Source organism: Oceanicoccus sp. (assembly GCF_029238675.1).
Taxonomy (GTDB): domain Bacteria; phylum Pseudomonadota; class Gammaproteobacteria; order Pseudomonadales; family Dasaniaceae; genus Oceanicoccus.
This window is the reverse complement of the sequence record NZ_JAQWFR010000025.1, coordinates 1-57,671: the sequence shown is the minus strand read 5'-3', so window position 1 is coordinate 57,671 and position 57,671 is coordinate 1. Positions and strand designations below refer to the sequence as shown.

The following is a 57,671-nucleotide window of genomic DNA, read 5'->3' as shown; positions in this document are numbered from 1 at the left end:
ATGGTTTATGTCTGCAGATATCTCACCACTAGCATTACGCCAACGCATTCGCAGTGGCGCACACACCGCCAATACCTCCGGTTGTGCCGCAGGTTTTGTGCAATGTAATCTGGTGATTCTGCCAAAAGATTGGGCCAATGAGTTTTTGCAGTTTTGTCAGCTTAATCCAAAGCCCTGTCCTTTAGTGGGTATGGCTTCACAGCCGGGGCAGTATATGCTGCCTGACTTGGGTGAAGACCTTGATGTTCGCTCTGATATTTCCGGCTACCGTATTTTTGAAAACGGCGAGTTAAAAGAGTCTGTTACCGATATTAAAGACTACTGGCGTGATGATCTGGTGAGCTTTTTATTGGGTTGTTCATTTTCTTTTGAAGAGCCTCTTATCGCTGACGGTCTGGATGTGCGTAATGTTAGCCAGAATCTCAATGTGCCTATGTATCGTACCAATATTGATTGCCGCCCAGCGGGCCGCTTTAGTGGTAAAACGGTGGTGAGCATGCGGCCATTTTTGGCGGCTGACGCCATTCGTGCGGTGCAGATTTGTAGCCGTTTCCCCTCCGTTCACGGTGCTCCTATTCATTTAGGTGACCCTTCGCTGATTGGTATCAATGATATTAACCAGCCAGACTTTGGTGATGCGGTAACCATTAACCCCAATGAACTCCCTGTTTTTTGGGCCTGTGGCGTTACACCGCAGGCGGTATTGGAAGAGGCTAAACCACCATTTTGTATTACCCATGAGCCGGGCTGTATGTTGGTTACGGATATCCCCAATAGTAAATTATCCATTTTGTAGCGTTTTAGGTGTTGTTTTGGTCTTTGTGGCTAAAACCAGCGCTATTACTATATTTTGTTTCTCTTTTTTAGGGAGATATCCTGTTTTGTTTTCTAAAATAGGATAAAAGGCTTCTCTATTTTCCTAAAATAGTCGTTAATCTTGTCGTACCGCAGTACCATTCGTTATCGACCTTGGATAAGACCCTTCGGGAATCAATATTATGGCATTACAGTTAAATTGTGACTTGGGCGAAAGCTTTGGCAGTTGGACCATGGGTATGGATGCGGCGGTGATGCCGTATATTGATCAAGCCAATATTGCCTGTGGCTTTCATGCCGGCGACCCGGTGGTTATGCGTAACACCTTGGCACTGGCAAAGAAAAATGATGTCAGCATTGGTGCCCACCCGGCTTATCAAGACCTTGTTGGTTTTGGTCGTCGTTCAATGAATTGCAGTACTGAAGAAATTATCGCACTAATGCATTATCAGGTTGCTGCAATGGATGGCATGGCCGCGACTGCAGGCTTGAAGCTTGAATATGTAAAACCTCATGGTGCACTTTATAACGATATGATGGCAAAGCCAGATGTGCGCAACGCCATTATGGTTGCAATGTCCGACTATCAGCGCCCATTAACGTTAATGTTACAAGCTACCCCACAATACGCTGAGCACAAAGCTGAAGCCGACCGTCTGGGTCTTAACCTTTCTTTTGAGGCCTTTGCTGATCGTTGTTATGACGATGATGGAAAATTATTAGCCCGTTCCAAAGCCGGCGCTGTTCACAGCAAAGAAAAAATGCTGGCTCAAGTTCAGCAGCTTTGTACAGATGGCACTGTGACTACTGTCAGTGGCAATACTCTCCCATTGCAGGCTGATACTTTATGTGTACACGGTGATAACGAAGCTGGCGTGCAAGCCATACAAGAAATTCGCGAGTTAATTGGCGGATGAGAATAGCGGTAGCGGGTGAAAATGCGCTGATTATTTATTTTGATGATGCCGGCTTTTCTGCTCAGGCATCACCAGCAGTGGCCGCTCGTGTGCAAGCCGCTAAAGTGGCTATTGCTACATCGCTAGACTCAGTACTGATTGATTTAATTCCTTCCTATGCTTCACTCACCTTGATTTATGATGCGTTAAAAACTGATCACTTTTTTATTAGCCAAACCTTAAATGCACTGTTAAACGATCTGGATAATGCCGAATCAGGGCAGGGGAGTTTGGTGACTTTACCTGTCTATTACAGCGTTGAATCAGGGCCAGAGTTGGAGCTAATTGCGGCTAATGCGGATTTATCCATTGAGCAGGTTATCGATTTGCACCAGCAGCAAGAGTATCGCGTTTATGCCATTGGTTTTGCGCCGGGCTTTGCTTATCTGGGTGAAGTGAATGAAAAAATTGCGGCTTCGCGCCTTTCAACGCCGCGGCAAAAAGTGCCCAGAGGGGCAGTGGGAATAGCAGACCGACAAACGGCTGTTTATCCTGCACAATCACCGGGTGGTTGGAATTTGATTGGTCTATGTCCCCAGCGTATGTTCGACCCAGCGGTAGAACCGAGTATGCCAGTTGCTGTTGGTGATCGCGTTCAGTTTGAGACTATTTCCCGCAACCGGTTTTTAGAACTGGGAGGGGAATTACCATGAGTGGGTTCAAGGTTATTAATCCTGGCATGTTAACGCTAATTCAGGATACGGGTCGGTTTGGTTTTCATGGTATTGGTTTAACCAACGGGGGTCCCCTGGACCCTTTGGCATTTCGCTGGGCTAACAGGCTGTGTGAAACTGCAGTTGACGGTTCGGTTGCTAATAATACAGCTCTGGAAATTAGCATTGGCGGATTGTTGCTAGAGGCTCAGGTAGATACTGTTATTGCTATAACCGGTGCTGATATGGCTTTAACGATTAATGGCGTAGCTTACGAGTTATGGCAAAGTCATAGTATAAAAGCGGGGGATCAAATCGAACTAGGCTATGCACAGCAGGGCTGTCGCAGTTATTTGGCGGTGGCTGGTGGCTTTGATATTCCCCATAGTTTTGGCAGTGCGGCCACGGTGGCCAGAGAGACGATTGGCGGAATTACAGGTGATCGCTTGCAGCAGGGGGACTTCTTACCCTGCGCCAGTTTTAATGCGCAACAACATTGCAGTGTTGATAGTAATGATCGTCCACACTATGGCGATGCGTTTACCGCAAGAGTGATTCTTGGTTATCAACAAGAAACCTTTAATGATGTACAGCAACAGCTCTTTTTTAGCAGCGAGTATACAGTCTCTGACCGCTGCGACCGTATGGGTTATCGCCTGACGGGCCAAAAAATCCAGTCATCTATTGATGGTATTTTGTCAGAAGGTATATGTCATGGGGCTATCCAGATTCCTGCGGATGGTCAGCCTATTGTATTGATTAATGACCGCCAAACCATTGGTGGCTACCCCAAGATCGGTTCAATGATATCTATTGATACAGCCAAATTGTCGCAATTGATGTCCGGTGCTCAAGTTTCATTTGAAGCGGTGTCTATGGAGCAGGCGCATAATTTATTACATTTTGCTGAGGCCCGTTTTCAGCAAGCTCAATTGCAGCGGTGCTAAGTTTAATGAATGCTACTAACCCGGAAGATGATCTTGCGCTGAGCCGGTCAATAGAAGATTTGTTGGTTTCACGTAATTTACGCGGGATGCGGGATGTGCAGTCGGCATTAACGCCTGGCTATTATATGCGGGCAGCAAAATTGCTTTTAGCCTGCAAAGGTACGGTGTTGATTGGTACAGGCTTTCCTGTACTGAATAGTTTTGAAACCGATGGGCCTATAGGTGCTATAGCGTTATATAAAACGCTGGAATACCTTGGTGCCAAGCCGATTATTGTTTGTTGTGCCCCGATGTCTACAGCCATTGCCGCAGATTTTCGTGTGCATGAGATTGCGGTTGGGGAGTTGGCTAACGCTGAGGCGGAGGCACAATTGGCTTTAGATCAGTTGCAACCTGAGTTGGTGTTATCCATTGAACGCGCAGGCCTTTCAGAGCAGGGCATTTATTGTAATATGCGTGGTGAAGATATCAGCGACCGCTGTGCCAGTTTTGATTATTTCCTTAAGCTTGCCAGTTATCCAACCATTGCCATTGGTGATGGCGGCAATGAAGTAGGGATGGGTAATATCTATGAGGCGATTAAAACGCTGGATATTACCCCCTCGGTTACTACCTGTGATGAGTTGGTGATAGCTGATGTATCTAATTGGGCTGCCCATGGTTTGATTGCCATGCTTTCATATTGGCAGCAAGAGGATTTATTGGCGCGGATAAATCCGCAGAAATTTCTAGAGTATATCGCCGAGCGCGGTAGTCTCGATGGCGTTACCCGTGAGCCAACATTAACGGAGGATAGTCTGCCGTTGTCTGAGGGGCAAAAGCTGATTACACAATTGCGCCAGTTAGTGGGTTTTAGTGATTAAAATTTTAGTTGATCAATATAGGTCGTAGTTATGAGTATTGTATATTTAAACGGTGAATATCTTCCGATGGAAGAGGCGAAAATTTCGCCTATGGACCGTGGTTTTTTATTTGGTGACGGCATTTATGAAGTTGTCCCTTCCTATAATGGCAAGCTGGTTGGCTTTGGTCCGCATATTGATCGAATGGATAATGGTTTGGCTGCGATTGATATCCAGCTTGATTATAGTCACGACCAGTGGCGCGAGATTGCTACTTCCTTAAGTGAAAAAAACGGTGCCGGTAATTTAGGTATTTACTTCCATGTTAGCCGGGGGGCGGATAGCAAACGCAGCCATGCTTATCCCGAAGGTGTTAGTGCAACCGTATTTGCTTTTGCCTTTGAAATTCCTCCTGAGCCTGTGGCAGACCGCAACGTAGTGAAGCCCTATAAAGTGTCTACTACCCAGGACCTGCGCTGGAAACGATGTAATATTAAATCTACCGCCTTACTAGGCAATGTGATGCACTACCAGCATGGCCATAGTGAAGGCAGTGGTGAAACAATTCTATTTAATGAGCGTGGTGAAATGACCGAGGGTAGTGCGGTTAATGCCTATATTATTAAAGACGGTAAAGTGATCACCTCGCCATTGGATGAGCAAATCCTGCCTGGCATTACACGTCTTATTTTATTGGATGTTTTGCGTAAGGATGGCTCGATTCCTGTTGAAGAGCGTGTTGTAACTATGCAAGAGTTGCGCAATGCCGATGAGGTTTGGATCACTAGCTCCAGTAAAGAGGTGGCCCCGGTTATAGAGGTGGACGGCAAAGCCGTCGGCGATGGCAAAGTAGGGGGTATATGGGAAAAAGCGCAGGCGCTATTTTCCGCCCATAAATACAACTATTAACAGTTTTAAGGGTTTATCGGTTATGTCCAGACCTACAAAAGCGCTTATAGACATACAGGCGCTACAGCATAATTTTCAGTTGGCACAGAGTTTGGTGCCCGATGATCAGTGTCTCGCTATCGTTAAAGCCAACGCTTATGGGCACGGTGCTGTCGCGGTGGCCAAAGCCCTGGAGCCGATGGCTCCTGCGTTTGGCGTAGCCTGCATTGAAGAGGCTGATGAACTGCGTGAGGCTGGTATTAGCAAACCTGTACTGTTACTGGAAGGTAGCTTTAGCCAGCAGGATATTGTTAGGGCGGCTGGGCAAAACTATTGGTTGATGTTAACTAATCAGCAGCAACTGGATAGCCTGCTCACTGCGAGTTTACCCAAGCCAGTGACAGTATGGTTAAAAGTCGATAGTGGTATGCATCGCCTGGGCATTCGCCCTGAAACTGTCGGAGCTTTTTATCAGCAGCTTAAAGCCTGTAACCATGTATGCGATGAAATTGTTGTGGCAACACATTTGGCTTGTGCTGATGAGCTGAGCAGCTCTTTTACCGATGCACAAGTGAAAACATTTAAGGACTGTGTTGCGGGGCTAAACGCCCCCCTGAGTATTAGTAATTCGTCAGGTTTGCTGGCCTGGCCTGAAACACGACAGCAATGGAATCGGCCAGGTTATATGCTTTATGGCAATGCTCCATTCCCTGAAGCTCATCAGCATGGGGATAAACTACGCCATGTTATGACCCTGACCTCCGCGGTTATCGCAGTGCGAGATGTCGCGGTAGGTGAGTCGGTGGGTTATGCCGCCAGTTGGACCGCTACGCGACCGTCAACTATTGCCACTATTGCCGTGGGTTATGGTGACGGTTATCCACGACAGGCACCCAGTGGAACGCCGGTTATTATTAATGGCCAGCGTGTGCCGCTGGTAGGGCGGGTATCAATGGATATGATCACCGTTGATGTGACTGACCAGGACAGTGTCGCAGTGGGCGATGACGTAGTACTTTGGGGGCAGGAGCTCACCGCTAATGAAGTGGCGGAATGGGCTGGGACTATTGGCTATGAAATTTTAACCCGAATGCCTTTGCGTGTGCCTCGCGTTTGTACTTAGATAAATTGCCGGGCTGGCCTTGTTTGTTAGCTTTGTTAGTTCTGTGAGTCCAGCCCCATTTTTTCTCCGCGACTACTCAAGCTGATATTCCCGTTGTTACCATTGCGATCATTGATTTGTTTACCCTGGGCCTGGGCTGTTAACGTAACACATTCACTAATCCCGCTGCCGCAGGCTACAGCATTAAAGGTGTAGTTGCCTTGCGGTGTTGTTGGTTCGGCATCGTAGCCCAGCAGTGTTAAATCCTCGGTATAGCTGCCATGTTCTGCGGCATATCGTTCCTGCGCCTGCATAAGGTTATTAAGGTAGGGCAGGGCTTCCCCTGTTCGGTTACCCCTTAATAGATAGGACTGGTAGCTGGGCAGCGCTACTGAGGCGAGTATGCCGATAATCGCTAATACCACTAACGCTTCTACTAAGGTAAAGCCATTATCTGTTTTTATTCTGCTTATAGTCATAGCTCTCTCCAGTAGGTTTTATGCAAGGAGAGGTCAATGGTTTGGCTTGAGCACTCAGTACCGATACAGACCAGCACGTTATTTTCCTGGTCAGCTGTAGAATGTTGGACATTACAATTTGAGCTGCAAGAACTGTTGCTGGTGAAAATAATAGTGGGTTCCGGGGGAATACCCTGGCGTTGCAGTTCACCATAAGGCTTGCTTGAGTCCGAAACTGTTAGCACGGAGTTACCCTTAAACAGGTCTAACAAATAATATTTCCCTGTGCCAATATCGATCTCCTGTTTGCTGCAAACTGTGGTTTTTTTCCCCGGTGTATAAGAGGTTAATAAAAGTTGGTGATTAAATGTAATGGATGAAGACAGAATTTTTTCACCCTTGCCATTATCCATATTGAGATACCAGCCGTACTTATATTTCTCTTCACTGTCATTGAGTCTCTGGGTTTGTGTGACCGGGGACATATCTGAGGTCGTAATCACAGCATTATCTGCATAACGGTAATTAGGGGGTGCCGTTAATGGGTAATAATCAAAAACAACAAAGAAACGATCATTGATGGATGTATTTTCGGGTTGGGCGCGATAGCCACTACCCACAGCAATACTCAGCAACGGTGGTTGCCCGCGGCGGGCGATATAGGCTACGTCCGGCGCGTTATAAAAGCGTCGGCCGGCGCCGCTTAAGTCGGCAATCATTCCCCCGGAGCTGGTTTTTGCAAAATCACTTTGACTGCGAGCCTTATGGTTAAAATCAAAGCGCCAAAGTTGCCCGATAATATCGATGGCAAATAGCGCATCAATATAGCCGTCACCATCAATGTCTACGGGGGTGACATTAGCCGGAATACTGTAGTTCATATTGCTTAGGTTAAGGTCATGGCTGCGCCTACCAGCACTCCACAGTAACTCGCCGCTAACAGCATCAACCATATAGATAGCATTACCATGGCCACTTTTTCTGTGGCTGGCGTTGTCGTGCTGATTATCATAACCACCGGCAAAGAAAATCACTTTTTTATTCTGGCAGCCAGAGGTGTCGCCACGGGTGCAATTCCATTGGATGGTAGCTAGTTGTGGGCGCGACCATGTTTCTCCCAGCTGGCTAAATCCCGGAGTAGCATCACTGCTGCCGTCACCATCAAGGTCTTTATCACCGTTAATTTGCCACATCAATTTGGGATTGTTACGGACACTGACATCGAAGGCGAACAGGCTGTTACCACCCCGTCGCATAGCTTGATAAATATAAACATGGTCACCGGTTTCCGGCTTGTCAGTGTGGCCATAGCTTGTTACGACGCTGCCATTGCCGTTACTGTCCTGGCGCCATACTGTCATCGGTGCATCAAAACCATAGGGTTTATCGGCAAGGGGTGGCTTGTTTTGATAATAGCTGGTTAAGTTGGTGAGCAACTGCCTGGGTATAAAGCTAAAAATTGGATCGCCGGTATTGGCATCAATAGCATGGAGAAATCCCCTGTTAGACCCTGCAAAGAGCGTATCGTCAAAGTCTTCAGTAGCGGGGTTTATTGTGCGGTAGGTAACCACCGCTGGCTGGTTGTGAATAACGTCGGCAACAAAATAATTCGGCGAGTGCTCTCCGAGTTCAATCTCATAACCCTCAACCTCATAACCCTCAATCTCATAACCATGTGTCCACTTGAGTAGAGCTTTGCGTTTATCATCTTCGGAGGGTTTAAGCCCAAGCAGGCTTGCAGTGATATTGGCGTTTTCCACGATTAAGGGCTCTGCGGCCAATAGCTCATTGTTGGGCGTAAAATCATCGAGGTAGGTATATAGCTTGCGCGTAGCGGGAGAGTTAAGCCGGTAGGCATAGCCGCCATAGGGTATAACACTGCCATCAACGGTGGCTGTATTATTATCGTCGCTGGGATTCCAGTCCGTTAATTCGGTCCAGAAACTTAAGGCGGTCTGTTTAAAATAGCCTGCGTTATGTTTGTCTTGTTGAATGGCATCTTCGCCATTGGCGTCAATAATTTTGTTATCGAAAAGTCGGTATTTTTTAATATTGCCAGCCCAGCGTGCGGATAAGCTCGGCTTAAATAAGGCAAAATACATATCATTGCGATGCTGCAAACTATTATAGGCATTAACGGCAATGGCAGGGGCTGTAAAGTTTCCCTTGGCCTCAATGGTATGATTAATACTGCCGTTGAGTATGCGAGTGACAGTCTGTTTATCATTGGTTTGGTTAGCTTCTATTCTATGGACCTGTATATCATCCGGTAACTTTTCACTGGCCTTAGTCGCTTGCCCGGTAAACAACAGGATATGTTTTTCTGCGCATGCTGTTTTCTTGTCGGGGAAAAGCCCGGCGGCCTGGCGCAACAGTTTGTCTACAGGTGGTTTGGTTTGAGTGGCGGTGATTTGATTGATGGCCCTGGTTAAGCTTTCAAGATTATTGTCTTTGCTAATATCAATAAATGGATGGGCCAGGCTATTTTCACTGGCTTGTATTAGTCCAATCAGCGCAGGTCTTCGACTTTGATAAAAGCTATCGACAATGCGCTTTATGGTTTCCTGATCGGTTTGATGGACGGCCAGTAGTATATGCAGTGTTGTTTGTTTATGGGTATCAGGGAGATAAATATCAATATCATCTGCCGTTGATAAACTGCCGTTGATTATCGGTAGGGTGATAAGCAGTAGCTTTAAAAAATATTTCATAACACACTCCTTGTGTTGGTTTGACTAGTCTAATGAGATGATGGGGCGATGCGATTTAAACCCTGTGTTTGTTTTGAGCCTGATTGCTTGCTGTCTGACTGCTTGTTGCTGTATTGGGCGACAGTGTAGATTTCATAGCTTTTCCCGACATATAAAGCCAGGCTATAACCTGAAGGCGGTGCGGTGTTACCCGTAAATACAACCGCGCCAGACAGGGTATAAGCATCATCGGCATTATGGGTTAAGGTCTGGGTGTCTGTTAGTGTTACTCCTACGCCATCTTTGGATAGTCCCTCGTAGTTCAGCACTGTAATATTCCGGGTTGCTGTGGTTATTTTCTCGAGGTAATCCGAGTTCTCCAGAGCTTTGGCCTGGGCCTGGATTTCACTAAAGGCAATCTGGTGCAGATGTTGGGATAGCAGGCTGTTATGGGCCATTTGCGATTGTAGTTGCGATGTATCCATCGCTACGATGGCTAATAACGTCATCACCAGTAACAGAATCAGGCTGACAATCAGTACAGCACCTTGTTGAAATTGATTATGCATATTTAGTTCTCCTAATCATGGCTGTTTCTCAATTGCACGGTCGTGCTATAGATTCTTCGACTTTGTCGGTCGGTGTCCGGGGTTGTGAGTCGTTTGCTATCCAGTAATTGGTATTGGCGTTTTTGTGCATGGGCAAAGCCTTGCTGCAAACCGTTGCTAACCAGCAGGGCAATAGTGACGGTTTTAATGTTCGGCCAGTCCTGCGGTGTTAATGCGCTTTGGGGCAGATAGCGGCTAACACTATTGTTGCTGCTGCTGGCTACGCCATAGAGCACCTGCATATTATCGATGCCATCAATCAGGGGTTGGGCTCCTTTTTCAAGCCATTCAGCTTTGCTTTTGTTATAGCCCCTGCAATAGAGGCTATTAATACCGTTAACAGTTTGGATGGTGTAACTGTTAATAATAATGCTGTGACGCTCTGTGGCATCCAGCTTTGTACCCAGGCAGTCCCGGGCTACACCACCCTGGTCATCCGAGGGAGGGTCATACTGTATTGTTAGCCGGTCGCTGCCATGGGTAATACTGGCAGGGTTGTTAATATGGCTATCAAGCGTGCAGCTGCTATGGGAGTCGGTGCAGTTTTTTTCAAAATTAAAGTAATGAGGTGGTTTGCCGTCACCGTTAAGTGGATGTCGATAGCCCGCCATCCGTAACTCCCTGACCAGTATATCCATCGCGATACGGCCGTTTTCCTGGATGCGGGAAATATCACCATTTAGCTCAAAGGTCTGTCGACTGCTAGCCATAAACTGCATGGCTCCTGCCATTAATATCAGTGAGAGGGTAATGGCAATCATTAATTCAATCAGGCTAAATCCATGTTGCCCTGGCGTATTCATTAAGGCCTCACCTTCATGGTAATTTGTTGTGTGTTGGGATCGCTGGTGTTGCCCGTAGCGCGAGTTTGCCAGGATATACTCACGTTATAGTTAGCCGGTGATGTCGAACAGTTCTGGTCGCAGGAGATTGACAGGGTGGAGAGCTTTAGTGATTCGACAGAGTCGGCTAATACTCCTTCGGAGGATTCGCCGCAAAAAACATCCCAGATATCAAACCTGGCCAGCTCGGAAGGTGTGCATTCTGTCAGGGTAGCGGAGCAATATCTGGCGGGTTTTGAGCAGTTTTCCCTGGAGAGTTCTACCCTGTAACTGTTGGCCTTGTCCGCGGGGTTGGCTCTTATGCGTTCAACCATCTCGCTCACCAGCCATGCAGTTTGTGAGCGTTGTGCGGTTTCCAGGCTGTCTTTAATGGCGGTTGATTGCAGCCTGGCTAAACCCAGTAATCCCACACTCATAATAAACAGTGTGATAACCACTTCCAGCAGGGTTGCGCCCGTGTTTTTTAATTGATCGCTCATTTGAACTTGCTCCAACTTGATTATTTAAAAACGTCTTAAAGAGGTTCGGCCACTTAGGCCTATCACAAGTTTTTTGCTGTTGCTGTTGTGAATGGCATCGCAAAGCCTGAAGTGCCCCGCTGTGCCATTGCTGGCCCCTGAGGGTTTAAATTGTAAGTAGTGCCGACCAAGGCTGGCTTGCCAGAGCAGGCAGGGTGTTGTCTCCGGTAGTGATAGCACCCGATAGAGCACATCTCCGTTATCGACTCTTTCGTTAGTATTGCTATCGTTAAAAACAATAATGGTTTTATTCCATGGCCCGTTGCAGCTGGTTTTATCAGCACTGGGGCAAAGGGTGAGGTATTGATTATCTTTAATTGCCCGGGTCCGGGCGAAGGTCGCCAAGTGGGTGAGGGATCTGAACAGGCTACTTTCAGTTTGGTATTGCAGCCATTGCGATAGCCCGGATACGCCAATGGCCAGGGTGAGCATGATTACGCTGAGAGTGGCAAGCAGTTCTATTAGGCTAAAGCCATTTGTTTTAGGGCGAGGTTGGGGTTGAGGGCAAGGTTGAGGGCAGGGTTGAGGGCAAGGTTGAGGGCAAGGTTGAGGGCAAGGTGATGGTGCGAGAGTTAATGTGTTTAAATTTTGATTAATCTTCATGATGCAGTTCCTTCCGCAAAGTTTGGTATGTCATAATCCGTTGACAGAGAAAATTTAGCACAGAACAATAACGGCAAACAACACCCTTGTAAGGATTATTTATTTTCCATGACAGATTTTTCTTTCTACTGGCACGATTATGAAACATTCGGTACCGACCCTGCCCGTGACCGCCCGTCGCAGTTTGCGGGTATTCGCACCGATGCAGATTTTAATATTATCGGTGAGCCTTTAGTCATTTTTTGTAAGCCGGCTGATGATATGTTGCCGCACCCGGAGGCTTGCCTGGTAACAGGTATTACGCCACAGCAGGCACTTGAACAAGGGCTTCCTGAAGCGGAATTTATTCGCCAGATTCATGCAGAGTTTGCCCAGCCCGGCACCTGTGCGGTGGGTTACAACAGCATCCGGTTTGACGATGAGGTGAGTCGATATACTTTGTATCGTAATTTTTATGACGCCTACGCTCGGGAGTGGCAAAACGGTAATTCCCGCTGGGATATTATCGATATGGTCAGGCTCTGTTGTGCCCTGCGCCCGGAGGGTATTATTTGGCCCACCCATGAAGACGGCTCAACCAGCTTTAAACTGGAGCAGATAACTAAGGCTAATGGGATTAGTCATGAGGCCGCCCATGATGCGTTGTCGGATGTGCATGCCACCATTGCTGTGGCTAAATTAATCAAACAGAAACAACCCAGGCTATTTGACTATCTGTTTAAGCTTCGCAACAAACGCGAAGTAGCTAGCTTGTTAAATGTTGCCGAGAAAAAGCCGGTCATCCATACCTCGGCTATGATCCCCGCCAGTCGTTTTTGTACCAGCCTGGTAATGCCCCTGGCTATGCACCCGACCAATAAAAATGGTGTTATTTGTTATGACCTGGCTGTCGACCCTTCGCCCTTGATTGAATTGAGTGCTGAGAAAATTAGCGAACGTTTATATACCCCCGCCGCAGAGTTACCGGAGGGGATGGAAAGAATTCCGCTGAAAACTATTCATACCAATCGCTGTCCTGCAGTGGCTACTACGGCTTTGATGGATGATGCGGTGGCGGCGCGTATACAGTTGGATTTACCTAAAGCCCGGCAGCATTATCAACAGATTATGAAGGCGGGACCCTTGGCAGAAAAACTGGCTGAAGTATTTTCATCACGATCATTCCCGGAGCAAAAGGATCCCGATGTTATGCTCTATGGCGGTGATTTTTTTGGCCAAAATGATAAAAGTGTTATGGCGCAAGTGCGGTCCAGTACGCCTGCAGAGTTACGAGATAATACTTTCTATTTTGAAGATACACGTTTGGCAGAAATGCTGTTTCGCTACCGTGCGCGCAATTACCCCGAATCGCTAACCGAGGATGAGCAGCAGCAGTGGCAAGAGTACCGCTACCAGCGTTTAACAGAAGCTGATGGCGGTGGCAGTATTATCCTTGAGAACTATTTGGTAAAGGTTCAAACCCTATTAGATAGCGAGGATGTTAGCGAGCGCGATCAGCAAATATTGGAACGGCTATTGGATTACAGTGATCAACTTCTGGCTTAAAACAACTAACCAAGTGATTGCCTGATGCCTGCCACAAAAAAATCAACAAAAGCATCAACGTGGTGGGTTTATATGGTAGAGACGCAAAGTGGAAAACTCTACACGGGGATTACCACCGATGTTGACCGGCGCTTTGCCGAGCACAGCGGCGCAGCCGGAAATAAGGGGGCAAAGTTTTTCCGTTCTGATAAGCCTAAAAAGATGGTTTTCCAGGAGGCCAGCCAAAATCGTAGTACCGCGAGTAAGCGCGAAGCTGAGATTAAACAATTATCCCGCAGGGAAAAATGTTTATTAGCTGGCGTGGACTATAAGCCGATTAAGCGAAAGCAATAATGCTCAGCATGTTTTATGTATTATTCAATCACTTAGCGCAGAAACCAGTGAATATGGCGATAATAGGTAAAAAAACATGCAGATATGGCTAAAAATAGCTCTGTCAGCCTCCGGCAGCCCTTTTACCCAGCACCTATAGCAGTGATAATAGCTTCACGCTTAATCAGGCGGTTAGTCATCAACGGTCATAAGGGTTTTCAGTGCACGGCGATACATCAGAACAGCGCGAGAGCAGTAGCGATATCAAGGTCTTATCCGAGATGTTGGGCTTTTTAAAGCCCTACCGGTGGTATGTATTGGCTGCATTATTCTCCTTGACCTTCACCGCTGGCGTTACTCTGTCAATGGGGCAGGGCTTGCGTATGATGATTGACCAGGGCTTTGGCGAAGGTGCCGGGGCCGGTTTAGACCAGACCATTGTCATCTTTATGTTTATGGTGTTGTTGTTATCTATCGGCACCTTTGCGCGCTTTTACCTGGTGTCATGGATTGGTGAGCGGGTCAGTGCGGATTTACGCCGTGCGGTGTATAGCAAAGTGATTGAACTGCACCCCAGCTTTTTTGAGACCAATCTTAGCGGTGAAATCCAGTCGCGTATCACCACCGATACCACCTTATTGCAAACCGTTATCGGCTCTTCTGTCTCTATGGCGTTGCGCAACGTCTTGCTGTTTATTGGCGGTATCATCTTACTGCTCTTTACCAACCCTAAATTAACCGTCATTGTGTTAATCAGCGTGCCGTTAGTGATTATGCCGATTATTATTTTTGGCCGTCATGTGAGAAACCTTTCCCGCAGCAGTCAGGATAAAGTGGCAGTTTTTGGTGGCTTTGTTGGCGAGTCACTTAAAAATATTAAAATTGTGCAGGCCTTTAACCACCAGCAGCGCGACAGTGATACTTTTTCCCGGCAGGTTGAAGCGGCCTTTGATGTGGCCCTGCTGCGTATCAAACATCGCGCCTGGTTAACGTCTATTGTTATTGCCATGGTCTTTGGTGCAATTGCCTATATGCTGTGGGTAGGTGGTCACGATGTAATCGCTGGCAGAATTACCGCCGGTGAACTGGCTGCGTTTATTTTCTATGCGCTTATGGTTGCGATGTCAGTGGGTGTTATCAGTGAAGTCTATAGCGACTTACAGCGAGCAGCGGGCGCCACAGAGCGACTGTTAGAGCTGATGCATGCAGATAATTTGATTCAGGCACCGGAGCAATCGCAGCCGCTGCCTGAGAATGTACAGGGTGAAATACACTTTGATAATGTCAGCTTTTACTATCCATCAAGGCCAGAAACCCCAGCGGTGGATAAATTAACACTTAATTTGGTAGCCGGTAGCAGCATGGCATTGGTCGGTACCTCCGGTGCGGGTAAGTCGACACTGGTTGATTTAATTTTGCGTTTTTACGATGTCACTGAAGGCAAAATTCTATTTGACGGTATCGATATCTGCCAGTTGGATCCTAAGGAACTGCGTGAACATATTGCCATCGTGCCGCAGCAGCCGGTGCTGTTTAGTAATTCGGTATTAGAGAATATTCGCTACGGCCGTCCCGATGCGACTGATGAGCAGGTGCGTGCAGCGGCAGAAGCAGCCTATGCCGATGAGTTTATCCAGAAACTGCCCAACGGCTATGACAGTTTTGTGGGTGAGTCCGGTGTCAGGTTATCCGGTGGCCAGCGCCAGCGTATTGCCATTGCCAGGGCAGTATTAAAAGATCCCAAACTACTATTGTTAGATGAAGCGACCAGTGCACTGGACGCGGAAAGTGAGTACAAAGTTCAGCAAGCGCTTGAGCACTTGATGCAAGACAGAACCAGTATTGTTATTGCACATCGCTTAGCGACAGTGGTTAATGTTGATACTATAGCGGTATTGGACCATGGACGACTGGTTGATACGGGTAATCACCAGCAGTTATTGGCCAGTTCAAGCTTGTATGCCCGCTGGGCAAGTTTGCAATTTGGGGATTCGGCCAGTGACTCGGTCACCATTGAGCAGGCTGGTTAGTTGCCAGCACTATAAAATAAATAACAGAACGGAGAAGCAGGATTGAAATTCACCGGCAGCCATATTCTTTCCATTGGTCAGTTTGAGCGTATTGATATCGATAGTATTTTTGATGTCGCTGACCGAATGAAACCCTATGCCCAGCGCAAGCGCATTACTAAAGTGTTAGATGGTGCGATTTTAGGCAGCATGTTTTTTGAACCCAGTACCCGTACCCGTGTAAGTTTTGGCAGTGCCTTTAATTTACTGGGTGGTGAGGTGCGCGAAACTATCGGATTTGAATCTTCGGCTATTGCCAAGGGTGAGTCGCTTTATGATACTGCCAGGGTGCTAAGCGGTTACAGCGATGCGATTGCAATGCGCCACCCACAGGAAGGTTCGGTCGCTGAATTTGCTGCCGCTAGCCGAGTCCCGGTGATCAATGGTGGTGATGGAGCTAATGAGCACCCCAGCCAGGCCCTGTTAGATTTGTATACTATTAAAAAAGAGCTGCAAGACCACGGTCGCGATTTGGATGGCCTGCGTATCGCTCTGATTGGCGATCTAAAATTTGGCCGTACTGTCCACTCCCTCTGTAAATTATTAACCCTCTATAAAAACGTTAGCGTGACATTAATTTCCCCGGAAGAATTAAAAATGCCCGGTGAAATTGTTGAGAAAATGCGTAGTGCTGGCCTTGCAGTGACCGAGTCTGATGCGATGGAAGAGAGTATTGCCCATGTCGATATTGCCTATTCAACCCGTATCCAGGAAGAGCGTTTTTCCAGTCAGGAAGAGGCTAATTTATACCGTGGCCGCTACCGCTTAAATCAGGCAATCTATACGCGCTTTTGTGAGCCTAATACGGTGATTATGCACCCATTGCCTCGCGATTCCCGCGAAGGGGCTAATGAGTTAGATAACGACCTGAACGATAACCCCAACCTGGCTATCTTCCGTCAGGCGGATAATGGTGTGGTGGTTAGAATGGCCTTGTTTGCCTTGATACTGGATGTAGAAGATCAGGTTGAGAAAAATTCCCGTGATGTTAATTGGTATACGGGTAGTCGCTTTTAATGTCGACATCAACATCTGATCAACCGCAACAAAAAACAGGCTTATTAAAGTCCAGTTTAGTTGTGGGTATGATGACGATGTTATCCCGCGTATTAGGTTTATTACGCGATGTGGTGATTGCTCATTTTGTGGGTGCTACCGCAGCGGCAGATGCCTTTTTTGTCGCCTTTAAAATCCCTAACTTTATGCGCAGGCTGTTTGCCGAAGGTGCCTTTTCGCAGGCTTTTGTGCCTGTTTTATCGGAATACCGTGAGCAACGTGACTTTAATGCCATTCAGTTATTGGTCAATAAAGTAGCGGGGGCCTTGGGGGGTAGTTTGCTGATAGTGACCGGCCTTGCAGTAGTCGGCGCACCCGTGATTGCGGCAATTTTTGCCCCAGGTTTTTTCCTGTCAGAAGACCCGCTTCGCTACCAGCTTACTAGCGAAATGATCCGTATTACCTTTCCCTATTTATTTTTAATCTCACTAACAGGCTTTTGTGGTGCGGTATTAAATAGCTATGGCCGTTTTGCAGTACCAGCTTTTACGCCAGTGTTATTAAATATCTCATTGATTACAGCGGCGATAGTGATTGCCCCTTATTTTGATGAGCCAGCCTTTGCCTTAGCCTGGGGGGTTATGGCCGCTGGTATTTTACAGCTCACTTTCCAGTTGCCCTTTATGCATGGTTTGCGGCTAACACCAAAGCCCGCTTGGGATTGGCAGGATGAAGGGGTAAGAAGAATCCTTGCTTTGATGGGCCCGGCAATTTTCGGTGTATCAGTCAGTCAAATTAACCTGTTGCTGGATACTGTGTTGGCGTCCTTTTTACCCGCTGGCAGTGTGTCATGGCTGTACTATTCTGATCGTTTGGTCGAGCTACCCCTGGGTGTCTTTGCCATTGCTATCAGCACCGTAATTTTACCGAGCCTATCACGCCAGCAATCCAGTCGTTCGCCTGAAGCTTTTAAGGCGACACTCGACTGGGCGATTCGCATAGTGTTATTGATTGCCATTCCAGCCGCTGTAGCACTAATGATATTGGCAGAACCCATTCTGATGACCTTGTTCCAATACGGAAAACTAACGGTCAGGGATGTCACCATGGCCTCCTATAGCTTGCAGGCCTATTCATTAGGTTTAATGGCCTTTATGTTAATCAAGGTATTGGCACCGGGTTATTTCTCCCGCCAGGATACCAAAACCCCGGTTAAAATCGGCATTATCGCCATGGCGGCCAATATGGTAATGAATGTCGCCTTTGTTGTTCCGCTGCATTATTACTGGCAACTGGGGCATATTGGTTTGGCGTTGGCTACCTCCTTATCCGCCTTCCTTAATGCGGGCTTGTTATACCGTGGTCTGCATCAACAGCAGGTCTATTCACCCATGGCCGGTATGGTTGCGGCGATACTGCGTCTAAGTGCGGCGGCGGTGGTGATGGCCGTGCTATTGTGGCAGCTAACGCCTGAGTCATCCCAGTGGGTTGATTGGCTTTGGTGGCAGCGAGTCTTGAATATTTTCTACCTCTGTGGGGTTGGGGCGGCCAGCTATTTTGTAGCCCTTGGGCTTTTTGGCGCAAGACCCCGTCATTTCCGTGCCGATGCAAGCACAATTGCCTAATCTTCCCCCTGTCTTGGCTGGTGGCAAGCAGCTGCCTAAGTTATAATCACGCGCTATTTTATGGGCTGTAAGGCCCTCCCTTTAGCATTGTTGATAGATATTACTCCATGGAGCTTATTCGCGGCCTGCATAATATGCGCCCCAGACATCGAGGCTGTATCACCACTATTGGTGCCTTTGATGGTGTTCATCATGGACATCAAGCGATATTGCAGCAACTGATTGATAAGGGCAAAGAGCTGAATTTGCCGACCACGGTGGTGGTGTTTGAGCCCTTGCCCAGAGAGTATTTTGCTCCCTTGCAGGCGCCGGCCCGGTTGATGAGCTTCAGTGAGAAATTCCAGGCCCTTAAAGCGCTGGGTATTGACCGGGTATTACGCATTCGCTTTACACCAGACTTGAAGGATATGGGAGCTAAAGAATTTATCCAGCAGGTGTTCGTTAAGGGCTTGGGTGCGCGTTATATTATCGCCGGTGATGATTTACGCTTCGGTCGTAATCGCGGTGGTGATTTTGATTTACTGAAATCAGAAGGGCTGATCCACGGTTTTGATGTGGTGGCGACGTCAACCTTAAAAATTCGCGATGACCGAGTGAGTAGTACTCGTATTCGCAAGGCGTTGGAAGACAGCGATTTTGAATTAGCTGAACTGTTATTAGGAAAACCTTATAGCATTGCCGGAAGGGTGATTGTTGGACAGCAGTTGGGGCGTCAGCTGGGTGCACCTACGGCGAATATCGCGCTGCGAAGATTGCGTGCCCCTATGTCTGGTGTCTATGCCGTTGAAGTTGAAATAGGGCAGCGTAGTTTAAAGGGCGTTGCCAATGTCGGCTCAAGGCCCACGGTTGATAATAGTTTAAAAGCAATTTTAGAAGTTCATATATTGAATTTTAATGAAGATATTTACGGAAAAAAAATTAAAGTCATCTTCCGTAAAAAAATCAGGGACGAACAGAAGTTTGACTCCATTGATCAGCTAAAAGAACAGATTTATAGAGATATACAAACCGGTCGCCAGTACTTGTCCCAGCACATATCGGCGTCGGCTAAACCATAAAAATTTACGTTGTTAGGTAGATAAAACCTGTATGAGTGATTACAAAAGCACCTTAAACCTTCCCAAAACGGCTTTCCCGATGAAGGCTAACCTGGCCCAGCGTGAGCCACAAACCTTAAAGCGTTGGCAGGAAGAAGGTTTATACGAAAAAATTCGCGAGGCCAGCAAAGGTCGTCCGCAATTTATTCTTCACGATGGCCCTCCTTACGCCAATGGTGATATTCATATCGGTCATGCGGTTAATAAAATTATTAAAGATATGATTGTGAAATCAAAAACCATGAATGGTTTTGATGCGCCTTATGTTCCGGGTTGGGATTGCCATGGTCTGCCTATTGAACTGAACGTTGAAAAGAAAGTGGGTAAGGCGGGCGTTAAAGTTGAGCCTTCTATTTTTAGAAAAAAGTGCCGCGAATATGCACAAAAGCAGGTTAACGGCCAGAAGAAAGACTTTATCCGTTTAGGTGTGCTGGGTGATTGGGAAAATCCATACCTCACCATGAACTTCCAAAATGAAGCCGACATTATCCGTACGCTTGGAAAAATTGCTGACAATGGTCATTTGCAAAAAGGCTTTAAGCCGGTGCATTGGTGTATGGATTGTGGTTCTGCTTTGGCGGAAGCGGAAGTTGAGTACAAAGATAAAGTGTCGCCAGCCATTGATGTGGCATTTGAAGTGGTTGATCGCGGTGAAGTGTTAGCAGCCTGTGGAACCAATGACGATATCGAGGGTAGCGTTGCCCTGGCTATCTGGACCACAACACCATGGACATTGCCTGCAAACCTGGCGGTTAGTCTTCACCCTGATTTTGACTATGTGTTGGTGGCGTTTAATCAAAACGGCCAGCAGAAAAACATCTTATTGGCTGAAGATCTGCACGAGAGTGTAATGGCACGTTACGGTGTTGAATCCTTTTCTGTGGTTGGTCGTTGTAAGGGCGCGGCTTTAGAAAAACAACAGCTCCAGCATCCTTTTTACGATCGCCATTCGCTGGTTATCCTGGGTGACCATGTCACCACTGAAGCGGGTACCGGTGCGGTGCATACGGCCCCCGGTCACGGTGTAGACGATTTTAATGTCGGCCAAAAATACGGTTTGGATGTTTATAACCCGGTCGGTTCCAACGGTGTTTATCTACCGGAAACTGAGCTTTTTGCTGGCCAGCATGTGCTAAAAGCGAATAGCGCCATTGTTGAAACCCTTAAAGAGCAGGGTGCCTTGCTGCATCATGAAGAGTTTGAGCACAGTTACCCCCATTGCTGGCGCCATAAAACCCCTATTATTTTCCGGGCGACACCGCAGTGGTTTATCTCCATGCATCAAAATGGTTTGCTGACCAAAGCCCTGGCAGAAGTTGAAACCACTGAGTGGATGCCTTCATGGGGTAAGGCCCGTATTGATTCAATGATTAATGACCGCCCCGACTGGTGTGTGTCCAGGCAGCGTACCTGGGGTGTGCCAATTACTTTATTTATCCATAAAGAAACCGCCGAGTTGCACCCGGATAGCCAGCGGCTGGTTGAAGCAGTGGCCCTTAAGGTTGAGGAAAAAGGTATTGATGCCTGGTTTGAAATGGATGCCGCAGAGTTGTTGGGTGATGATGCCAATAACTATGAAAAAGTCACTGACACTTTAGATGTGTGGTTTGACTCCGGCGTTACCCATGCCTCGGTATTAGACCGTCGTGAAGAGTTACATTCCCCCGCTGATTTATATATGGAAGGATCTGACCAGCATCGCGGCTGGTTCCAGTCATCGTTGTTAACTTCAGTAGCCGTCAATGGCCGTGCGCCTTATAAACAGGTATTAACCCACGGTTTTACCATTGATGCCGATGGCCGCAAGATGTCCAAGTCGATTGGTAATACCATTGCGCCGCAAACCGTGATGAACACCATGGGCGCTGATATTTTGCGTTTATGGGTTGCCGCTACAGACTACCGCAATGAAATGACGGTGAGTGATGAAAACTTTAAGCGCACTGCTGATTCTTACCGACGTATTCGTAACACGGCGCGTTTCTTATTATCGAATATGAGTGGTTTTGAGCCTGCCGAGCATTTAGTGGCCAACGAAGATATGCTGGCGTTGGATCGCTGGGCGGTAGATGCTGCTGCACGTTTACAACAAGATATTATTGAAGCTTACGAGTCTTATCAGTTCCATGTGATCTACCAAAAGCTTCACAACTTCTGTGTGCTGGAGTTGGGTGGCTTTTACCTGGACATCATTAAAGATCGTCAATACACCACCAAAGAAGATAGCTTGCCCCGTCGCTCTGCCCAGACGGCGCTGTACCATATCATCAGAGCGATGGTACGTTGGATTGCCCCAATCACTAGCTTTACCGCCGATGAATTATGGCAGCATATCCCCGGTGAAAAAGAAGAGTCTATTTTCCTTGCCCAGTGGTATGACGGCTTAACTACGTTGAGTGATGATAACGAATTCGGTGAAGCTTACTGGAAGAATGTGATGGCAGTTAAGACCGCCGTTAACAAAGAACTGGAAACGAAGCGAGGCGAGGGTGTTATCGGCGGCAGTCTTGAAGCTGAAGTGACACTTTATTGCAGTAGCGAGCTGGCTGCCCAGTTAGCAAAACTGGATACTGAGCTTCGCTTTGCCTTGATTACTTCAACTGCAACCATTAAGCCTTTGTCAGAGTCAGCCTCCGCTGCGGAGACAGAAGTAGAAGGTTTGGAAATTGCCGTAGCTCAAAGTGCCCATGCCAAGTGTGCTCGCTGCTGGCATCACCGTGAAGATGTGGGTGCTAATGCCGAACATAAAGAACTGTGTGGTCGTTGTATTGATAATGTTGAAGGTACTGGCGAACAACGCCAGTTTGCTTAAGACGCTATGAACCTGACTCGAGCTAACAGTATTGGTTTAATCGTTGCGGTTATTATCGTCGCACTTGACCAGTGGACCAAACACCTGGCCAGTACCGAACTAAGCTATGGCCTGCCAGTTGAAATACTGCCGGTGTTTAATTTGACCTTGCAACACAACACGGGTGCAGCCTTTAGTTTTTTGGCAGATGCCGGTGGTTGGCAGCGTTGGTTTTTTACCATTGTGTCGGCGGTGGTTAGTATCGTTTTAGTTGTTTGGATAAGCCGTTTACGGTCTGAACAGTTATTAATGATCGCCAGTTTATCTTGTATTTTGGGTGGTGCTATGGGTAATTTATGGGATCGTGTGGTGCTGGGTTATGTTGTAGATTTTATTTCAGTGCATTACGAATCCTCTTATTTTCCTGCCTTTAATATTGCAGATGCGGCCATTACTATCGGTGCAGCTTTAATGATTTTAGATATGATTCTTAATCCCGAGCAGCATAAATCGGCCTGATTTTTTACAGTCACTATTTGGAGCAGTACAGAACTTATGAAAGATATTTTAATCGGCCCTGATGCAACAGTGACCTTACATTTCTCCCTGAAATTTGACGATGGGTCTGTGATTGACTCTACCTTTGATCGAGAGCCTGCCACCTTTGTTATGGGTGATGGTAGTCTGTTGGATGGTTTTGAGAAAAAAATTGCAGGAATGAAAAAAGGTGATCAGGGGAGTTATACGGTATTACCTGAAGAAGGTTTTGGTCAGCCGAACCCTAACAATGTACAGCAATTTTCTCGCAATGACTTTTCTGCCGATTTGGAATTGGCCGAAGGTTTGGTGATCTCCTTTGCCGATGCCAGCCAATCTGAGCTGCCCGGTGTGGTAAGTGCTATTGATGGCGATAACGTTACAGTAGACTTTAACCACCCGTTGGCCGGTAGGAATATCCAGTTTGATGTTGATATTATTGATGTGCAGGTTAACACAGAGAGCTAGGTAAGATTCCATGAGTGCTATTCAAATTAAACTAGCCAACCCCAGGGGGTTTTGCGCCGGCGTCGACCGGGCGATTGAAATTGTTAATCGTGCCCTGGAAGTGTTCGGCTCCCCCATCTATGTTCGTCATGAAGTGGTACACAATAAGTTTGTGGTAGAAGATTTACGTTCCCGTGGTGCTGTTTTCGTTGATGAGTTAGATGAAGTGCCCGACGATACTATAGTTATCTTTAGTGCCCATGGCGTGTCTCTGGCGGTGCAAGATGAGGCTAAAAGGCGCGGCTTAAAGGTTTTTGATGCCACCTGCCCGCTGGTAACAAAAGTTCATATGGAAGTGGCAAAGTATTCTCAAGAGGGGCAGGAGTGTGTGTTAATTGGACATAAAGGCCACCCAGAGGTTGAGGGCACAATGGGGCAGTATGATCACTCTCAAGGGGGTGAGATTTATTTGGTTGAAGATGTCGAGCAAGTTAATACCCTGGTTGTTGGCAATCCTGAAGCCTTGGCATATGTAACGCAAACCACTCTATCGGTAGATGATACTGCACAGGTCATTGATGCTTTACGACAGCAGTATCCCTCGATTAAAGGGCCACGCAAAGATGATATTTGCTACGCCACTCAAAACCGGCAAGATGCCGTCAAACAGTTAGCGTCAGAGTGCGATTTGATGCTAGTGGTTGGTTCACCCAATAGCTCTAACTCCAATCGTTTAAGTGAGCTGGCTGGGCGGATGGGAACCGAATCTTATTTAGTCGATACCGCTGAAGATATCGACCCTGTATGGTTAAAGGGAAAAACCACCATAGGCATTACCGCCGGTGCCTCAGCGCCTGAAGTATTGGTTAAACAGGTTATTGATGGTCTTTGTGAATTGGGTGCGCAACCGCCTGAAGAAATGCAGGGCAGGGAAGAAAATATCACCTTCTCTTTGCCTAAAGAATTGCGAAGCTAATCACACTTGGTTGACATGGCAGTCCCACTGTAACCGTTTGAAGCTTTAATCAGACCGTTTATCCGGTCACCCTGAATCCCCCTAATATCCTCTGCTAGGCTATGCTCCAGGCTCGATCGATTAAGTTTGGCGTTCCCTGTGGTGCAACATTGCTCACAGGTTACTCATAGCCAAAATAGCCAAACTAATACCAGCAGGGGATATTAAGAGTGAATTGTACCAACCGTCATCAGCACCAGGGTTTTACCTTGCCAGAGCTACTGATAGTTATTGCTATTTCGGCGATTCTACTTGGCGTCGCTGTTCCTGCCCTGGATTCCATACTAACCAATAATCGAATCCAGTCACAATTAAGCACCTTTGCTAATCACCTGAAATTGGCGCGGTCAGTTGCGATTACTCGACAAACTGAAGTTACCGTATGCAGCATGGATGTATCAGCAATAACCACTGGCAGTACTTGTAACGGTAGCATGAGTAATGGTTGGGTAGCCTTTGTTGATGATAACAATGACGGCACCGTTGACAGTATTGACAATGTACTCAAGGTGCATAAAAGCATTTCACCCAATGTACTAACCGTGACAACCGCCGGCGGTACTGTGCAGCAGTTTATTCGTTTTGATACTCGTGGCCAGATTAGTGATCAATTGACGGTTAAATTATGCGACGAAGATACCACTGTTGATGAGTTAGGTAGAGCTATCCTAATGCATCGCACAGGTATGGCAGAGTATTCTCGGGTTAAATCAGGGACTAGCATTCATAAAGATGTTAAAGGTAATGTCATTGACTGTGGAGCCTAGCGATTATTATGCAAGATAAAATAAAACAGGTTTTAGTCGGCCAGAGCATAGCCCGACAACATGAAGGTTCAAGCCTTATTGAGTTGCTGGTTGCTTTAGTTATCCTGGCGATTGGCTTACTGGGTTATATCGGCCTGATTACTTCCGGCCTGACGATTAACCAAAGAGCGTATACCCTGTCGCAGGCATCATTCTTGGCAGAAGACCTTGTGGATAGGGCGCGGGCCAACCGCGATGCCATTTCTAGTTACAAAGTTTTCGCGGGCCAGCCACCGACTTCATCAACAGATTGTAGCACTGCTAATTGTACCGAAGCACAAATGGCAGACTGGGATAAAGCTGAGTGGTGGATAGTAGTCAATGACACCTTGGCCAATGCCGATGCCCAGGTTGATATTGATACCGGTTCTAATAAAACTAAAGTTACCATCATCATTTCATATAGCTTGGCCCTGGGCAAAGAGGGAACTGGCGATAATGCCTCCCTGGTTGAACTTGAACAATACACATTGATCACTGAAATATAGCTACTGAAATACAGCTACTGAAACCTGGAACCTAAATAGATTTACAAAAGATGCCGCCGGAGAAAGTAATGGGATATGGTTTTATAAAACAATATGGTTTTGCCAAGCAGCAGGGTCTTACCCTTATTGAATTGCTGGTCTCCATGTTCATCACCTCGATTATTTTTGCCGGTGTTATTAATACCTTCTTAACTACCAAACAGTCTTATTTATTTGATGCAGAAGTTTCCTATATGCAAGAGAATGCCCGCTTTGCGGTTGATACGATTGCAAGGGATTTAAGGCAGGCTGGATATAGTGGCGGCTGCAATATGAACGGTGCGGATGTAGCAAACGCTGTTGATATTAGTACGAGTCAGGCGGACTTTTTAAAAACGACGGCGGTGGAAGGTTTTCAACTTGCCGACCATCCGGATGAATATAAAGATGATGTTTGGGCTATGGTCAGTTCGCCGGACTCTATGATTATTCGTTATTCTTCTGATGTTAATAATATAACGGTTACTAGCCATAATGCTGCATCGGCAGAAATTGATGTGACATCAACAGGTGATCTGGAAGCGGGGTCAATTTTCATGTTGGCACATATCAATTGTTCTCAGATTGGTATTGCTGCGGCATACGAAATATCTACTGGGAAGGTAGATCATAGCAAAGGGTCTGGAGTTGATAGTTCAAGTACTAATTGTTCCAAACACATGGGCGGACATTTCAATTGTAGTGTGGCGTGTGACTCTGACGGTAATTGCCCAGGAGCCCCCAACTCCTCTGCATACACGTACCCCCCCGGCTCAGGTGTTTATGAGTTTGTATCCAAAGCCTATTATATTGGCACTTCCAGCGCGGACGATGCAGTACCGGCTTTGTTTGTTAAAAAGTTAGATAGTGATGGTGATGTCTCAATAGCCGAAGAGTTGGTCTCAGGCGTTGAAGATTTTCAAATCCTCTACGGTGTAGATACCCAAGCCCTTAGTGCTGATGGTAAGGTCAATCGGTATTTGACGTCGGCCAATATTACACAGGATGTAGCAGACGCTGGTAGTGGCTGGATTGGCTGGGACCGGGTGTTGAGTGTTCGTCTTCAATTAGTCGCACGTTCCAGAGATCCTGTATTGCAGCAAACCACCTCGCAAACACCGATTGCAGGAGGTGTTACTTATAATGATAAATATATGCGGCAGCTGATTACCACCACCGTGCAATTACGTAATGCAGCTTTAGCGGCCAATATCTGAGTATGGGTATGAGTATGAATAGCGTTCTGGTAAAAAAACAAAAAGGTGCTGTATTGGTGCTTTGTTTGATTATTTTATTAGTAATAACTTTGCTGGGAGCAACTGCTATGCAGGGCTCTGGGCTTGAACTAAAAATGATAAAAGGCTTTAGTGATCGACAGCAAGTTTTTCAAGCGACAGAAACTGCCCTGCGCGTCGCTGAGAACAGGTTGATGACTACGCCTTTTACTAGTAGTGACTTGAGTAGTGCTACCTGTGCTTCTGGCTCAGCCAGCTGTTTTGAAGATACTTGTACTGGTGGGCTTTGCTTTTTGGGTGACAATACTAGCACGACTGCTAACTGTGTAATTTATACTGGCACACCACCTGCGATGCCCATTTGGCATGATGGTGGTGGCTTTGCCGTATGGGATAATGCGTCTTTCCACTTAGAACAGAACCCCACTGACTCCAGCGGTATAACCGTTAAGTATATTATTGAATTTCAGTGCTTTGTTGATGCTGGCAGCGACACTGTTATCAGCGGTGGTGGCCATGCTTTTTATAGAATCACCGCCTTGGGTGCTAATGCTTCAGGCCTTACTGAAGTGATGTTACAAAGCACACTATCTACACCGGCGCTATAGAATGAAAATGAAAATTCGGATTTTGTTGCAGTTGATTGACAGTCGAGGTGTTTTTAGATGACTACTAAAATTATGCAAACCAAGCTAGTGGATAGCAGGCCAGTCTATAAGGGCGTGCAAAAACTTTGGAAGCTTACGTTTTTATCCATGCTTTCTACCGCAGCCATTGCCGCGACGGCACCGGATGGTAGCACTGCTACTGCATCGGATTACAAAGCCATACCTCCATTAGTAGTCGACAACGCAGCCCCTCTTGTTATGTTGGTTATGTCTAATGACCATGAGCTTTATAAAAAGGCCTATACCGATTATACGGATTTGAATAACGATGGTAGTTTAGATAGAACTTACAATAACGCCTTTGACTACTATGGTTATTTTAATAGCGATAAATGCTATAGCTATGTAACCGGTTCCGGATATTTTACCCCTGGCGGTGATGTTGATACAGCGGGAGTCGATAGAAAATGTACTGGCGCCAATGCCAATAAGTGGAGCGGTAATTTTCTCAATTGGGCCGCAATGACTCGCATGGATGTAGTGCGCAAAGTACTTTATGGTGGTAAGCGCTCTACTGATTCCAGCTCCAATACCATTCTTGAGCGGGTGTTAATCCCATCGGATATTCACGCCTTTGTAAAAGTGGCAACTGATGCGACGATTGATGGCAGTGTTAGTGACTATACGCCATTTAGTAATAGTGAGATTAGCCTGTGTAATGTTACCGATTACGTCAGTGGCAGCTCTGACCAGTCCAGAAATTTGGATACCAGTAATAACCCACCGTTAATAAAAGTAGTGGCAGGCGCCTTTCCCCAGTGGAGTTCTTCTGAGGTTGTTCAGTGCCAATTTGATGAAGAGGCGGGTTCTGCTGATACCCGGCCTTCAACCGCAGATGCCCTGACCAGCGGTGGTGACTCCTCCGTTACTGATGGTGAATACACCGTTCGTGTGCAAGTGTGTGTTGATGGACAGGACCAGAATGCCAGTTATTGTCGGCAATATAACACTGGCGGTTCTGCATCCCATAAACCCTCTGGCCTATTACAGAAATACGGTGAAGATGGCAGTATCAAATTTGGTTTAATGACCGGTAGTTACCAGCAAAATGCTGAAGGTGGGGTGTTACGCAAAAACATCACCGAATTTTCAGGGCCCGATGCAGTTACCGCTGATAATGAAATTAATCTTAATGATGGTACGTTCAATACCATTACCAATGGCATTGTTAGTACCTTGGATGCCATGCGTATTGCTGGTTGGGATTACGGAAGTAGAAAATATACGGACTGTGATAGCCACAGTATCCCTATTAGCACATTTAAAAATACCGCTAGTGGATCTAATCGTCAGTGTCGCGATTGGGGTAACCCCTTAGGTGAAATCTATATGGAAGCGCTGCGCTATTTTGCGGGGGCTGGTTCAGCGACGCCCGCTTTCAATACGTTGGCAGATTCTTCCTGGATTTCAGGTATGAACACCGCACCCTGGTCCGCCGCTGGTGTATTAACTGCGGATAATAACTGCGCCAGCTGTTCGATTATTGTGTTATCGACGGGTCTAAACTCTTTCGATAGCGATAACCTGGCTACCGCCTCCGACCTTCCCGGTTTATCCGGTAGTAGTGCTGTCAGTGCGAAGACCGACGAAGTGGGTACCGAGGAAGGTATTGGTGGTACTTATATTGTTGGTAATAGCGATGATCTTACTAACAGCAATGAATGTACGGGTAAAACGGTATCTGGCCTGTCAGGTGTTAAAGGCCTCTGTCCTGAAATCCCCCAGTTGGAAGGTACCTATGAAGTTGCGGGCTTAGCGTATTATGCCAGGACGACTGATCTACGTGCACTGGATGAAGACCAGACAGTGACTACTTATACGGTGGCTTTAGCTGAGTCTTTGCCCAGCTTTGAGATAGCGGCCACTCCGGTAGGTGTTGCGGCGGCCAATACAGTTAGCTTTGTGCCTTCATGTCAGGCAAATACAAATGGTGGTGCATCTTTAGGAGCTACAGGTTGGAACGATTGTAGTCTGTCAGATGTGACTGTTGTGAGCCAGACAAGTACCTACGGTCATATTCTCTTTGCCTGGGAGGACTCTCACTGGGGTAATGACTATGATATGGATGGTATTTCCAGTATCGAGTATTGCACAGCAAGGGGCACAGCAGCTGAGGTTCGAGCGGTCTGTCCCAAATATTCAACTAATGGCAGTGATCCTGATTGGGGGGACGCAGCTGCCGGTCAAATACAGTTTCGCGTGTCAGTACCTCAGGCTAACGCCGGTAACGCCCTGAGTTTTGGTTTTATTATGAACGGTACCGACGTTGCTGATGGTGCTTATATCAATTTATTGCGTCCGGGGGGGCAAACCATTTCGCGATTGAATGGTAATACAGGCGGTACCATTCTTTGGGGTAGTGTTCGACGCTTTAATGCCGATACATCCACCGGTGATTTACTTGAAAACCCACTATGGTATGCCGCCAAGTATGGTGGTTTTGATGATATTGATAAAGATAAGACGCCGGATAACTCTGATGGCGGTGATATTGAATGGGATGCGAAAGATACCTCAGGCAATTTTACGCCCGATGGCGCGCCCGATGCATTTTTCCCCGTGAGTAACCCTGCTAATCTTGTTACCTCTTTAGCCGAGGTATTGGATAATATTGCCGATGGCGCTAGTAGTTCATCGGCAGCGGCAGTGGTAGGTAACAGCGCCGATGGTACTGGGGCCATTTATCAAGCTGTCTATGAAGCTACTGCGGAGGATGAAAATAATGAGACCGTTAATTGGACGGGTTCTATCTTATCCTTCTTTATCGATTCAGAGAGCCGCTTGCGTGAAGATGCTTGTGTAGGCAGTGGTAGCCCATGTAATAACAATCACACACTAGATGACGCTGACCCTGAAATCAGGTTTCGGTTTGATAATGTCTTATCGGAGGTGGTGATTGATCGCTACGATCTTTCCGGTGCAATTATTGAAACAGGTAAACCCATCAGTGATATCAAATTACTATGGGATGTCAATGAAGTGTTATCGAACATAAAAGATGTTACCACTCAACGTAATTACACATCGCCCGTCAGTGATACTGTTGGTGGTGGCCGTTATATTTTTACCTGGATAGATGAAAATGAAGACGGTGATGTTGCTGACAGTGAAATAATTGACTTTGACACTACTAGTTTTAGCTCGGTAGTGGATGGTGATGATGCAACACGGGATCTACGTCGTTATCTGGGATTTGAGCAAGGGACTGATACCGATGGGATTAACGATTTATCTGATGCTTTGGTGAACTTTATTCGCGGAGAGGATCAGAATATTAATGGCTGGCGCTCCAGACAGTTTACTAAAGATGGCTCTACGGTCACTAAGCGTCTGGGCGATATTGTCAACTCGGCTCCGGTGAATGTGGGTCGTCCCGATGCGGATTACAGCTCCCGCTATAACGATGCTCAATACCGCGCCTTTGCCAGTCGTTATGCCAATCGACGCCAGATGATTTATGTTGGCGCCAATGATGGCATGCTGCATGCTTTTAATGGCGGTTTTTATGATGCTGCTACTCTGTCATTTAATACACAATCAGAGGGTGGTAGTGAAACTGCGCATCCCCTGGGGGCCGAACTTTGGGCTTATGTGCCACAAAATTTGCTACCGCATTTACAGTGGTTAAAAGAAGCTGATTACCCTCATGTTTATTATGTAGATGGTGATACCCAAAAGTTTGATGTCAATATCTTTAACGATTGTCCAAACTCAGATAGTTGTGCCCACCCCTATGGCTGGGGCACTATTTTAGTCGTCACTATGCGTTTAGGGGGTGCTGATATCACCTTCGATCCAGACAGTGATACGGATGGTGATAGCAGTGACGATATTACGATGAGATCGGCAATAATGATATTTGACGTCACTGACCCTGAAGTGCCCCCGGTATTGTTGGCAGAATTAACCCATCCGCAATTGGGTTTTACCACCAGCAAACCGGCACTCTATAAAAGTCGATCAAAAGATGTTAACGGCAATATTGACGCCGCTAATGATGAGTGGTTTTTAGTTGTTGGTTCCGGGCCGGCGGGTACTGATGCCTCGAGTAAAGAGGCCGCGTTAGGCAGTGCAGTGAGCAGCCAAACAGCGCAGATATTCCGTATTAATTTGGATACCAAGGCGTGGGAAGGGCCTTTTTCAACGGGGCAAAGCGCCAGTTTTACCGGTGATATATCCACAATGGATTGGGATAATGACTATACAGATGATGCTGTTTATTTTGGCACAGTGGGTGGTACTCCTTCCAGCCCGACCGGCCAGTTAATGCGATTCAGGCCAGGTTCTAATACTATGGATGTTATGCTGTCCGGTAGCAATCAACCTTACACCACAGCCCCGTTGCCTTTATTGGACAGGGATAATCGCCGCTGGGTTTATGCGGGTACGGGGCGCTTTTTTGTTACTGATGACATTAATAGCAACAGGCAGCAAAGTTTTCATGGGGTTATCGAGGCTAATGATTTATCGGGATCTGTCTCTACCGTTCCCAAGAATACCTTGATAGATACCACCAATGTTCAGGTGTTTGAAGGGGGGCAGGCAGCCTTAGCTACCTCAGGGGTTTCAGGTGTAGGTACAACGCCTTTCGATCTAACTTTTACAGGTGGCATCATTGAAGATATCAGTACCTTTGAAGGGTTAAGGATTGCTTTGCCCGCCAGCGCTGCTAATGGCTGGTATATTGATTTTCCTACCACAAGTGATCGTAACTTGTTGCAGCCCGTTCTTATCAGGGACGTTTTGGTATTTGATGAGTACCGGGCCAGTGGCCAGCAGTGTTCGCCAGTCGGTTCCAGTCGTTTGCGGGCACTGGATATGATAACGGGCACTGCATCGCCCTTTGTTGTTTTCGACCTGCATGACTCTAATAAAATGGGTGATGATGATTTTCAGGTGTTGAGTGGCGTTGATATGGGCGAAGGTATGATTATTGGTTTATCTAAACATAATGATGCTGTAGTGGTGAGTAAGGGTGGGGATGGTATTGAGATTTCAACCGAAAAGCCCACCATTTCAGGCATAGCCTCGGGTCGTCGTTCATGGCGTGAAATCCCTCTAAATAGGTAATCGGATTAAATGATGAGGTGAACAACAATGAGTAAGAAAACGGCACAAGGTTTTACTTTAATTGAGGTAATGATAGTACTCGTTATTGTTAGCATACTGGCATCTATTGCATTACCTTCCTATCAGGATTCGATTAGGAAGGCACGCCGCTCTGATGCCACTATAGCCCTGGAAAAAGCAGCGGCAATACAGGAGCAGCACTTTTTTACCAAAAGTACCTATTCGAGTGATATTGACGATATTGGCGGCAGCGGTGGCACACTGTCATCGCCGGAAGGTTTTTATCTGATAACCACCAGTGTTGCTGCGGCAGCAACCGGTTGCTCGACGGATGGTGTGTGCTACCTATTAACGGCCACGGCGACGGGTGTACAAGCCGATGATAGTGAGTGTGCAACCTTCACCCTGACCAATACTGGTGCCAGAGCTTCTACAAGTCGTACCGACTGTTGGTGATTGAGTTTATTCGATATTATTTTTCTTGAGTTTGTAACGCAATTGCCTGAATGAAATACCCAGTAATTCAGCGGCAGTGGTTTTATTCCAGCGGGTTTTTTCCAGCGCTGCCTTAATGGCTCTGGTTTCAATAGCTTCCAGATAGCCTTCCAGATCTCCGAAAGCATCCTGAGGGTTGTCAGGGGGCCCTGCTAATGGATCTACTGCCGATGTATTACTGCTCTCAAATAACTGAAGATCATCTTTTTGAATAGTATTGTCTTCACACAGTGTATAAGCCCGCTCCAGGGTGTTTTCCAATTCGCGGACATTACCAGGAAATGAGTATTGGTCTAGCATCTTTATCGCCTGCTCAGTCAGCGATGGTTTTTCTAATTGCCATTCTTTGGCCAATTGGCTTAAAGCAAAGTCAGCTAAAAGCGGAATATCTTCTTTGCGCTCTCGCAACGGTGGCACTTTTAATTCAATGACATTGATGCGATAAAATAAATCGTTGCGAAATCTCTCCGCCTCTACTTCGACAGATAAATCTTTATGGGTGGCGCTGAGGATACGGACATTAATCGGTTGCTCTTCATTAGAGCCCACTTTGCGAATCGATTTTTCCTGAATGGCCCGTAGTAGTTTAACCTGCATCGGCAATGGCAAATCAGCCACTTCATCTAAAAATAACGTGCCGCCTTGGGCTGCTTCAAATAGGCCCTGCTTATTTTCCAATGCGCCGGTAAAACTGCCTTTTACATGTCCAAAAAATTCACTCTCCATTAACTCCGAAGGAATTGCGCCACAGTTCACAGCTACAAAGTTTTTGCTAGCTCTTGGGCCGTTACTGTGAATAAGCCGTGCAACCACTTCTTTGCCGCTACCAGATTCACCACTGATATAGACTGGGGCCTGGCTGCGAGAAAGTTTAGTAATCTGTTTGCGCAATGCACTAATAGTTGGTGCATTGCCTAATAATTGAACCTGGTCGCTATATTCAATGTGCTCAGTAGTGTCGGTTAATTTTAATGCGGTATCAATTAACTCACGGAGCCGATCAAGGTCGATAGGTTTGCTGATAAAGTCATAAGCCCCTGCTTTGAGTGCAGAGATAGCGGTTTCAACACTGCCAAAAGCTGTGATCATGGCGACGGGGGTTGCGGGGTAGTGTTGCTGAATATGTTCAATAATCTCCAGACCTTGACCATCGGGCAGTTTCATATCCGTCAGGCATAAATCGTAGGAGCGTTTTTTGAGCTTACTAATTGCTCCAGCTACGCTTTCCGCGCAGTCAGTCTCTAGCCCCATACGAGCAAGGGTGAGCTCTAATAGTTCGCGAATGTCGGGTTCGTCATCAATAATTAAAACGCTATTTTTAGTCATAAAGAAACTATTTATCCCTGTTATTTATCCCTACTATTTATTTCTGCTATTTATATTTTACTAAATATCTCCACTAAAGTTACTCTTGCGAAAGTCGCCTGTCGGGGTGTGGGAAGCTAATTCGAAAACAACTTTTACCAGCCTCAGTACGAATATAGTCTAATCGAGCTTCATTGGCCTCACAGAGTTCTCTGGATATATATAACCCTAAGCCACTGCCTTTGGCTTCGGTAGTAAAAAAGGGCTCAAATAAATTGTCTCTGGCATCATCGTTAACTCCGGGGCCGTCGTCAATGATATCTAATACTGGCAGTTGGGTAAGCGGATTAATATGCACATACAATTCTAAAGTGGCTTTGCCTGTTTGTTGAAGACTATAGCGCAGACCATTTTGTGCAAGGTTGGTAATAACCTGACTGAGTTGGCTACAATCTATATCGACCATGCAGCTTTGCACAGACGTTAGTGTGATATAAGGCGTAGCTTCGCCTGTATTTTCAAACTCGTCAATAAATTGCTGCAGCCACAGCTCTAATATAATGTGTTCCGGTTTTGGGGCAGAGCGGCTAGAGAGCTGTAAGGTATTCTCAATCACGTTATTCATTCGCTTGGAGTGGCGCTGAATAATTCCACTAAGACGTTGATCAGTAGGGTTGAGTTCTGAAGACTCTTCCAGCAGCTGCGCTGCATGGCTAATGGCCCCTAAAGGATTGCGGATCTCATGGGCAATACTGGCGGTTAGTCGGCCTAACGAAGCCAGCTTCATTTGCTGTGCCCGTTGCGCCATGCGTCGATTATTTTCCAGAAACACCAGGGTGTTACTACTGTCATCCTGGGTCAATGCCGAGAAACTTAGTTGTAGTTCCGGGCCTGTTTCTTCGATACTAAAAACGGGGCATTGATGTTGGGGGTTAGCTTGCCAAAGTTTAAATTGCTCCATCACTTGAGGGGGAAGGTTGTAGTAGGTTCCGGGTGATGCTGCCAGTTTTTCGATGTCTGAGTTGCTTAATAATTCTCCCGCTGCTGCATTGGCAAGCTCAATTTGTCCGGCAGGCGTAGCCACTAAAATACCGGTACGCATACGTTGTACAATATTCTGGTTGAGTAGCTGTAATTTATTAACATCAGCGGTTTTCTGCTCTGCAATCATCTGGGCGCCGCGAATTCTGGTGGCCAGATTTCGAATCAGATATGACGTAATAAAAAATGTCATGCCTAAAATACCAGCGGGCAAGAAGCTGGATATATTCAGGTAATTTTCATTAATCAGTCGGGCGGTATCGGCAATTATGGCGATACTGGCAATGGCCGCACAAAGGATAGCTAGCTGCCCCGGTAGCATCATACTGCTGGCGGCTATGACGACCACTAACAAGATACCTAAGCCACTAGTGACACCCGCACTGGCATCAGCAATGGCAATAATAAAACCTATATCGACAATGAAGTTGGCGAATAGCTGTTGTTGGTTAAAGGGATTTTTTTTCGGTAGAACGATGGTTAAACCAATCAGGTTTAACAATAAGTAGACTAAGGTGGTATAGAAAAACTGGTCGGGTTTTATAGTGCCTACTAAGGGGCTTGTAGAGGCCAGCAGAAAAGCCCCCAATAACGCCATACACAGCAAGGCACGATAAACGGTATAAACCTTAAGTAGTGCCAGATTTTGCTGCTGGTTAAGTTGACTTTCCTGTATTGCTGAACTCATACTTTGCCGTTGCTGTTTATCAACCCTGACGTTTTAAAGTATAAGTGTAGGCCTTCATGAATAGTGTCGCAAAGCCAGTTTCTAAACCTATTGGGATAAATATCTTTTGGGCGTAGTGCTGGTGGTTTTTATCGTTAGGGCCGCAAGACCATTTCGCAACCCTACCCCCGACTCCTCAGCGGGGACGATGACATGCAGTGAAATCTAGTCGTAAACAGTAGGAATAGGTAAACGCTTATGCTGGGTTTTGGCATAAATAGCTTCGATGTGAGCGGCAATCTCATCACTTACCGGTTTGCCTTCGAGATAATCATCCAGTTGATCATAAGTGACGCCCAGAACCTGCTCGTCAGCTTTTTGCGGTGATAATGACTCCAGGTCCGCTGTCGGCGTTTTCTCCACTAGTAACTGTGGTGCACCCAGGTGTTTGGCAAGTTGCCTGACCTGACGTTTACTGAGACCAAATAGCGGTGCAAGGTCACAGGCCCCGTCGCCCCATTTGGTGAAGAAGCCGGTAATATTTTCAGCGGAATGATCCGTGCCTAATACCAGGCCACCCAACAGGCCAGCAATGTCGTATTGCAGAACCATCCGCGTTCTGGCTTTGACATTGCCTTTGGAAAAATCACTGGCAGCGTTAGAAGGATTAATATCCTGAGCAGCAAGGGCACTAAGCACTTCGCTGTGAATAGCATCCGCGCCGGGTTTTACATTGACTGTAATATGGCGTGAAGGTTGAATAAATTCAATGGCCAATTGCGCGTCGTCCTCGTCCTGCTGAATATCATAGGGCAGTCTTACAGCGTTAAATTGATAGTTATTTTCACCGCTCTGCTGGTTAAGCTGGTCTACGGCTATTTGCGCTAAACGGCCAGTTGTAGAGGAATCAATACCACCACTAATACCCAATACCAGGTTTTTGGCACCACTGTTGACCAGCGTTTTTTTAATAAAATCTACTCGACGACTAATTTCAAACTCGACATCTATCTCAGGTAAAACCTGCATTTCCTGGAGTATGGTAGTTTTTTCCATAGCTTAACGTCTCGGTGCAATATAATAGTGTTAGCGGATCAGGTATTCAGCCCGGTTATCAAATTTAGGTGGGGCGCTTTGGTCAAATAAGCCAAAGCTGACTTTATTGACTAACGAGCGCTCATTGGCGGCAACCGTAAACTTATCGACAAACTGCCCGTTCTCATCGATTGATGGATGGTCGGGGAAGTTTTTATCCAGCACGGCGAGTGAATCATTGGCCAGGTCATTCAGCCCCAATAGCTGGTAAGCCTGAACCATAACCGCTAAGGCGTCCGCGGTAGCGGGTGTCTGGGGAAAGTTCTCAACCACATAACGGCCACGGTTAGCGGCGGCCAGATAAGCGCCGCGCTTAAAGTAATAGTTGGCCACATTGATTTCATAGCGAGCCAGGCGAGCGCGTAAATACACCATGCGTGCTTTGGCATCGGAGGCATAGCTGCTATCCGGATAGCGGTAGAGCAGCTGGCGGAAGTCTTCAAAAGACTGCAGTGCGGCACCAGGGTCACGCATGGTCATATCAGTCGGTAAAAAACGATCCAGAAAGCCTTCGCCCTCAACATAGTTAGCCAAGCCTTTTATATAGTAAGCATAATCCACATTGTTATGCTGGGGGTGTAAGCGAATAAAACGGTCGGCGGCGGCAATGGCAGCTTCTGGCTCAAAATTGCGATAGTGAGCGTAGATAATTTCCAGTTGCGCCTGTTCGGCGTAGGGGCCAAAGGGATAGCGTGCTTCTAACAGTTGAAGATTTTTAACCGCCAGCTGAAAGCTTTCGTCTTTGAGGTTTTCCTGAGCTTGCTTATAAAGCTCCTTTTCGGTCAGGCTTTGTGGGACTTCATCGTCAGTGGAGCAAGCTGCAAGGCCTACAATAAGGCTAATGAGCAGTACTTTGAAAAGAAAATATGGTTTATTCATTCAACGGTTTCCGAGCATTCATATACAATAGGGCAAAATTAGACCGTGCTATGGGCAAAAAGTGTCCATTACCGCCAGCTATTTAACCACAGCCGCCGGTAGGCATAAAGACATCCTGACGGGAATTTCAATGGCAGAGACAATAGAACTAACTTCTGAAGTACCAGAAGAGCTTAGCGGCAGTCGCTTTGACCAAATTGCCGCCCGGCTTTTCCCGGATTATTCCCGCGCCCGGCTGCAACTCTGGATTAAAAGCGGTGAGCTTACGGTTAATGGTGAAGCCAAAAAAACACGTGAGAAACTCCTCTCAGGAGATGCCTTGCAGCTAAGGGCAGAAGTGGAAGATGAGGACCGCTGGGAAGCCGAGGATATTGCCCTGGATATCGTCTATGAAGATGACGCTTTACTGGTGATTAATAAGCCGGCAGGTTTAGTGGTTCATCCGGGGTCGGGTAATGCCAGCGGTACCCTGCTTAATGCTTTATTGGCCCACAACCCCGATATGGCCAGTGTGCCAAGGGCCGGTATTGTTCATAGACTGGATAAAGACACCAGTGGCTTGATGGTGGTGGCAAAAACACTGGCGGCACAAAACCATTTGGTCAATCAATTGCAGGAGCGCACCGTAAGCCGTGAATATGAGGCAGTGGTCTTTGGCAGTATGACCGGCGGTGGCAAGGTAGAAGCTGATATCGGTCGCCACTCCAAACAGCGGGTAAAAATGGCCGTTGTTAACCTTGGGGGCAAAGAGGCGATAACCCATTATCGTTTAATCAAACGCTTTGCCAACCACTGCTATATACGCTGCATGTTAGAAACAGGGCGTACCCACCAAATCCGTGTGCATATGGCACATATCAAACATCCACTGGTAGGCGACCCTCTTTATGCCGGCCGCCCTCGCTTGCCCAAGGGGGCCAGTGAAGAACTAATTAATGGCCTGCGTAACTTTAGTCGACAAGCGTTACATGCTCGCCGCCTGTCTTTAATCCACCCCTCCACGGAGGAAGAAATCAGCTGGGAAGTGCCACTGGTTGAGGATATGGTCGAACTGTTAGCCCTGTTGAAACGGGAAGACCTGTAGTGTCACGATGGATAGTGCCCGATTGGCCCGCACCGGATAATATTGCCGCACTTACCACAACACGTATCGGTGGTGTTAGCTCTGCACCTTTTAACAGCTTTAATGTGGCCGCTCATGTAGACGATGACTTGCAGACGGTTGAGACTAACCGGCAATGGTTGCTCGATCATTGTGAAGGGCTGGAGCAGATTCAATGGTTAAACCAAATTCATAGCAACAGGGTCGCTAACGCCGGGCAAGAATGTTGCCCGGATGCGGATGCCTGTTTTACTGCCCAGCCCGCCATTGCCTGCGCCGTTATGACCGCCGATTGCCTGCCGCTGATTATTTGCGATAAGCAAGGCGAGGAAATAGCCGCTGCCCACGCCGGTTGGCGAGGTTTAGCGGGTGGAGTGATTGATAATACCGTTGCTCAATTTACCGCGGAAAAAAGTGACTTACTGGTTTGGCTGGGGCCGGCTATTAGCCAGGTTAATTTCGAAGTGGGGGCAGAAGTCAGGCAACAGTTTCTGGAGGCCTTTGGGGTGCAAGCGCAACAAGCCTTTAAAGCTAATAGATACCGCGATGGCCATTATTTCGCTGATTTATATCAACTGGCCCGCATACGTTTAAAGGCATTAGGTATTAGCCATATCTACGGCGGTGATTTTTGTAGCTATGATGATAGTGAACAGTTTTATTCTTATCGACGAGACGGGCAAACAGGCCGGATGGTTACGTTGATTTATAAAACAGCGGAATAACAATGCGATATGGGAATGACAGCGCCCTTGATTTATAGAAAAACGGCCTTATTAAATCAGTATTGAGAACATAACCTGAAACAATAAAGGTAACTAGCAATGCGTATGGATCGTCTCACCAATCAATTGCAGCTGGCGCTATCTGATGCCCAGTCATTGGCCTTGGGTAAAGATCACAATGCCATTGACCCACTGCACCTGTTATCCGCCTTGCTGGAACAAAAAAATGGCTCCGTCAGGCCGTTGCTTGCACAGGCCGGTGCCAATATTCCCGGGTTGCGCGAAGCGATTAATCAAGATTTAAAAAACCTGCCCACCGTTACCAGTAGTGCTGGTGATATCCATATGTCTAATGATTTAGGCCGCGTGCTTAACTTGGCAGACAAACTCTCGCAACAAAACCATGATGCCTACGTTTCTTCCGAAGTGGTTGTGCAGGCTATGTTGGATGCTAATACGTCGGTCAGCCAGTTAATGATTGATGCTGGAGTCAACAAACAATCCTTAATGAATGCGATTGAAAGCGTGCGCGGGGGTGAGGCTATTAATGACCCTTCCGCTGAGGAAAATCGTCAGGCACTCGATAAGTACACTATTGATTTAACCGCGCGGGCAGAAGAGGGCAAGCTGGACCCGGTTATTGGTCGCGATGATGAAATTCGTCGTACGGTACAGGTTTTACAACGTCGCACTAAAAATAACCCGGTATTAATTGGCGAGCCAGGTGTGGGTAAAACAGCGATAGTTGAAGGTCTTGCCCAGCGAATTATCAATGGCGAGGTGCCGGAAGGTTTAAAAGATAAACGTTTATTGTCTTTGGATTTAGGTTCGCTATTAGCTGGCGCTAAATTTCGCGGAGAATTTGAAGAGCGATTAAAGGCTGTGCTTAACGAATTATCCAAACAAGAAGGCCGAATTATTTTATTTATTGATGAGCTGCACACCATGGTGGGTGCCGGTAAATCAGATGGCGCGCTCGATGCCGGGAATATGCTAAAACCTGCCTTGGCTCGTGGTGAATTACATTGTGTTGGTGCTACCACGCTGGATGAATACCGCCAGTACCTTGAAAAAGATGCTGCCCTGGAACGCCGCTTTCAGAAAGTGTTGGTTGATGAGCCCAGCGAAGAAGACACTATCGCTATCTTACGTGGCCTGAAAGAGCGTTATGAAGTTCACCATGGTGTTGATATTACTGACTCTGCGATTATTGCGGCGGCCAAATTATCACAACGCTATATTACTGATCGCCAGCTTCCCGATAAAGCCATCGACTTGATTGATGAGGCGGGTAGTCGTATTCGTATGGAAATAGATTCCAAGCCGGAAGATATGGACCGTCTTGAGCGCCGCTTGATTCAGTTAAAAATACAGCGCGAAGCCGTAAAAAAAGATACCGATAGTGCAGCCAAAAAGCAGTTAGATATTTTGGATAACGATATCGAAAAAGCGGAGCGTGAATTTGCTGACCTGGAAGAAATCTGGATAGCAGAAAAGGCGGCTCTGCACGGTTCGCAAAAAATCAAAAGCGATTTGGAGCAAGCGCGCCTGGATTTAGAGTCGGCTCGTCGTTCCGGTGATTTAACCCGCATGTCAGAATTACAATATGGTGTGATTCCAGAGCTGGAAAAAACACTGGATATGGCCGGCCAGGCTGAAATGATGGAAATGACTTTATTGCGTAATAAAGTCACCGATGAAGAAGTGGCGGAAGTGGTTTCCCGCTGGACCGGCATCCCTGTAGCTAAAATGTTAGAGGGCGAACGGGATAAACTGCTGCAAATGGAAGCGTCTCTGCAAGAGAAGGTTATCGGTCAAGATGAAGCGGTCACCGCCGTTTCCAATGCGGTAAGGCGCTCCCGGGCGGGTTTGTCTGACCCTAATCGACCCAATGGTTCCTTTTTATTCTTAGGCCCAACCGGTGTTGGTAAAACCGAGCTTTGTAAATCATTGGCTACCTTCTTGTTTGATAGCCAGGATGCCATGGTTCGCATCGACATGTCCGAGTTTATGGAAAAGCATTCCGTAGCCCGCTTAATCGGTGCGCCTCCGGGTTATGTCGGTTATGAAGAGGGGGGGTATTTAACAGAGGCGGTACGCCGTCGCCCTTATTCTTTATTGTTGCTGGATGAGGTAGAAAAAGCCCATCCCGATGTCTTCAATATATTGCTGCAAGTATTAGAGGATGGCCGTTTAACCGACGGTCAGGGTCGGACTGTTGATTTTCGTAATACGGTGATCGTTATGACCTCTAATCTGGGGTCTGATTTGATCCAGCAGCTAGCCAAAGAAAATAATTACGAAGCCATGAAGCAGTCTGTGATGGACGTTGTCGGTGGCCACTTCCGCCCAGAGTTTATTAACCGTATTGATGAAACGGTGGTCTTTCACCCGCTGGCGAAAGAACAAATACGTGGCATCGCCAATATCCAGATTGACCTGTTACGGGAGCGCCTATTGGAGCGTGAACTTCATATTGAATTGAGTAATGACGTTATGGAGAAATTGGCCAATATAGGCTTTGACCCGGTCTATGGTGCCCGGCCATTAAAACGTGCGATCCAGCAGTATCTGGAAAACCCATTGGCGCAGGATATTTTGCAGGGCAAGTTTATGCCCGGTGAAGTGATTCGTGCCGAACTGAATGGGGCTACTGACCAGTTAGAGTTCCAGCATGGTTAGATGACTGCGCCCTAGCAATGCACTTTGATAAACTTCCTGGCATTCTCTCTTTGGGCTTCTTTCTCTTCTTCCGTGATTATTCGCTTACTGCCATCGGGCTCGGTAATACGAATACGAGCACTTTCCAGTGCTTTTAGATTTTGTTGAGCCTGCTTGCACAAAGCAGGGTCTTTCTCGGGCATAACTTCCATGGTTTGTGGGGCATTATCTTCGGAGGCTGTAGTGGTTGGTTCAGGCTCGGTCGCTGGCGCTCGCTTGCCAGTGGAGGTCTTAACAAACACCGATTCAACCCCTTCCGGTGGGCGGTCAGAATATTGAGTTACCCCGTTATTGTCCGTCCAGCGATAGATGCCATTTTGCTCTGCCTGCAGGGTGAGAGAGGCAATAATACCTACGCAAATAAACAATGCCTGTAATACGTTGGTCATGGTGCTCGGATTTCCGTATTTAACCGTTTGATAGCATCAATTATGGCAAAGAAAGTAGGTTTAGAAAGGAATTAGTGCTGATTTCGTCCACAAAACCATGATTATTCGTGATAAATCCCAGTCTTTACCGGCAAACGGTTGACTTTGTTCAATCTTCATTCAAAATTACCTACTTAATGTTGATGGCCGATATCTGTTACTTACCGGTAGCTGATATTAGCGTCGAGTCTCTACTTACCGGTATTGACTATGGGACGCTCCCTTCACTCTGCAGACACACGACCTGTGTTGTGAGAACGCCTGGCAATACCTTGCCGATAGGCGCAATCGCTCTAATTGGTTTAGTGGTGTCCCAGCTTGGGAGACACTAACTTTGGTTGTGAGGTTTGTATTCTCTTAAGCGTTCAGCTTTTGAATTACTTTATCTCATAGTTTTTTGATTCGTTTTTTGATTCGAGATCGCGCTTTAGCGACTCCGTAATGAGGTATAGTTCCGTGGAAATGTTATCTGGCGGCGAGATGGTCGTTCGTGCCCTGGAAGACGAAGGTGTTGAATTTATCTTCGGCTACCCCGGTGGTTCAGTTTTACATATATATGATGCTTTGTTTAAGTCGAACAAAGTCCCCCATATTTTAGTGCGGCACGAACAGGCGGCCACCCATGCCGCCGATGGTTATGCCCGTGCTACTGGCAAGCCCGGCGTGGTCCTGGTGACCTCGGGTCCCGGTGCTACCAATGCCATTACCGGTATTGCCACCGCCTATATGGATTCTATCCCTATGGTGGTTATTTCTGGTCAGGTACAAAGTCACCTGATTGGCGGTGATGCCTTTCAGGAAACCGATATGGTCGGTATCTCCCGTCCTATCGTTAAGCACAGCTACTTGATTAAAGATCCCCGGGAAATTCCTGAAACGATTAAGAAGGCTTTCTACTTAGCGGCTAGCGGCCGCCCTGGTCCAGTGGTTATTGATATCCCTAAAGATATTACTAATCCTACTGACAAGTACGAATACGTCTACCCGGATACAATGAAGCTGCGTTCTTATACGCCGGCAACCCGTGGGCATTCTGGTCAAATCAAAAAAGCGATGCAGCTGTTATTGAGTGCACAGCGCCCCGTTATTTACACCGGCGGGGGTGTGATTCTGGGCAATGGCAGCGAGCTATTAACGGAGTTAGCCCAAGAACTTAATTACCCGGTAACCAATACCCTGATGGGTTTAGGCGCTTACCCGGCAACCGATAAGCAGTTTCTCGGGATGTTAGGTATGCATGGTTTTGTTGAAGCCAATAATGCCATGCACCACAGTGATGTGATTTTAGCGGTGGGCGCGCGCTTTGATGATCGTGTCACTAACACGATTAGTAAGTTCTGCCCAACGGCAAAAATTATTCATGTAGATATCGACCCCGCGTCTATCTCGAAAACAGTCACTGCTGATATTCCCATCGTTGGGCCTGTTGATGTTGTTTTAAAAGATATGTTGGCTCAAGTCCGTGACTTACGTGCCGCCGATAAATCACTGCCCGATACCGAGGCATTAGATAGTTGGTGGAAGCAGATTAATGAATGGCGCGATGAGCACGGCCTATGGACGGCGCCCCGCTATGATACTGAGTCTGGTTTGATTAAACCGCAGCAAGTTATCGAGTCTTTATACCGTGCAACTAACGGTGAAGCTTATGTTACCTCTGATGTAGGTCAGCACCAGATGTTTGCGGCGCAGTTTTATAAGTTTGATAAGCCACGTCGTTGGATTAATTCCGGTGGTCTGGGAACAATGGGCTTCGGTTTACCTGCGGCGATGGGCGTTAAGATGGCCTTCCCTGACTCTGACGTTGCCTGCGTTACTGGTGAAGGTTCTATCCAGATGAATATTCAAGAGTTATCGACCTGTAGTCAATACGGTGCGCCGGTAAAAATTATTAACCTGAATAACGGTTATTTGGGCATGGTGAAACAGTGGCAGGATATGCAGTATGCCGGTCGCTACTCTTCCAGTGTGTATGAAGAGTCATTGCCTGACTTTGTAAAATTAATGGAAGCTTATGGTCATGTGGGTATTCGCGTTGAAAAACTTGAAGACCTGGAAGATGCCATGGATGAAGCCTTTAAATTAAAAGATCGATTAGTGTTTCTGGATGTCTACGTTGATCGTCACGAGCATGTCTATCCCATGCAAATAGCTCCTAACGGTTCTATGCGTGATATGTATCTGAGCAAAACGGAGAGAACCTAATGCGGCATATTATTTCAGTATTATTAGAAAACGAACCGGGCGCATTAAGCCGTGTTGTCGGCTTATTTTCTCAGCGTGGTTATAACATCGAGACATTGAATGTTGCGCCAACCGAAGATTCGACCCTATCACGCCTAACGCTAACAACCTTGGGTGATGATCAAAAAATTGAACAGATTACCAAGCACCTAAATCGCTTGATTGATGTGGTCAAACTGGTCGACCTGACAGAAGGTGCTCATATCGAGCGTGAATTGATGATGGTGAAGGTCAGGGCAACAGGTGCCCAGCGTGCTGAAATCAAACGCTGTACCGATATCTTTCGTGGCCAGATTGTTGATGTTGGCCCTACGGTTTACACTATTCAAATTGCCGGTCCTTCCGATAAGCTCGACGCCTTTTTGGACTCGATTGATGACACCGCCATTATGGAAGTGGTCCGTAGTGGAGTATCCGGTATTGCCAGGGGTGAGAAGGTTTTAAGTTTATAAGTCATTGTAAACCTTAGCCTTTATATACCCGCCTCAGTTGATGCGGGTATTTTTTTGTCCCGATTATCGTTGTAATTAAATTACATGGAGCGCTTGTTGTTATTAAGATATGGCGGCATAATATGTAACTTAATTAACTTTCTGCACACCTTGGGGAAACAGTTAAATGGTCAATAAAACCATTGCCGAAGTGACTGAACGCATTATTGAGCGAAGTCGCGCAAGTCGTCAGGATTATCTGGATAAAGTCAGTGCCGCCAGCCAGCAGGGTGTCTCCCGTACACGCTTGTCCTGCGGCAATATCGCCCATGCCTACGCTGCCTGTGATGATAATGATAAGTCTGTGCTGGCGGTTGATCGCTCGGCAAACCTTGCGATTGTTTCTTCCTACAACGATATGTTGTCTGCTCACCAGCCGTTTCAAGACTACCCTGAATTAATTAAGCAAGCCGCCCGCGATGCCGGTGTTGTGGCTCAGTTTGCCGGTGGCGTACCCGCTATGTGTGACGGCGTCACTCAGGGCCGGGATGGTATGGAACTGTCCTTATTTAGCCGTGACTTAATAGCCATGGCAACCAGCGTTGCACTTTCTCACGATATGTTTGATGGTGTTTTATGTTTAGGTGTCTGCGATAAAATTGTTCCCGGTTTATTAATTGGTGCTCTGGCATTCGGCCATTTACCCACCGTATTTATCCCCGCAGGGCCAATGCCAACCGGTTTGTCCAATGCTGAGAAAGTCAAAGTCAGGCAGCTTTATGCCGAGGGCAAAGTCGGTAGAAAAGAACTGTTAGAAGCCGAAAGCCAGTCTTACCACAGTGCAGGTACTTGTACGTTTTACGGTACTGCCAATAGTAATCAAATGTTGATGGAAATTATGGGACTGCACTTACCCGGCAGCTCCTTTGTCAATCCGGGAACCGAGTTGAGAGAGCAACTGACCAAAGCCGCTGTTACCCAACTTTCGGAGTTAACTGGCCTCTCTAAAAACTATATGCCACTGGCGAATATTATTGATGAGCGTAGCCTGGTCAATGGTATTGTTGGCTTGTTGGCAACAGGCGGCTCAACCAACCATGCCATTCATATTATTGCCATTGCTCGTGCTGCAGGTGTCATTATCGATTGGCAAGATATGGCAGATTTATCCAGCGTTGTGCCTTTGCTATGTCGTATTTACCCTAACGGTCAGGCTGATGTAAATCACTTTCAGGCGGCCGGCGGTATGTCCCTGTTAATTCGTGAATTACTGGCCGCAGGTTATTTGCATGATAATGTTAATACCATTCTTGGCCGTGATGGTTTAAACCGTTACTGTGATGAACCTTTCCTGGCAGAAAAAACCAGCGGGGAATTCAGCCTTGAATGGCGCGATGGCCCTGCGAAAAGTTTGGATAAAGACGTTGTCAGCAGCTGCGAACAGCCCTTTAGCGGTGAAGGTGGGCTAAAACTGCTAGAGGGCAACCTTGGTCGTTCAGTGATTAAAATCTCCGCCGTAAAACCGGAGCATAGAGTGGTTAAAGCCCCGGCGGTGATCTTTGAGCATCAAGATGATTTAAAAATAAAATTCGATGCCGGCGAGTTGGAAAAAGACTTTATTGCCGTGGTTCGCTACCAGGGCCCTAAAGCCAATGGCATGCCAGAGTTACATAAACTCACACCTGTTTTAGGCCTGCTGCAAGACCGTGGTTTTAAAGTCGCCTTAGTGACTGATGGACGGATGTCAGGCGCATCAGGTAAAGTGCCTGCTGCGATTCATTTATCCCCCGAAGCCTTAGAGCAGGGGCCAATCGCAAAATTACAAGATGGTGACATGCTTAAGCTAGATGCTAATAGTGGTGAGTTAACGGCGCTGGCTGAAGATTTTTCCAGCCGAACTGTGCCAAGCTATACGCAGCCACAAACACAGGGTATGGGACGAGAGTTATTCTCTGGCTTCCGCGCCTTAGTAAGTTCGGCAGAAGATGGAGCCAGTATTTTTTAACAGTTTTTTAATCAGTCTTTACACCAGGTTCACAAGAGCAAGCGGCTATGACCAACCCCTTTGATATTGTTATTTTTGGCGGCACCGGTGATCTTTCCTTAAGAAAACTGATTCCGGCTTTATATCGCGCTTTCCGTGAAGACCAGTTGGCGCCAGAAACCCGGATTTTTGCCAGCTGTCGATCACAAAAAGATATTGATAGCTATCTCGATACCAGTTCGCTGGCTTTGCAACAGCATTTGGCTGCTGAAGAATTTAACATTGAGTTATGGGAGCAGTTTAAAACTTATCTGCACCCGATTATGCTGGATATCGCTATCGTAGATGAGCATTGGTCAGCGTTAAAAAAAGTGATGGATTCGGATACAGATAAAGTCCGCGTTTTTTACCTTGCTATTCCACCAGCCATCTTTGGTCAGTGCTGTAATAATCTGGATGAGATAGGTTTGATTACCGCCAATAGCCGCTTGGTAGTAGAAAAGCCGTTGGGCTACGATGCTGCCTCAGCGGATGCGATCAATACTGAGATTGCCAGATATTTTGAAGATGACAATATTTACCGCATTGATCACTACCTCGGTAAAGAAACCGTTCAAAATTTAATGGCCCTGCGTTTTACTAATGTAATTTTTGAACAGCTATGGAATTCTAAATCAATCGACCATGTACAAATCAGTATTTCTGAAACCGTAGGTTTGGAAGGGCGCGCAGGCTTTTACAATGATGCTGGTGCCATGCGGGATATGGTGCAAAATCACTTATTGCAATTGCTTTGTTTAGTGGCGATGGAATCTCCCAACAAAGTCAATGCCAAAAGTATTCAAGCTGAAAAAATCAAAGTGCTGGAAGCACTACGACCAATGCGGGGCGAAGATGTTGCAAAGCATACTGTCCGTGGTCAGTACGTTGCCGGTAGCTATTTTGGTGAGCTGGTCTCAGGGTATTTAGAAGAACTGGATTCTGCGAACAGTACCACCGAAACCTTCGTTGCCCTGCGGGCCTATATTGATAACTGGCGTTGGGCCAGGGTGCCGTTTTATTTACGTACCGGTAAGCGTATGAAAGCCCGCTGTGCTGAAATTATTATCCAGTTTAAAGATGTACCGCACCGGGTTTATGATGATTCTGCCGGGCCATTGGCGCCCAACCGTTTGGTTATTCGCCTACAGCCTGAAGAAATTATCCAAATGACAGTGATGTCTAAAAACCTGGAAAATATGGATATGCAATTACAGCCAGCCACATTAAACCTGAACTTTTCTGATACCTATAAAAAATTCCGCAGTGACGCCTATAAGCGATTAATCCTTGATGCGGCTATGGCCAATACCAGTTTATTTATTCACCGTGATGAAGTGGCTACAGCCTGGGGTTGGGTAGATCCTATTATTGAAGCCTGGAAACAAGCTGGTACTGCGCCGTACTTATATCGGGCGGGTAGCTGGGGGCCTAACGAGTCCGATGAGTTATTAGCTGAAGATGGCCGCAGTTGGTTTAATACAGGCGAAGGTGAATAGACAGCGTGATAACCGAATGTTTTTTTACTGATCGCGATAGTTTGTTTGCTGCCCTGGTCGCTGATTGTGCTGATCAATTAACTACTGCTATAGAGCGAAGACAGCAAGCTGGTTTTTTAGTCTCAGGGGGGAGTAGTCCCAAGCCTTTTTACCAAGCCCTTTCAAAAACAGTGATGGACTGGCAGCGTGTTCATGTTGCCTTGGTGGATGAGCGTTGGGTTAATCCTGGTGAAAGCGGCAGTAATGAAACTTTTATTATTGAAAACCTGCTGCAAAATCAGGCGGCAGTGGCCAAATTTATTGCCATGAAGTCCAATCATCCATCAGCGGAACAGGGGCTGGCGGATTGTGAGTTGCGCTATCAGCAATTACAGCAGCCCTTTGATTTTACTTTGTTGGGTATGGGGCCTGATGCGCATACCGCGTCTTTATTTCCCGGTGCCGATGGCTTGGATGAAGCGTTAGATTCTTCGGCTCCCCAGCTTTGCGCGGCCATTCAAGCAGCCCCCAGTGATGTCACCGGTCCATTAACGGAGAGAATGACATTAACCTTGTCGGGCTTATTAAAGTCCCGGCAATTGCATCTATTAATTACCGGTGAAGAAAAACTGGTCACCTATCAACAGGCCCTTAAAAACAATAACGCTAAGCTAAGCCCTATCAGTGCCGTGTTACAGCAAGAAAGCGTACCCGTAAAAGTGTACTGGGCGCCTTAAACTTATTTGGAATGATTGACCCCCTATGAAAACCATTGAACACATTATGCAAACCAGCCCAGTGATACCGGTGATTGTTATTGATCACCTTGAAGATGCGGTGCCCATGGCACAGGCTCTGGTGAATGGCGGTTTAAAAGTGTTAGAGGTGACCCTGCGCACTGAGCATGGCCTGGCAGCCATTGCCGAGATCAAGCAGCAAGTTCCCGAAGCTATTGTGGGGGCTGGAACGGTTATTACCCCTGAAGACCTGGCGGCATCTGTAGCGGCCGGCGCCGAGTTTTTGGTTAGTCCGGGCAGTACACAGGCTTTAGTGGACGCTGCTTTGGCCCAGTCGGTACCGCTATTACCTGGCGTTGCCACTCCCAGCGAAGCCATGAGCCTGCTTGCTCATGGTATTACTTATATGAAATTCTTCCCCGCTCAGGCGGCTGGTGGTATTCCCATGCTTAAATCCATCGCCGGGCCTTTACCGCAAATAAAGTTCTGCCCAACTGGAGGTGTTAGTGAAGTCAACGCCGCTGACTTCCTGGCTCTGGATAATGTCCTTTGCGTCGGTGGCACCTGGATGCTTTCCGAGTTCGATATAGCAACAAAGAATTGGGCAGTCATTGAACAAAAAGCAGCCATAGCCGCCAGTTATTAAGTGCGGTTACTTAGTTCTTTAGCAATAACCCCTCTTTAACGATCTTTGCCTATCTGGGTTTTATTTTGAGCTAATATTGCCGTTTCTACGTAATATAAATGTGTTCAGGTTCTGGCTTTTTGTTAGAATGCTTCGCGTTTAAATAGCCCCTGAATACGATTCAGTATTAATAACCCCGGAGCCAGTCATAACATGAAGCTTTCTGATCCCTCAGTACCCGTTTCGGTAGAGCAGCGTATTGCTGATATCGTCACTACGATTAAAGCCGAGGAACAACGCTTGCGTGCCAAGTACAGCATCTTGCAATATCAGGACTGGATTGGTTTTGCCATTATGTTGCTATCTTTGGGGGGCATGATTGGCGGTGCTTATCTCTATTATATTGATGTGATTCCAGCCTGGCTTTGTATTGTCTCAGCGGCAGTGTTTGCCTCTCTTTCCCATGAATTAGAGCATGACCTGATTCATCGTCAGTATTTCCGTAAAAATAAGTTTATGCACAATCTAATGATGCTAGTGGTTTGGGTAATGCGCCCCAATACCGTAAGCCCCTGGTATCGCCGTGGTATGCACTTTTTACATCATAAGGTTTCCGGCACAGAAAAAGATTTGGAAGAACGCCTGGTAGGCAATGGTATCGCCTATGGATTTTTAATGCGTTATCTGGTGATGTTTGATGGCCTGCTTGGTATGTTGGCTCGCCGTACTGCTTTGAAAAAAGACATCAAAAACTTCTCGGCACTGGAAGTGCTTAATGCAGCATTCCCGCTGGCTATTCTCTATTTTGGTGGCTGGTATGTGTTCCTGGTATTCCACACCTATGATGCTTTTTGGGGCGCAGCTACAGCTTATCCTGCGTGGTTTTTGCAGAGCATGAATGTTCTTGATTTTCTGGTGGTGGTATTAATTGTCCCTAACTTTATTCGCTCAGCCTCTTTAAATTTTGTGACTTCAGCGATGCACTATTACGGTGGTGTGAATAACCTGATCCAGCAAACGCAAATTCTTAAGCCCTGGTTTTTTGCGCCATTGCATTTGTTTTGCTTTAACTTTGGTAGTACTCATGCCATTCATCACTTTGTAGTGGGGCAGCCGTTTTATATTCGCCAAATGGTAGCCAAGGCGGCACACAAGGTGATGGTAGAGAATGGTGTGAAGTTTAATGACTTGAGTACATTTATAACGGCTAATCGTTGGGTTCATGTTTAATCCTATACTGTCATTCCCGCGGAGGCGGGAATCTACAGTGCTGGGTTCCCGCCTTCGCGGGAATGACGAGCCACAAAAAAGGCCGGTCAATGACCGGCCTTTTTACGTTAGCGCTTTACTTAAACGATTTTCTGCATTGCAGTCATATAGCCACGAAGCTTAGTACCAATCACTTCAACCGGGTGGTTACGAAGCTCAGCATTAATAGCCACCAACTCCTGATTATCAACACCATTATCTTTAAGGTCTAAACCCTTACCAATAACGTCAGTGCTAATCTTCTTCATAAAGTCTTCTAACAAAGGCTTACAAGCGTGATCAAACAAGTAACAACCGTACTCAGCGGTATCAGAAATAACTACATTCATTTCATACAGCTTCTTACGGGCGATGGTGTTAGCGATTAATGGAGTTTCATGCAGAGACTCGTAGTAAGCAGACTCTTCTTTAATACCCGCATCAACCATCGTTTCAAACGCTAGCTCAACACCGGCTTTAACCATGGCTACCATCAAAATACCGTTGTCATAAAATTCCTGCTCAGAAATTTCCTGATCAGTATTAGACGATTTTTCAAACGCTGTTTCAGCAGTGGCGGCACGCCAGCCCAGCAGGTTCTTATCGTCAGCAGCCCAATCGTCCATCATAGTGCGAGAGAAGTGACCGGACATAATATCGTCCTGATGCTTCTGGTATAAAGGACGCATAATATCTTTAAGTTCTTCAGCCAAGTCATAAGCTTTAACTTTGGCAGGGTTTGATAAACGGTCCATCATGTTAGTGATGCCGCCCATCTTCAAACCTTCAGTTACCGTTTCCCAACCGTACTGAATTAATTTTGAAGCGTAACCAGCGTCAATGCCTTGCTCGACCATTTTGTCGAAGCAAAGAATAGAACCGGTCTGTAACATACCGCAAAGAATAGTTTGCTCACCCATTAAGTCAGATTTAACTTCAGCGATAGGAGAGGACTCAAGAACACCAGCGCGATCACCACCTGTGCCTGAAGCCAGTGCTTTAGCGATATCAAGGCCGTCGCCATTAGGATCGTTTTCACGGTGAACAGCGATCAGTGTTGGAACACCAAAACCACGTACATACTCAGCGCGGACTTCAGAACCGGGGCACTTAGGGCAGCACATAACAACGGTTAAATCTTCACGGACCTGCATGCCTTCTTCAACCAGGTTAAAGCCGTGTGCGTAATCCAGGGTGGCGCCTTGCTTCATCAAAGGCATGATGGTGGTAACAACATCAGTGTGCTGCTTATCTGGTGTTAGGTTCATTACGATATCAGCTTGTGGGATCAGCTCTTCATAAGTACCAACGTTAAAACCGTTTTCAGTCGCGTTTTTCCATGACTGACGCTTTTCTTCAATGGCTACAGCGCGCAGTGTGTAAGATACATCAAGGCCAGAGTCACGTAAGTTCAAGCCTTGGTTTAGGCCCTGTGCCCCACAGCCGACGATAACGATCTTTTTGCCTTTGATATAGTCACAGCCGTTAGCGAATTCTTCGCGGTCCATAAAACGGCATTTGGCGAGTTCTTCCAGCTGCAGGCGCAGTGGAAGGGTGTTGAAATAGTTTTGGCCCATGGGGTAACTCCTATATAAAGTCGGGGCCAGATCTTTAGCTCTGGCCACCATTCAAAATTCAGTGCGCGCACTATATAGAAAAAATATCGTTGCGTAAAATGATCTATTTGCTATACAGTAGTGCAAAATACGCAACAATGATTTGTAGGTAGGCTGTCCAATGGATACTAAAGATTTGGAGCTATTTCTGGCTCTCTCAGAGAGCTTACACTTCAGCCAAACGGGTGATGCCCTCCATATGAGTGCTTCAGCGGTTAGTCGAAGCCTCAAGAAAATTGAGGAAGAAGTAGGGCAGCGTTTACTGGAGCGGGATAATAGAAGTGTTCGGCTGACTGAAACCGGTCGTCAATTTCAGTCCTATGCCCGCCAAACCTTGGGGCAGTGGCGCTCTTTTATGGAAGTTATTCGCCGTGATGCCGAAGAGCTTAGCGGTGAGGTCAGCGTTTATTGTTCGGTGACTGCGGCTTATAGTGTGTTGTCTGACCTGCTTGAACCCTTTAGAGCACGCTACCCCGATATTGATATTAAGTTGCGCACTGGGGATCAAGCCGATGCGATTGAGCATTTAATGAGTGGCGAGGACGATGTGGCCATTGCTGCCAGACCCGATAAACTGCCCTCAAAAATCCAGTTCCAGACCTTAACTCACTCACCCTTACTCTTTATTTATCCTGTTGTTCATTGTGCCGTCGAAAGCACCATAGCCGCCCATCAGGATGCATCAACCTCCATTAACTGGCAGGATATTCCTTTTATTGTGTCGGAGCGAGGCTTGGCCAGAACCCGCTTGGACCAATGGTTCCGCTCCCAAAGTATCAAGCCTGATATCTACGCACAGGTCAGTGGCCATGAGGCTATTGTCAGTATGGTAGGGCTTGGTTTGGGGGTCGGTGTCGTCCCTGAGTTAGTTTTGGTAAATAGCCCGTTAAAGGATAAAGTGCAGGTACTGGATGTTCAGCCCCCGTTGGCTCCCTTTGCCGTAGGCTTGGGTGCTTCAGCCCAGCGTTTGGAAAACCCATTGGTAAAAGCCTTCTGGGAATGCGCAAAAGCATCGTACCGCAGCGAGTTTTAATTTATCATGGGCGGCATTCGTTTGTTTCCTCTATATAAGCAGTTCTACTATGAATGATACGCCAAAAGAACCTACCCCCCCTTTGCGCGATGTTTCTGCTGATGCGCCAGAGAATATAACCGAGCAACCAGAAACGCCTCCGGAGTCATTAATCCTGATTGATGAACATGAAGAGGAAGTCTCGGTTGATGGTAAAACCATTCGTCGTCGTGGTATCTATTTACTGCCTAACTTATTTACTACGGCGGCTTTGTTTTCAGGCTATTACGCCGTTATCGCAGGCATTAACGGTAAGTTTGAAGCGGCCGCTATTGCGATTTTTGTAGCGATGATTCTTGATGGTTTAGATGGCCGTGTTGCTCGCTTAACCAATACTCAAAGTAAATTTGGTGCTGAGTACGATAGCTTGGCGGATATGGTGTCCTTTGGCGTGGCGCCTGCTTTAGTGATGTTTAGTTGGGCTTTGTCAGATTTAGGTAAATTTGGTTGGACCTGTTCTTTTATTTACGTTGCCTGCGCGGCCCTGCGTTTGGCCCGCTTTAATACGCAAATTGATACCGCCGATAAAAATTACTTCTCCGGCTTGGCAAGTCCAGCCGCCGCCGCTGTAGTTGCCGGTACTATATGGGTTTGTCACGACATTGGTTATGTGGGTAATGGCATACCTTTTGAGTTGGCAGTGGTTGCCGGTTTGATGACAGGTATTGCTGGATTTCTGATGATCCTGAATGTGCCATACCATAGCTTTAAAGGTTTAGATCTCCGTGGTCGTGTACCTTTTGTGGTGATGATTCTTGTGGTGGTATTGTTTGGCCTGGTTATGCTGGACCCCGCAAAAATTCTGCTGGCTGTTGCCGTTCTGTATGCTTTGTCTGGCCCCGCCACTAAAGTCTGGACGATGCTACGCGCAAAATAACAAAAACGTCTACATTGATCATTTAGGAACCTTTTTCCGTATAAATGCTCATATCCTCAAGTGAATGATTCGGTTTCCCATAGGAATTGTGTAGTGCTTATTAAAAAAACACCAGATATCGCCTCCTCCGAAATAACCTCCGAATCCGTTTATCTAAATCGTCGCCAGTTTATGGGTAGTACCCTTGCTGCTGGTGGTGTTATGGCTGTGGGGGCTGCTGGCTTTGCCCAAGCTGATGACCGTCTCAAAGCGTTAAATTACATCAAGGCAAAGAAAGGCCCTGAAGGTTTTTATACGGATGAAGAGTTAACGCCTTACGATGATGTTGCCAGCTATAACAACTTCTATGAGTTTGGTACCGGTAAAACAGACCCTGCACGTAATGCCCATACATTAACAACAGACCCCTGGTCGATTGTCATTGAGGGTGAAGTAGAAAACCCCGGCACTTATCAGCTAGAAGATATTTTAAGTAAAGTGGATCTCGAAGAGCGTATTTACCGTTTACGTTGTGTCGAAGCCTGGTCGATGGTGGTGCCCTGGATTGGTTTTTCGCTGGCTGATTTAATCAAGCAAATGCAGCCTACCTCAAAGGCAAAATATATAGCTTTTGAAACCCTATACCGCCCCAGGGAAATGAAAGGCCAGCGTTCTCGTACCAGTACTATTGATTGGCCCTATGTAGAAGGTTTGCGAATGGATGAAGCTATGCACCCTTTGACCTTGATGTCAGTTGGTTTATACGGAAAGGTTTTACCCAATCAAAATGGCGCGCCAATTCGTTTAGTCGTGCCATGGAAGTATGGTTTTAAGAGTATTAAATCCATTGTCAAAATTAAATTTTTAGAAAAAGAGCCCCCAACCACCTGGAATTTGTTGCAGGCTAGTGAGTATGGTTTTTATGCCAATGTAAATCCTGATGTTGATCACCCACGTTGGAGTCAAAAATCAGAACGACGCTTACCTTCTGGTATTTTCTCGCCTAACCGTATTCTAACGGAACCGTTTAATGGATATGGTGAGCAAGTCGCTTCGCTCTATACCGGTATGGATTTGCGTAAGTTTTATTAAGCTGACCTATTCAATGACTCTAAAAAAAACCTTAGCCTTCCTTGTTTGTCTAATCCCTATGTTGGTGTTGGTCTATTTTGCGGTGTCAGGTCAGCTAGGCCCCGACGCTGGTAAAGAGCTGGTATTGGAAACGGGGGAGTGGGCTATTCGGTTCTTGCTACTAACTTTGGCGATAAGCCCAATACGCACCCTGACTAAGAGTCCAGCGGTTTTACGCTATAGAAGAATGATTGGCCTCTTCACTTGGTTCTATGCATCCCTACACTTGTCCGCTGTGCTCACCTATTTGTTAGGTTGGAGTTGGCCCATCTTTGTAGAGGAATTTGCCGAGCGACCTTATATGGCCTTGGGTATTATCGCTTGGGTATTAATGGTGCCGCTGGGTATTACCTCCAATAACTGGGCCCAGAGAAAGCTCAAACGCCGCTGGAAGACCCTACACCAGCTCACTTACCTGATTGCTATATTGGCCTGTGCCCACTTTATCTGGCTGGTTCGCTCCGACTTTGGCGAAGCGCTTCTATACAGTGTCATCTTGTTTGTATTACTGGCCTTTAGAATCGTACCCGCCCTCCGTCATTCCCGCGAAGGCGGGAACCCAGCGTTGTAGATTCCCGCCTTCGCGGGAATGACGGCCGACCTCCATATCTTAAGTGTTTAACGCTGCTTAAATTAAGTACAAACACCTACCCTGAAGCTTCGTTTTAGCCTGTTATTTAACCGTAAAATGGTCTTTTTAAACCTTTTGACAATAATTTACAGATACCCGTTGACACCCTTGTTTTCGCCCGTATAATGCGCGCTCTCTTGTCGAGGCTGAGCTACAAAATGACCGAGACAAAGAACCGCAACAAAAAGTGCTAAATCGTTAAATTTCTTAGATTTTTTTCATTTCAGCAGTTGCCAATTATGAGGCGCTATGTATAATGCGCGTCCCCTGCATAAGTAGGGAGTCTGGCAAGGCCTTAGGTCGTGTCCGACATCTTCGAATCTCCTGGCGAGATCGAAAGCTCTTTAACAGATTGGATCAAGTAATTCGTGTGGGCGCTTGTAGGCTGATAATGGCAATAATTAATTATCAGGAAAACAAGTGACTTACACGCAGCAAATATATTTATTTGAAGCGATTATGAAACTTAATTCCTGAGC

The 57,671-nt window shown here is 46.7% G+C and carries 49 protein-coding genes; 37 read left to right on the top strand and 12 right to left on the bottom strand.

What is annotated here, in order from left to right; genetic code table 11:
• Positions 1–7: 7 nt before the first annotated feature.
• The 7 genes from P8H32_RS08740 to alr all read left to right on the top strand — a co-directional run bounded on the left by P8H32_RS08740 (position 8) and on the right by alr (position 6,225).
• Positions 8–796: a putative hydro-lyase gene (locus P8H32_RS08740; protein ID WP_297292295.1), complete on the top strand. Its 789-nt coding sequence runs from the start codon at positions 8–10 to the stop codon at positions 794–796.
• A gap of 202 nt (positions 797–998) precedes the next feature.
• The gene (locus tag P8H32_RS08735) at positions 999–1,733 is read left to right on the top strand and encodes a 5-oxoprolinase subunit PxpA (protein WP_297292294.1); all 735 of its coding nucleotides are present in this window, start codon (positions 999–1,001) and stop codon (positions 1,731–1,733) included.
• Positions 1,730–2,425, top strand: coding sequence for a 5-oxoprolinase subunit PxpB (pxpB, locus tag P8H32_RS08730; RefSeq protein ID WP_301089201.1), 696 nt, complete (start codon positions 1,730–1,732; stop codon positions 2,423–2,425). Before P8H32_RS08735 ends, pxpB begins: the two co-directional genes overlap by 4 nt.
• Positions 2,422–3,372: a biotin-dependent carboxyltransferase family protein gene (locus P8H32_RS08725; protein ID WP_297292292.1), complete on the top strand. Its 951-nt coding sequence runs from the start codon at positions 2,422–2,424 to the stop codon at positions 3,370–3,372. The genes pxpB and P8H32_RS08725 overlap by 4 nt, the downstream gene beginning before the upstream one ends.
• Before the next feature lie 5 nt (positions 3,373–3,377).
• The gene (locus tag P8H32_RS08720; RefSeq protein ID WP_297292291.1) at positions 3,378–4,235 is read left to right on the top strand and encodes a glutamate cyclase domain-containing protein; all 858 of its coding nucleotides are present in this window, start codon (positions 3,378–3,380) and stop codon (positions 4,233–4,235) included.
• 30 nt (positions 4,236–4,265) lie between these two features.
• Positions 4,266–5,123 (top strand): D-amino acid aminotransferase, encoded by an 858-nt coding sequence (locus tag P8H32_RS08715; RefSeq protein WP_301089200.1) that lies wholly within the window; start codon positions 4,266–4,268, stop codon positions 5,121–5,123.
• A gap of 22 nt (positions 5,124–5,145) precedes the next feature.
• On the top strand, positions 5,146–6,225 hold the full coding sequence (alr, locus tag P8H32_RS08710; protein ID WP_297292289.1) for an alanine racemase: 1,080 nt from the start codon (positions 5,146–5,148) through the stop codon (positions 6,223–6,225).
• Between the two features lie 35 nt (positions 6,226–6,260).
• Here alr and P8H32_RS08705 read toward each other — a convergent pair whose 3' ends face one another.
• Genes P8H32_RS08705 through P8H32_RS08680 form a run of 6 tightly spaced genes read right to left on the bottom strand, consistent with a single transcriptional unit; the run spans position 6,261 to position 11,752 of the window.
• A complete protein-coding gene (locus P8H32_RS08705) occupies positions 6,261–6,683 on the bottom strand; it encodes a type IV pilin protein (RefSeq protein WP_301089199.1) in 423 nt (140 codons plus the stop codon).
• A complete protein-coding gene (locus tag P8H32_RS08700) occupies positions 6,680–9,373 on the bottom strand; it encodes a PilC/PilY family type IV pilus protein (protein ID WP_301089198.1) in 2,694 nt (897 codons plus the stop codon). The genes P8H32_RS08705 and P8H32_RS08700 overlap by 4 nt, the downstream gene beginning before the upstream one ends.
• 29 nt (positions 9,374–9,402) lie before the next feature.
• Positions 9,403–9,921: a PilX N-terminal domain-containing pilus assembly protein gene (locus P8H32_RS08695; RefSeq protein WP_301089197.1), complete on the bottom strand. Its 519-nt coding sequence runs from the start codon at positions 9,919–9,921 to the stop codon at positions 9,403–9,405.
• A gap of 11 nt (positions 9,922–9,932) precedes the next feature.
• Positions 9,933–10,763 carry a PilW family protein gene (locus P8H32_RS08690; protein ID WP_301089196.1) on the bottom strand — a complete coding sequence of 277 codons (831 nt, stop codon included), beginning with the start codon at positions 10,761–10,763 and terminating at the stop codon, positions 9,933–9,935.
• A complete protein-coding gene (pilV, locus tag P8H32_RS08685; RefSeq protein ID WP_297292284.1) occupies positions 10,763–11,281 on the bottom strand; it encodes a type IV pilus modification protein PilV in 519 nt (172 codons plus the stop codon). The genes P8H32_RS08690 and pilV (P8H32_RS08685) overlap by 1 nt, the downstream gene beginning before the upstream one ends.
• A gap of 24 nt (positions 11,282–11,305) precedes the next feature.
• Entirely contained in the window at positions 11,306–11,752 is a 447-nt protein-coding gene (locus P8H32_RS08680; protein WP_301089195.1) for a GspH/FimT family pseudopilin, read from the bottom strand.
• Between the two features lie 279 nt (positions 11,753–12,031).
• On the opposite strand from P8H32_RS08680, the gene sbcB reads away from it, so the two are divergent.
• The 16 genes from sbcB (at position 12,032) to P8H32_RS08600 (ending at position 33,098) form a co-directional block, all read left to right on the top strand.
• Positions 12,032–13,468, top strand: a complete 1,437-nt coding sequence (gene sbcB / locus P8H32_RS08675) for an exodeoxyribonuclease I (RefSeq protein WP_297292282.1) — start codon at positions 12,032–12,034, stop codon at positions 13,466–13,468.
• 24 nt (positions 13,469–13,492) lie between these two features.
• Positions 13,493–13,801 (top strand): GIY-YIG nuclease family protein, encoded by a 309-nt coding sequence (locus tag P8H32_RS08670; protein ID WP_297292281.1) that lies wholly within the window; start codon positions 13,493–13,495, stop codon positions 13,799–13,801.
• Positions 13,802–14,001: 200 nt separating this feature from the next.
• Positions 14,002–15,810, top strand: coding sequence for an ABC transporter transmembrane domain-containing protein (locus P8H32_RS08665; RefSeq protein WP_301089194.1), 1,809 nt, complete (start codon positions 14,002–14,004; stop codon positions 15,808–15,810).
• A 42-nt stretch (positions 15,811–15,852) separates the two neighbouring features.
• On the top strand, positions 15,853–16,866 hold the full coding sequence (locus tag P8H32_RS08660; RefSeq protein WP_297292279.1) for an aspartate carbamoyltransferase: 1,014 nt from the start codon (positions 15,853–15,855) through the stop codon (positions 16,864–16,866).
• Entirely contained in the window at positions 16,866–18,470 is a 1,605-nt protein-coding gene (murJ, locus tag P8H32_RS08655) for a murein biosynthesis integral membrane protein MurJ (RefSeq protein ID WP_301089193.1), read from the top strand. The genes P8H32_RS08660 and murJ overlap by 1 nt, the downstream gene beginning before the upstream one ends.
• Positions 18,471–18,577: 107 nt before the next feature.
• Complete coding sequence (gene ribF / locus P8H32_RS08650) at positions 18,578–19,528, top strand: bifunctional riboflavin kinase/FAD synthetase (RefSeq protein ID WP_297292277.1); 951 nt, start codon at positions 18,578–18,580, stop codon at positions 19,526–19,528.
• A gap of 31 nt (positions 19,529–19,559) precedes the next feature.
• On the top strand, positions 19,560–22,379 hold the full coding sequence (gene ileS / locus P8H32_RS08645) for an isoleucine--tRNA ligase (protein ID WP_297292276.1): 2,820 nt from the start codon (positions 19,560–19,562) through the stop codon (positions 22,377–22,379).
• Between the two features lie 6 nt (positions 22,380–22,385).
• Positions 22,386–22,877, top strand: a complete 492-nt coding sequence (gene lspA, locus P8H32_RS08640; RefSeq protein WP_297292275.1) for a signal peptidase II — start codon at positions 22,386–22,388, stop codon at positions 22,875–22,877.
• 36 nt (positions 22,878–22,913) lie between these two features.
• Positions 22,914–23,363, top strand: a complete 450-nt coding sequence (gene fkpB / locus P8H32_RS08635; RefSeq protein WP_297292274.1) for an FKBP-type peptidyl-prolyl cis-trans isomerase — start codon at positions 22,914–22,916, stop codon at positions 23,361–23,363.
• Positions 23,364–23,382: 19 nt separating this feature from the next.
• Positions 23,383–24,318, top strand: a complete 936-nt coding sequence (gene ispH / locus P8H32_RS08630; protein ID WP_297292300.1) for a 4-hydroxy-3-methylbut-2-enyl diphosphate reductase — start codon at positions 23,383–23,385, stop codon at positions 24,316–24,318.
• 209 nt (positions 24,319–24,527) lie between these two features.
• A complete protein-coding gene (locus tag P8H32_RS08625) occupies positions 24,528–25,124 on the top strand; it encodes a GspH/FimT family pseudopilin (protein WP_301089192.1) in 597 nt (198 codons plus the stop codon).
• An 8-nt stretch (positions 25,125–25,132) separates the two neighbouring features.
• Positions 25,133–25,651: a type IV pilus modification protein PilV gene (pilV, locus tag P8H32_RS08620; RefSeq protein WP_301089191.1), complete on the top strand. Its 519-nt coding sequence runs from the start codon at positions 25,133–25,135 to the stop codon at positions 25,649–25,651.
• A gap of 68 nt (positions 25,652–25,719) precedes the next feature.
• Positions 25,720–26,886: a PilW family protein gene (locus tag P8H32_RS08615; protein WP_301089190.1), complete on the top strand. Its 1,167-nt coding sequence runs from the start codon at positions 25,720–25,722 to the stop codon at positions 26,884–26,886.
• Positions 26,887–26,894: 8 nt separating this feature from the next.
• Positions 26,895–27,512: a PilX N-terminal domain-containing pilus assembly protein gene (locus P8H32_RS08610; protein WP_297292270.1), complete on the top strand. Its 618-nt coding sequence runs from the start codon at positions 26,895–26,897 to the stop codon at positions 27,510–27,512.
• A 57-nt stretch (positions 27,513–27,569) separates the two neighbouring features.
• Entirely contained in the window at positions 27,570–32,642 is a 5,073-nt protein-coding gene (locus P8H32_RS08605) for a PilC/PilY family type IV pilus protein (protein WP_301089189.1), read from the top strand.
• Between the two features lie 27 nt (positions 32,643–32,669).
• Positions 32,670–33,098, top strand: coding sequence for a type IV pilin protein (locus P8H32_RS08600; protein ID WP_297292268.1), 429 nt, complete (start codon positions 32,670–32,672; stop codon positions 33,096–33,098).
• A gap of 6 nt (positions 33,099–33,104) precedes the next feature.
• Here the strand turns inward: P8H32_RS08600 and P8H32_RS08595 are convergent, their stop codons facing one another.
• From P8H32_RS08595 to P8H32_RS08580, 4 genes are all read right to left on the bottom strand, one after another.
• On the bottom strand, positions 33,105–34,463 hold the full coding sequence (locus P8H32_RS08595; RefSeq protein WP_297292267.1) for a sigma-54 dependent transcriptional regulator: 1,359 nt from the start codon (positions 34,461–34,463) through the stop codon (positions 33,105–33,107).
• 79 nt (positions 34,464–34,542) lie between these two features.
• Positions 34,543–36,171, bottom strand: a complete 1,629-nt coding sequence (locus tag P8H32_RS08590; RefSeq protein ID WP_301089188.1) for an ATP-binding protein — start codon at positions 36,169–36,171, stop codon at positions 34,543–34,545.
• 204 nt (positions 36,172–36,375) lie between these two features.
• A complete protein-coding gene (nadE, locus tag P8H32_RS08585) occupies positions 36,376–37,206 on the bottom strand; it encodes an ammonia-dependent NAD(+) synthetase (protein WP_297292265.1) in 831 nt (276 codons plus the stop codon).
• A gap of 30 nt (positions 37,207–37,236) precedes the next feature.
• The gene (locus P8H32_RS08580) at positions 37,237–38,124 is read right to left on the bottom strand and encodes an outer membrane protein assembly factor BamD (RefSeq protein WP_301089187.1); all 888 of its coding nucleotides are present in this window, start codon (positions 38,122–38,124) and stop codon (positions 37,237–37,239) included.
• A gap of 130 nt (positions 38,125–38,254) precedes the next feature.
• Between P8H32_RS08580 and rluD the strand changes: the two genes are divergently transcribed.
• The 3 genes from rluD (at position 38,255) to clpB (ending at position 42,633) form a co-directional block, all read left to right on the top strand.
• Positions 38,255–39,208, top strand: a complete 954-nt coding sequence (gene rluD, locus P8H32_RS08575) for a 23S rRNA pseudouridine(1911/1915/1917) synthase RluD (protein WP_297292263.1) — start codon at positions 38,255–38,257, stop codon at positions 39,206–39,208.
• The gene (gene pgeF / locus P8H32_RS08570; protein ID WP_297292262.1) at positions 39,208–39,951 is read left to right on the top strand and encodes a peptidoglycan editing factor PgeF; all 744 of its coding nucleotides are present in this window, start codon (positions 39,208–39,210) and stop codon (positions 39,949–39,951) included. Before rluD ends, pgeF begins: the two co-directional genes overlap by 1 nt.
• Positions 39,952–40,050: 99 nt before the next feature.
• A complete protein-coding gene (gene clpB, locus P8H32_RS08565) occupies positions 40,051–42,633 on the top strand; it encodes an ATP-dependent chaperone ClpB (protein ID WP_301089186.1) in 2,583 nt (860 codons plus the stop codon).
• 11 nt (positions 42,634–42,644) lie between these two features.
• Here clpB and P8H32_RS08560 read toward each other — a convergent pair whose 3' ends face one another.
• Positions 42,645–43,061 carry a DUF4124 domain-containing protein gene (locus tag P8H32_RS08560; RefSeq protein ID WP_297292260.1) on the bottom strand — a complete coding sequence of 139 codons (417 nt, stop codon included), beginning with the start codon at positions 43,059–43,061 and terminating at the stop codon, positions 42,645–42,647.
• A gap of 495 nt (positions 43,062–43,556) precedes the next feature.
• Here P8H32_RS08560 and P8H32_RS08555 point away from each other — a divergent pair, with 495 nt between their 5' ends.
• From P8H32_RS08555 to P8H32_RS08525, 7 genes are all read left to right on the top strand, one after another.
• On the top strand, positions 43,557–45,305 hold the full coding sequence (locus P8H32_RS08555; RefSeq protein ID WP_297293427.1) for an acetolactate synthase 3 large subunit: 1,749 nt from the start codon (positions 43,557–43,559) through the stop codon (positions 45,303–45,305).
• A complete protein-coding gene (ilvN, locus tag P8H32_RS08550; RefSeq protein ID WP_297293425.1) occupies positions 45,305–45,796 on the top strand; it encodes an acetolactate synthase small subunit in 492 nt (163 codons plus the stop codon). Before P8H32_RS08555 ends, ilvN begins: the two co-directional genes overlap by 1 nt.
• 166 nt (positions 45,797–45,962) lie before the next feature.
• On the top strand, positions 45,963–47,780 hold the full coding sequence (gene edd / locus P8H32_RS08545; protein ID WP_297293423.1) for a phosphogluconate dehydratase: 1,818 nt from the start codon (positions 45,963–45,965) through the stop codon (positions 47,778–47,780).
• A 47-nt stretch (positions 47,781–47,827) separates the two neighbouring features.
• The gene (zwf, locus tag P8H32_RS08540) at positions 47,828–49,297 is read left to right on the top strand and encodes a glucose-6-phosphate dehydrogenase (RefSeq protein WP_297293421.1); all 1,470 of its coding nucleotides are present in this window, start codon (positions 47,828–47,830) and stop codon (positions 49,295–49,297) included.
• 5 nt (positions 49,298–49,302) lie between these two features.
• Entirely contained in the window at positions 49,303–50,013 is a 711-nt protein-coding gene (gene pgl, locus P8H32_RS08535; protein WP_297293419.1) for a 6-phosphogluconolactonase, read from the top strand.
• Positions 50,014–50,038: 25 nt separating this feature from the next.
• Positions 50,039–50,659 (top strand): bifunctional 4-hydroxy-2-oxoglutarate aldolase/2-dehydro-3-deoxy-phosphogluconate aldolase, encoded by a 621-nt coding sequence (locus tag P8H32_RS08530; RefSeq protein ID WP_297293417.1) that lies wholly within the window; start codon positions 50,039–50,041, stop codon positions 50,657–50,659.
• A gap of 192 nt (positions 50,660–50,851) precedes the next feature.
• A complete protein-coding gene (locus P8H32_RS08525; protein WP_297293415.1) occupies positions 50,852–51,868 on the top strand; it encodes a fatty acid desaturase in 1,017 nt (338 codons plus the stop codon).
• 119 nt (positions 51,869–51,987) lie between these two features.
• Here P8H32_RS08525 and ilvC read toward each other — a convergent pair whose 3' ends face one another.
• A complete protein-coding gene (gene ilvC, locus P8H32_RS08520) occupies positions 51,988–53,463 on the bottom strand; it encodes a ketol-acid reductoisomerase (RefSeq protein WP_297293413.1) in 1,476 nt (491 codons plus the stop codon).
• Between the two features lie 160 nt (positions 53,464–53,623).
• Here ilvC and ilvY point away from each other — a divergent pair, with 160 nt between their 5' ends.
• From ilvY to P8H32_RS08500, 4 genes are all read left to right on the top strand, one after another.
• Positions 53,624–54,535 (top strand): HTH-type transcriptional activator IlvY, encoded by a 912-nt coding sequence (gene ilvY / locus P8H32_RS08515; RefSeq protein WP_297293411.1) that lies wholly within the window; start codon positions 53,624–53,626, stop codon positions 54,533–54,535.
• Positions 54,536–54,584: 49 nt separating this feature from the next.
• Positions 54,585–55,451: a CDP-diacylglycerol--serine O-phosphatidyltransferase gene (gene pssA, locus P8H32_RS08510; RefSeq protein WP_301089185.1), complete on the top strand. Its 867-nt coding sequence runs from the start codon at positions 54,585–54,587 to the stop codon at positions 55,449–55,451.
• 93 nt (positions 55,452–55,544) lie between these two features.
• Entirely contained in the window at positions 55,545–56,522 is a 978-nt protein-coding gene (gene msrP, locus P8H32_RS08505; RefSeq protein WP_297293407.1) for a protein-methionine-sulfoxide reductase catalytic subunit MsrP, read from the top strand.
• Between the two features lie 13 nt (positions 56,523–56,535).
• Positions 56,536–57,132: a sulfite oxidase heme-binding subunit YedZ gene (locus tag P8H32_RS08500; RefSeq protein WP_301089184.1), complete on the top strand. Its 597-nt coding sequence runs from the start codon at positions 56,536–56,538 to the stop codon at positions 57,130–57,132.
• Positions 57,133–57,671 lie beyond the last annotated feature (539 nt).

What these genes read in the sequence shown, in the direction of transcription:
- P8H32_RS08705 (WP_301089199.1), bottom strand. Translation starts at nt 6,683, where the DNA reads ATGACTATAAGCAGAATAAAAACAGATAATGGCTTTACCTTAGTAGAA.
- P8H32_RS08590 (WP_301089188.1), bottom strand. Translation starts at nt 36,171, where the DNA reads ATGAGTTCAGCAATACAGGAAAGTCAACTTAACCAGCAGCAAAATCTG.
- ilvC (WP_297293413.1), bottom strand. Translation starts at nt 53,463, where the DNA reads ATGGGCCAAAACTATTTCAACACCCTTCCACTGCGCCTGCAGCTGGAA.
- P8H32_RS08580 (WP_301089187.1), bottom strand. Translation starts at nt 38,124, where the DNA reads ATGAATAAACCATATTTTCTTTTCAAAGTACTGCTCATTAGCCTTATT.
- rluD (WP_297292263.1), top strand. Translation starts at nt 38,255, where the DNA reads ATGGCAGAGACAATAGAACTAACTTCTGAAGTACCAGAAGAGCTTAGC.
- ilvY (WP_297293411.1), top strand. Translation starts at nt 53,624, where the DNA reads ATGGATACTAAAGATTTGGAGCTATTTCTGGCTCTCTCAGAGAGCTTA.
- P8H32_RS08680 (WP_301089195.1), bottom strand. Translation starts at nt 11,752, where the DNA reads ATGCTCACCCTGGCCATTGGCGTATCCGGGCTATCGCAATGGCTGCAA.
- P8H32_RS08560 (WP_297292260.1), bottom strand. Translation starts at nt 43,061, where the DNA reads ATGACCAACGTATTACAGGCATTGTTTATTTGCGTAGGTATTATTGCC.
- alr (WP_297292289.1), top strand. Translation starts at nt 5,146, where the DNA reads ATGTCCAGACCTACAAAAGCGCTTATAGACATACAGGCGCTACAGCAT.
- nadE (WP_297292265.1), bottom strand. Translation starts at nt 37,206, where the DNA reads ATGGAAAAAACTACCATACTCCAGGAAATGCAGGTTTTACCTGAGATA.
- lspA (WP_297292275.1), top strand. Translation starts at nt 22,386, where the DNA reads ATGAACCTGACTCGAGCTAACAGTATTGGTTTAATCGTTGCGGTTATT.
- P8H32_RS08610 (WP_297292270.1), top strand. Translation starts at nt 26,895, where the DNA reads ATGAGTATGAATAGCGTTCTGGTAAAAAAACAAAAAGGTGCTGTATTG.
- P8H32_RS08735 (WP_297292294.1), top strand. Translation starts at nt 999, where the DNA reads ATGGCATTACAGTTAAATTGTGACTTGGGCGAAAGCTTTGGCAGTTGG.
- clpB (WP_301089186.1), top strand. Translation starts at nt 40,051, where the DNA reads ATGCGTATGGATCGTCTCACCAATCAATTGCAGCTGGCGCTATCTGAT.
- P8H32_RS08525 (WP_297293415.1), top strand. Translation starts at nt 50,852, where the DNA reads ATGAAGCTTTCTGATCCCTCAGTACCCGTTTCGGTAGAGCAGCGTATT.
- edd (WP_297293423.1), top strand. Translation starts at nt 45,963, where the DNA reads ATGGTCAATAAAACCATTGCCGAAGTGACTGAACGCATTATTGAGCGA.
- P8H32_RS08715 (WP_301089200.1), top strand. Translation starts at nt 4,266, where the DNA reads ATGAGTATTGTATATTTAAACGGTGAATATCTTCCGATGGAAGAGGCG.
- pssA (WP_301089185.1), top strand. Translation starts at nt 54,585, where the DNA reads ATGAATGATACGCCAAAAGAACCTACCCCCCCTTTGCGCGATGTTTCT.
- ilvN (WP_297293425.1), top strand. Translation starts at nt 45,305, where the DNA reads ATGCGGCATATTATTTCAGTATTATTAGAAAACGAACCGGGCGCATTA.
- P8H32_RS08740 (WP_297292295.1), top strand. Translation starts at nt 8, where the DNA reads ATGTCTGCAGATATCTCACCACTAGCATTACGCCAACGCATTCGCAGT.
- P8H32_RS08605 (WP_301089189.1), top strand. Translation starts at nt 27,570, where the DNA reads ATGACTACTAAAATTATGCAAACCAAGCTAGTGGATAGCAGGCCAGTC.
- ileS (WP_297292276.1), top strand. Translation starts at nt 19,560, where the DNA reads ATGAGTGATTACAAAAGCACCTTAAACCTTCCCAAAACGGCTTTCCCG.
- ribF (WP_297292277.1), top strand. Translation starts at nt 18,578, where the DNA reads ATGGAGCTTATTCGCGGCCTGCATAATATGCGCCCCAGACATCGAGGC.
- P8H32_RS08690 (WP_301089196.1), bottom strand. Translation starts at nt 10,763, where the DNA reads ATGAATACGCCAGGGCAACATGGATTTAGCCTGATTGAATTAATGATT.
- murJ (WP_301089193.1), top strand. Translation starts at nt 16,866, where the DNA reads ATGTCGACATCAACATCTGATCAACCGCAACAAAAAACAGGCTTATTA.
- sbcB (WP_297292282.1), top strand. Translation starts at nt 12,032, where the DNA reads ATGACAGATTTTTCTTTCTACTGGCACGATTATGAAACATTCGGTACC.
- P8H32_RS08530 (WP_297293417.1), top strand. Translation starts at nt 50,039, where the DNA reads ATGAAAACCATTGAACACATTATGCAAACCAGCCCAGTGATACCGGTG.
- P8H32_RS08700 (WP_301089198.1), bottom strand. Translation starts at nt 9,373, where the DNA reads ATGAAATATTTTTTAAAGCTACTGCTTATCACCCTACCGATAATCAAC.
- zwf (WP_297293421.1), top strand. Translation starts at nt 47,828, where the DNA reads ATGACCAACCCCTTTGATATTGTTATTTTTGGCGGCACCGGTGATCTT.
- P8H32_RS08725 (WP_297292292.1), top strand. Translation starts at nt 2,422, where the DNA reads ATGAGTGGGTTCAAGGTTATTAATCCTGGCATGTTAACGCTAATTCAG.
- P8H32_RS08670 (WP_297292281.1), top strand. Translation starts at nt 13,493, where the DNA reads ATGCCTGCCACAAAAAAATCAACAAAAGCATCAACGTGGTGGGTTTAT.
- P8H32_RS08595 (WP_297292267.1), bottom strand. Translation starts at nt 34,463, where the DNA reads ATGACTAAAAATAGCGTTTTAATTATTGATGACGAACCCGACATTCGC.
- pilV (WP_297292284.1), bottom strand. Translation starts at nt 11,281, where the DNA reads ATGAGCGATCAATTAAAAAACACGGGCGCAACCCTGCTGGAAGTGGTT.
- P8H32_RS08600 (WP_297292268.1), top strand. Translation starts at nt 32,670, where the DNA reads ATGAGTAAGAAAACGGCACAAGGTTTTACTTTAATTGAGGTAATGATA.
- P8H32_RS08720 (WP_297292291.1), top strand. Translation starts at nt 3,378, where the DNA reads ATGAATGCTACTAACCCGGAAGATGATCTTGCGCTGAGCCGGTCAATA.
- pxpB (WP_301089201.1), top strand. Translation starts at nt 1,730, where the DNA reads ATGAGAATAGCGGTAGCGGGTGAAAATGCGCTGATTATTTATTTTGAT.
- pilV (WP_301089191.1), top strand. Translation starts at nt 25,133, where the DNA reads ATGCAAGATAAAATAAAACAGGTTTTAGTCGGCCAGAGCATAGCCCGA.
- fkpB (WP_297292274.1), top strand. Translation starts at nt 22,914, where the DNA reads ATGAAAGATATTTTAATCGGCCCTGATGCAACAGTGACCTTACATTTC.
- P8H32_RS08695 (WP_301089197.1), bottom strand. Translation starts at nt 9,921, where the DNA reads ATGCATAATCAATTTCAACAAGGTGCTGTACTGATTGTCAGCCTGATT.
- P8H32_RS08500 (WP_301089184.1), top strand. Translation starts at nt 56,536, where the DNA reads ATGACTCTAAAAAAAACCTTAGCCTTCCTTGTTTGTCTAATCCCTATG.
- P8H32_RS08615 (WP_301089190.1), top strand. Translation starts at nt 25,720, where the DNA reads ATGGGATATGGTTTTATAAAACAATATGGTTTTGCCAAGCAGCAGGGT.